The organism is Litoreibacter albidus (genome assembly GCF_900107015.1).
GTDB classification, from domain to species: Bacteria; Pseudomonadota; Alphaproteobacteria; order Rhodobacterales; family Rhodobacteraceae; genus Litoreibacter; species Litoreibacter albidus.
Window position 1 is genome coordinate 54,869 of sequence record NZ_FNOI01000002.1, and the last position, 55,864, is coordinate 110,732.

The 55,864-nt window shown below is 58.2% G+C and carries 58 protein-coding genes (1 of these 58 only partly in view); 26 read left to right on the plus strand and 32 right to left on the minus strand.

Translation table 11 applies throughout. The annotated features are described in order from the left end of the window. Nucleotides 1–117: 117 nt before the first annotated feature. A complete protein-coding gene (locus tag BLW66_RS05240) occupies nucleotides 118–1,074 on the plus strand; it encodes an L-malyl-CoA/beta-methylmalyl-CoA lyase (protein ID WP_089945821.1) in 957 nt (318 codons plus the stop codon). Between the two features lie 42 nt (nucleotides 1,075–1,116). On the opposite strand, the gene BLW66_RS05245 is transcribed toward BLW66_RS05240, so the two are convergent. Beyond that, the gene (locus BLW66_RS05245; RefSeq protein WP_089945823.1) at nucleotides 1,117–1,953 is read right to left on the minus strand and encodes an AraC family transcriptional regulator; all 837 of its coding nucleotides are present in this window, start codon (nucleotides 1,951–1,953) and stop codon (nucleotides 1,117–1,119) included. 117 nt (nucleotides 1,954–2,070) lie between these two features. Between BLW66_RS05245 and BLW66_RS05250 the strand changes: the two genes are divergently transcribed. Continuing rightward, on the plus strand, nucleotides 2,071–3,033 hold the full coding sequence (locus BLW66_RS05250; protein ID WP_089945826.1) for an acetyl-CoA carboxylase carboxyltransferase subunit alpha: 963 nt from the start codon (nucleotides 2,071–2,073) through the stop codon (nucleotides 3,031–3,033). 17 nt (nucleotides 3,034–3,050) lie between these two features. On the opposite strand, the gene BLW66_RS05255 is transcribed toward BLW66_RS05250, so the two are convergent. From BLW66_RS05255 to BLW66_RS17855, 5 genes are read right to left on the minus strand one after another with little or no spacing between them, the layout of a single operon-like run. Next, nucleotides 3,051–3,650 carry a pyridoxamine 5'-phosphate oxidase family protein gene (locus BLW66_RS05255; RefSeq protein WP_089945828.1) on the minus strand — a complete coding sequence of 200 codons (600 nt, stop codon included), beginning with the start codon at nucleotides 3,648–3,650 and terminating at the stop codon, nucleotides 3,051–3,053. Then, on the minus strand, nucleotides 3,651–4,388 hold the full coding sequence (locus BLW66_RS05260; RefSeq protein ID WP_089945830.1) for a lysophospholipid acyltransferase family protein: 738 nt from the start codon (nucleotides 4,386–4,388) through the stop codon (nucleotides 3,651–3,653). A gap of 2 nt (nucleotides 4,389–4,390) precedes the next feature. Then, entirely contained in the window at nucleotides 4,391–5,314 is a 924-nt protein-coding gene (locus BLW66_RS05265; RefSeq protein ID WP_425283323.1) for a cell division protein FtsX, read from the minus strand. After that, nucleotides 5,311–5,988 (minus strand): cell division ATP-binding protein FtsE, encoded by a 678-nt coding sequence (locus BLW66_RS05270; RefSeq protein ID WP_089945832.1) that lies wholly within the window; start codon nucleotides 5,986–5,988, stop codon nucleotides 5,311–5,313. Before BLW66_RS05270 ends, BLW66_RS05265 begins: the two co-directional genes overlap by 4 nt. After that, nucleotides 5,988–6,149, minus strand: coding sequence for a hypothetical protein (locus BLW66_RS17855; RefSeq protein ID WP_170833401.1), 162 nt, complete (start codon nucleotides 6,147–6,149; stop codon nucleotides 5,988–5,990). The genes BLW66_RS05270 and BLW66_RS17855 overlap by 1 nt, the downstream gene beginning before the upstream one ends. On the opposite strand from BLW66_RS17855, the gene BLW66_RS05275 reads away from it, so the two are divergent. Continuing rightward, a complete protein-coding gene (locus tag BLW66_RS05275) occupies nucleotides 6,148–6,999 on the plus strand; it encodes a zinc-ribbon domain-containing protein (RefSeq protein WP_170833402.1) in 852 nt (283 codons plus the stop codon). The two genes, BLW66_RS17855 and BLW66_RS05275, sit on opposite strands and share 2 nt — an antisense overlap. Nucleotides 7,000–7,001: 2 nt before the next feature. On the opposite strand, the gene BLW66_RS05280 is transcribed toward BLW66_RS05275, so the two are convergent. The 3 genes from BLW66_RS05280 to BLW66_RS05290 are packed head-to-tail and all read right to left on the minus strand — an operon-like array spanning nucleotide 7,002 to nucleotide 11,200. Beyond that, nucleotides 7,002–9,584: a TIGR02302 family protein gene (locus tag BLW66_RS05280; protein ID WP_089945835.1), complete on the minus strand. Its 2,583-nt coding sequence runs from the start codon at nucleotides 9,582–9,584 to the stop codon at nucleotides 7,002–7,004. A 33-nt stretch (nucleotides 9,585–9,617) separates the two neighbouring features. After that, nucleotides 9,618–10,883 (minus strand): diaminopimelate decarboxylase, encoded by a 1,266-nt coding sequence (gene lysA, locus BLW66_RS05285; RefSeq protein ID WP_089945837.1) that lies wholly within the window; start codon nucleotides 10,881–10,883, stop codon nucleotides 9,618–9,620. Next, on the minus strand, nucleotides 10,883–11,200 hold the full coding sequence (locus tag BLW66_RS05290; RefSeq protein WP_089945839.1) for a DUF2834 domain-containing protein: 318 nt from the start codon (nucleotides 11,198–11,200) through the stop codon (nucleotides 10,883–10,885). The genes lysA and BLW66_RS05290 overlap by 1 nt, the downstream gene beginning before the upstream one ends. Nucleotides 11,201–11,322: 122 nt before the next feature. On the opposite strand from BLW66_RS05290, the gene BLW66_RS05295 reads away from it, so the two are divergent. The 4 genes from BLW66_RS05295 (at nucleotide 11,323) to BLW66_RS05310 (ending at nucleotide 16,688) form a co-directional block, all read left to right on the plus strand. Further along, nucleotides 11,323–12,303, plus strand: coding sequence for a phosphatase PAP2 family protein (locus tag BLW66_RS05295; protein WP_089945841.1), 981 nt, complete (start codon nucleotides 11,323–11,325; stop codon nucleotides 12,301–12,303). Nucleotides 12,304–12,370: 67 nt separating this feature from the next. Continuing rightward, a complete protein-coding gene (locus BLW66_RS05300; RefSeq protein WP_089945842.1) occupies nucleotides 12,371–14,005 on the plus strand; it encodes an electron transfer flavoprotein-ubiquinone oxidoreductase in 1,635 nt (544 codons plus the stop codon). A 119-nt stretch (nucleotides 14,006–14,124) separates the two neighbouring features. Further along, complete coding sequence (locus tag BLW66_RS05305) at nucleotides 14,125–15,834, plus strand: tetratricopeptide repeat protein (protein WP_089945844.1); 1,710 nt, start codon at nucleotides 14,125–14,127, stop codon at nucleotides 15,832–15,834. Continuing rightward, nucleotides 15,831–16,688 carry a 4-(cytidine 5'-diphospho)-2-C-methyl-D-erythritol kinase gene (locus BLW66_RS05310; protein WP_089945846.1) on the plus strand — a complete coding sequence of 286 codons (858 nt, stop codon included), beginning with the start codon at nucleotides 15,831–15,833 and terminating at the stop codon, nucleotides 16,686–16,688. Before BLW66_RS05305 ends, BLW66_RS05310 begins: the two co-directional genes overlap by 4 nt. On the opposite strand, the gene BLW66_RS05315 is transcribed toward BLW66_RS05310, so the two are convergent. Then, nucleotides 16,685–17,686, minus strand: a complete 1,002-nt coding sequence (locus BLW66_RS05315; protein ID WP_089945848.1) for a polyprenyl synthetase family protein — start codon at nucleotides 17,684–17,686, stop codon at nucleotides 16,685–16,687. The two genes, BLW66_RS05310 and BLW66_RS05315, sit on opposite strands and share 4 nt — an antisense overlap. A 57-nt stretch (nucleotides 17,687–17,743) precedes the next feature. On the opposite strand from BLW66_RS05315, the gene BLW66_RS05320 reads away from it, so the two are divergent. The 3 genes from BLW66_RS05320 (at nucleotide 17,744) to BLW66_RS05330 (ending at nucleotide 18,974) form a co-directional block, all read left to right on the plus strand. Continuing rightward, nucleotides 17,744–17,959 (plus strand): putative signal transducing protein, encoded by a 216-nt coding sequence (locus BLW66_RS05320; protein ID WP_089945850.1) that lies wholly within the window; start codon nucleotides 17,744–17,746, stop codon nucleotides 17,957–17,959. A 5-nt stretch (nucleotides 17,960–17,964) separates the two neighbouring features. Then, nucleotides 17,965–18,714, plus strand: a complete 750-nt coding sequence (locus tag BLW66_RS05325; protein ID WP_089945852.1) for a tRNA1(Val) (adenine(37)-N6)-methyltransferase — start codon at nucleotides 17,965–17,967, stop codon at nucleotides 18,712–18,714. Nucleotides 18,715–18,809: 95 nt separating this feature from the next. Next, nucleotides 18,810–18,974 carry a YdcH family protein gene (locus BLW66_RS05330; RefSeq protein WP_089945854.1) on the plus strand — a complete coding sequence of 55 codons (165 nt, stop codon included), beginning with the start codon at nucleotides 18,810–18,812 and terminating at the stop codon, nucleotides 18,972–18,974. On the opposite strand, the gene yddG is transcribed toward BLW66_RS05330, so the two are convergent. From yddG to BLW66_RS05350, 4 genes are all read right to left on the minus strand, one after another. Then, complete coding sequence (gene yddG / locus BLW66_RS05335; RefSeq protein WP_089945856.1) at nucleotides 18,971–19,837, minus strand: aromatic amino acid exporter YddG; 867 nt, start codon at nucleotides 19,835–19,837, stop codon at nucleotides 18,971–18,973. The two genes, BLW66_RS05330 and yddG, sit on opposite strands and share 4 nt — an antisense overlap. A gap of 106 nt (nucleotides 19,838–19,943) precedes the next feature. Then, nucleotides 19,944–20,669, minus strand: a complete 726-nt coding sequence (phbB, locus tag BLW66_RS05340; RefSeq protein ID WP_089945858.1) for an acetoacetyl-CoA reductase — start codon at nucleotides 20,667–20,669, stop codon at nucleotides 19,944–19,946. A gap of 85 nt (nucleotides 20,670–20,754) precedes the next feature. Next, entirely contained in the window at nucleotides 20,755–21,930 is a 1,176-nt protein-coding gene (locus BLW66_RS05345) for an acetyl-CoA C-acetyltransferase (RefSeq protein WP_089945860.1), read from the minus strand. A gap of 163 nt (nucleotides 21,931–22,093) precedes the next feature. Further along, nucleotides 22,094–22,921 (minus strand): EAL domain-containing protein, encoded by an 828-nt coding sequence (locus BLW66_RS05350; protein ID WP_089945862.1) that lies wholly within the window; start codon nucleotides 22,919–22,921, stop codon nucleotides 22,094–22,096. Between the two features lie 133 nt (nucleotides 22,922–23,054). On the opposite strand from BLW66_RS05350, the gene BLW66_RS05355 reads away from it, so the two are divergent. Then, nucleotides 23,055–23,627: a DNA-3-methyladenine glycosylase I gene (locus BLW66_RS05355; protein ID WP_089945864.1), complete on the plus strand. Its 573-nt coding sequence runs from the start codon at nucleotides 23,055–23,057 to the stop codon at nucleotides 23,625–23,627. On the opposite strand, the gene gndA is transcribed toward BLW66_RS05355, so the two are convergent. Beyond that, on the minus strand, nucleotides 23,624–25,030 hold the full coding sequence (gene gndA / locus BLW66_RS05360) for an NADP-dependent phosphogluconate dehydrogenase (protein WP_089945866.1): 1,407 nt from the start codon (nucleotides 25,028–25,030) through the stop codon (nucleotides 23,624–23,626). The genes BLW66_RS05355 and gndA overlap by 4 nt on opposite strands. A gap of 98 nt (nucleotides 25,031–25,128) precedes the next feature. On the opposite strand from gndA, the gene BLW66_RS05365 reads away from it, so the two are divergent. After that, complete coding sequence (locus BLW66_RS05365) at nucleotides 25,129–26,487, plus strand: MATE family efflux transporter (protein WP_089945868.1); 1,359 nt, start codon at nucleotides 25,129–25,131, stop codon at nucleotides 26,485–26,487. On the opposite strand, the gene ccoS is transcribed toward BLW66_RS05365, so the two are convergent. The 4 genes from ccoS to ccoG are packed head-to-tail and all read right to left on the minus strand — an operon-like array spanning nucleotide 26,477 to nucleotide 30,652. Continuing rightward, a complete protein-coding gene (gene ccoS / locus BLW66_RS05370) occupies nucleotides 26,477–26,629 on the minus strand; it encodes a cbb3-type cytochrome oxidase assembly protein CcoS (protein WP_089945870.1) in 153 nt (50 codons plus the stop codon). The two genes, BLW66_RS05365 and ccoS, sit on opposite strands and share 11 nt — an antisense overlap. Then, a complete protein-coding gene (locus BLW66_RS05375; RefSeq protein ID WP_089945872.1) occupies nucleotides 26,626–28,785 on the minus strand; it encodes a heavy metal translocating P-type ATPase in 2,160 nt (719 codons plus the stop codon). Before BLW66_RS05375 ends, ccoS begins: the two co-directional genes overlap by 4 nt. Beyond that, entirely contained in the window at nucleotides 28,782–29,234 is a 453-nt protein-coding gene (locus BLW66_RS05380) for a FixH family protein (protein ID WP_089945874.1), read from the minus strand. The genes BLW66_RS05375 and BLW66_RS05380 overlap by 4 nt, the downstream gene beginning before the upstream one ends. Then, a complete protein-coding gene (gene ccoG / locus BLW66_RS05385; protein WP_089946688.1) occupies nucleotides 29,231–30,652 on the minus strand; it encodes a cytochrome c oxidase accessory protein CcoG in 1,422 nt (473 codons plus the stop codon). Before ccoG ends, BLW66_RS05380 begins: the two co-directional genes overlap by 4 nt. Nucleotides 30,653–30,977: 325 nt before the next feature. Here ccoG and rsgA point away from each other — a divergent pair, with 325 nt between their 5' ends. Continuing rightward, nucleotides 30,978–31,928, plus strand: a complete 951-nt coding sequence (gene rsgA / locus BLW66_RS05390; protein WP_342027814.1) for a ribosome small subunit-dependent GTPase A — start codon at nucleotides 30,978–30,980, stop codon at nucleotides 31,926–31,928. A gap of 174 nt (nucleotides 31,929–32,102) precedes the next feature. On the opposite strand, the gene ccoP is transcribed toward rsgA, so the two are convergent. From ccoP to fnrL, 5 genes are all read right to left on the minus strand, one after another. Further along, a complete protein-coding gene (gene ccoP, locus BLW66_RS05395; protein ID WP_089945877.1) occupies nucleotides 32,103–32,966 on the minus strand; it encodes a cytochrome-c oxidase, cbb3-type subunit III in 864 nt (287 codons plus the stop codon). Then, nucleotides 32,959–33,159, minus strand: a complete 201-nt coding sequence (locus BLW66_RS05400) for a cbb3-type cytochrome c oxidase subunit 3 (protein ID WP_089945879.1) — start codon at nucleotides 33,157–33,159, stop codon at nucleotides 32,959–32,961. Before BLW66_RS05400 ends, ccoP begins: the two co-directional genes overlap by 8 nt. A gap of 14 nt (nucleotides 33,160–33,173) precedes the next feature. Beyond that, nucleotides 33,174–33,932, minus strand: a complete 759-nt coding sequence (gene ccoO / locus BLW66_RS05405; protein WP_089945881.1) for a cytochrome-c oxidase, cbb3-type subunit II — start codon at nucleotides 33,930–33,932, stop codon at nucleotides 33,174–33,176. An 11-nt stretch (nucleotides 33,933–33,943) separates the two neighbouring features. Continuing rightward, nucleotides 33,944–35,551 carry a cytochrome-c oxidase, cbb3-type subunit I gene (gene ccoN, locus BLW66_RS05410; RefSeq protein ID WP_089945883.1) on the minus strand — a complete coding sequence of 536 codons (1,608 nt, stop codon included), beginning with the start codon at nucleotides 35,549–35,551 and terminating at the stop codon, nucleotides 33,944–33,946. 216 nt (nucleotides 35,552–35,767) lie between these two features. Next, complete coding sequence (gene fnrL, locus BLW66_RS05415) at nucleotides 35,768–36,496, minus strand: transcriptional regulator FnrL (RefSeq protein WP_089945885.1); 729 nt, start codon at nucleotides 36,494–36,496, stop codon at nucleotides 35,768–35,770. A gap of 69 nt (nucleotides 36,497–36,565) precedes the next feature. On the opposite strand from fnrL, the gene hemN reads away from it, so the two are divergent. Then, nucleotides 36,566–37,915, plus strand: coding sequence for an oxygen-independent coproporphyrinogen III oxidase (gene hemN / locus BLW66_RS05420; protein ID WP_089946689.1), 1,350 nt, complete (start codon nucleotides 36,566–36,568; stop codon nucleotides 37,913–37,915). On the opposite strand, the gene BLW66_RS05425 is transcribed toward hemN, so the two are convergent. After that, entirely contained in the window at nucleotides 37,916–38,152 is a 237-nt protein-coding gene (locus BLW66_RS05425; RefSeq protein ID WP_089945887.1) for an Lrp/AsnC ligand binding domain-containing protein, read from the minus strand. Nucleotides 38,153–38,286: 134 nt separating this feature from the next. Here BLW66_RS05425 and gmd point away from each other — a divergent pair, with 134 nt between their 5' ends. The 12 genes from gmd (at nucleotide 38,287) to BLW66_RS05485 (ending at nucleotide 49,394) form a co-directional block, all read left to right on the plus strand. Next, on the plus strand, nucleotides 38,287–39,393 hold the full coding sequence (gene gmd, locus BLW66_RS05430; protein WP_089945889.1) for a GDP-mannose 4,6-dehydratase: 1,107 nt from the start codon (nucleotides 38,287–38,289) through the stop codon (nucleotides 39,391–39,393). Continuing rightward, nucleotides 39,393–40,328, plus strand: a complete 936-nt coding sequence (locus tag BLW66_RS05435) for a GDP-L-fucose synthase family protein (protein ID WP_244508559.1) — start codon at nucleotides 39,393–39,395, stop codon at nucleotides 40,326–40,328. Before gmd ends, BLW66_RS05435 begins: the two co-directional genes overlap by 1 nt. After that, the gene (locus BLW66_RS05440) at nucleotides 40,325–41,497 is read left to right on the plus strand and encodes a DegT/DnrJ/EryC1/StrS family aminotransferase (RefSeq protein WP_089945890.1); all 1,173 of its coding nucleotides are present in this window, start codon (nucleotides 40,325–40,327) and stop codon (nucleotides 41,495–41,497) included. Before BLW66_RS05435 ends, BLW66_RS05440 begins: the two co-directional genes overlap by 4 nt. After that, nucleotides 41,497–42,945, plus strand: a complete 1,449-nt coding sequence (locus BLW66_RS05445; RefSeq protein ID WP_089945892.1) for a mannose-1-phosphate guanylyltransferase/mannose-6-phosphate isomerase — start codon at nucleotides 41,497–41,499, stop codon at nucleotides 42,943–42,945. The genes BLW66_RS05440 and BLW66_RS05445 overlap by 1 nt, the downstream gene beginning before the upstream one ends. A gap of 7 nt (nucleotides 42,946–42,952) precedes the next feature. Beyond that, a complete protein-coding gene (locus BLW66_RS05450) occupies nucleotides 42,953–43,633 on the plus strand; it encodes a Crp/Fnr family transcriptional regulator (protein WP_244508560.1) in 681 nt (226 codons plus the stop codon). A gap of 87 nt (nucleotides 43,634–43,720) precedes the next feature. Then, nucleotides 43,721–43,933 (plus strand): YgaP family membrane protein, encoded by a 213-nt coding sequence (locus BLW66_RS05455; protein ID WP_089945896.1) that lies wholly within the window; start codon nucleotides 43,721–43,723, stop codon nucleotides 43,931–43,933. A gap of 2 nt (nucleotides 43,934–43,935) precedes the next feature. After that, nucleotides 43,936–44,367, plus strand: coding sequence for a YeeE/YedE family protein (locus BLW66_RS05460; protein WP_139254525.1), 432 nt, complete (start codon nucleotides 43,936–43,938; stop codon nucleotides 44,365–44,367). Between the two features lie 3 nt (nucleotides 44,368–44,370). Then, nucleotides 44,371–44,805: a DUF6691 family protein gene (locus tag BLW66_RS05465; RefSeq protein WP_089945898.1), complete on the plus strand. Its 435-nt coding sequence runs from the start codon at nucleotides 44,371–44,373 to the stop codon at nucleotides 44,803–44,805. A gap of 16 nt (nucleotides 44,806–44,821) precedes the next feature. Then, nucleotides 44,822–45,703, plus strand: coding sequence for an MBL fold metallo-hydrolase (locus tag BLW66_RS05470; RefSeq protein WP_089945900.1), 882 nt, complete (start codon nucleotides 44,822–44,824; stop codon nucleotides 45,701–45,703). A gap of 26 nt (nucleotides 45,704–45,729) precedes the next feature. Next, complete coding sequence (locus tag BLW66_RS05475; RefSeq protein WP_089945902.1) at nucleotides 45,730–47,466, plus strand: SulP family inorganic anion transporter; 1,737 nt, start codon at nucleotides 45,730–45,732, stop codon at nucleotides 47,464–47,466. A 63-nt stretch (nucleotides 47,467–47,529) separates the two neighbouring features. Continuing rightward, nucleotides 47,530–48,450 (plus strand): MBL fold metallo-hydrolase, encoded by a 921-nt coding sequence (locus BLW66_RS05480; protein ID WP_089945903.1) that lies wholly within the window; start codon nucleotides 47,530–47,532, stop codon nucleotides 48,448–48,450. After that, nucleotides 48,447–49,394, plus strand: coding sequence for an MBL fold metallo-hydrolase (locus tag BLW66_RS05485; protein ID WP_170833403.1), 948 nt, complete (start codon nucleotides 48,447–48,449; stop codon nucleotides 49,392–49,394). Before BLW66_RS05480 ends, BLW66_RS05485 begins: the two co-directional genes overlap by 4 nt. A gap of 6 nt (nucleotides 49,395–49,400) precedes the next feature. Here the strand turns inward: BLW66_RS05485 and BLW66_RS05490 are convergent, their stop codons facing one another. From BLW66_RS05490 to soxC, 7 genes are all read right to left on the minus strand, one after another. After that, complete coding sequence (locus BLW66_RS05490; RefSeq protein ID WP_089945905.1) at nucleotides 49,401–50,468, minus strand: YeeE/YedE family protein; 1,068 nt, start codon at nucleotides 50,466–50,468, stop codon at nucleotides 49,401–49,403. Between the two features lie 54 nt (nucleotides 50,469–50,522). Next, entirely contained in the window at nucleotides 50,523–51,746 is a 1,224-nt protein-coding gene (hemA, locus tag BLW66_RS05495) for a 5-aminolevulinate synthase (protein ID WP_089945906.1), read from the minus strand. A gap of 2 nt (nucleotides 51,747–51,748) precedes the next feature. Continuing rightward, complete coding sequence (locus BLW66_RS05500; RefSeq protein WP_089945908.1) at nucleotides 51,749–52,180, minus strand: DUF302 domain-containing protein; 432 nt, start codon at nucleotides 52,178–52,180, stop codon at nucleotides 51,749–51,751. 81 nt (nucleotides 52,181–52,261) lie between these two features. Continuing rightward, a complete protein-coding gene (locus tag BLW66_RS05505) occupies nucleotides 52,262–53,530 on the minus strand; it encodes an NAD(P)/FAD-dependent oxidoreductase (RefSeq protein WP_089945910.1) in 1,269 nt (422 codons plus the stop codon). A 27-nt stretch (nucleotides 53,531–53,557) separates the two neighbouring features. Beyond that, nucleotides 53,558–54,250, minus strand: a complete 693-nt coding sequence (locus BLW66_RS05510; RefSeq protein WP_089945912.1) for a c-type cytochrome — start codon at nucleotides 54,248–54,250, stop codon at nucleotides 53,558–53,560. A 2-nt stretch (nucleotides 54,251–54,252) separates the two neighbouring features. Beyond that, nucleotides 54,253–55,263: a c-type cytochrome gene (locus tag BLW66_RS05515; protein ID WP_089945914.1), complete on the minus strand. Its 1,011-nt coding sequence runs from the start codon at nucleotides 55,261–55,263 to the stop codon at nucleotides 54,253–54,255. Beyond that, on the minus strand, nucleotides 55,247–55,864 hold the 3' portion of the coding sequence (gene soxC, locus BLW66_RS05520; RefSeq protein ID WP_089945915.1) for a sulfite dehydrogenase. It continues 645 nt past the right edge of the window; only the last 618 of its 1,263 coding nucleotides appear in the window; the start codon falls outside the window, past its right edge — the gene reads right to left on this strand; it ends in the stop codon at nucleotides 55,247–55,249. The genes BLW66_RS05515 and soxC overlap by 17 nt, the downstream gene beginning before the upstream one ends.

A 55,864-nucleotide genomic window follows, 5' to 3' on the forward strand; every position in this document is an offset into this window, starting at 1 on the left:
CAACAGCCGGGAATAAAATCACGCCTTCGCCGCAGCGCAGCGCTTGCGAAGCGTCGCGCAATATCATATCAACAGGAAGGACATATACGAAACATCCTTACTTGACGGTGATCACACATGAGCTTCCGCTTGCAACCTGCCTCCCCCGCACGCCCGAACCGCTGCCAGCTTTTCGGCCCTGGATCGCGCACCGCACTGTTCGAGAAGATGGCCGCGTCCGCTGCGGACGTCATCAATCTTGATCTTGAAGACTCCGTCGCACCGACCGACAAAGACATCGCGCGCGCGAACGTCATTCAGGCGACACATGACGTCGACTGGGGGAACAAATATCTGTCGGTGCGCATCAACGGCCTCGATACCCCCTACTGGTACCGCGATGTCGTCGACCTGCTAGAACAATCCTCTGAGCGCCTTGACCAGATCATGATCCCGAAAGTCGGCTGCGCCGCGGACATCTACGCCGTCGATGCTCTTGTCACCGCGATTGAGGCCGCGAAGGGCCGCAAGAAGAAAATCACTTTCGAAGTCATCATCGAGAGCGCCGCCGGCATTGCCCACGCAGAAGAAATTGCCGCCTCCTCACCGCGGTTGCAGGCGATGTCGCTCGGGGCGGCGGACTTCGCGGCCTCCATGGGCATGCAAACGACTGGCATCGGCGGCACGCAAGACAACTATTACATGCTCCACGGCGGCGTTCAGCATTGGTCCGATCCTTGGCACTGGGCGCAGGCCAAAATCGTGGCAGCGGCGCGCACCCACGGGGTCCTTCCCGTGGACGGGCCGTTCGGCGACTTTTCAGATGACGATGGCTTTCGCGCCCAAGCGCGCCGCTCTGCGGTGCTGGGTATGGTCGGGAAGTGGGCGATCCATCCGAAGCAAATCGCACTGTCGAACGAGGTGTTCACCCCCTCCGACGAACAAGTCGGCGAGGCCCGCGAAATCCTTGCTGCTATGGAAACGGCAAAGGCCAACGGCGAAGGTGCCACCGTCTACAAGGGCCGCCTAGTCGACATCGCGTCAATCAAACAAGCCGAGGTCATCGTATCCCAGTTCGAGATGATCAACGGCTAGCCCAAAAGGGCCGCCCTGATACCTCAGGAGCGGCCCGAACCACTACTTCAGCGGAAGGCAAACCTCGGTCAACAAATCTTCCGGGGCCGTGTCCGTCGGATCGTTGAGGTACACCTCCATCGCTGGCGCGTCGCGCGGTTCTTGCCCACTTTCGGGCAACCACACACCGTATAGGTAATCGTAGCCCGCTTTCAGACCTGAATATGGCCCTTTGAATGTCATCACGGCCACGCGGCCCGCGCTGACGGGTAGGTCTTCCATGTCGTCTGGCATGTCAAAATCTGCCCCCACCAAAATCCCCGCGTGACTGCGCAGCTCTGCCTCCGCTACGGCACTCGGGTCATCGTAATAAACCCCCGCCATACCTCGCGCCTGCGGCCAAAGCCCCCGCGACGAAAACATCGCAGCTAGCGCCTGAAACTTGCCGCCTATCTCCATATAAGGGCCGATATGCGGTAGTGCCGCCATACGGCCTTCGGGGCGGGTCTCGATCTTTACTGGATACATTGCATGTTCTCCTTGTTGGCTATGTGACCGTGGCGACATCAACGCGCCACGTCGGCGAAACGCTGCCGGAGTGAGACCAAACCCGTCCCGAAAAGCCCGCGCAAAGCTCGCGGCGTTGCTGTAGCCACAGCGTTCCGCCACCTGTGCCACTGGCCAATCCTTTTGCACCAGCCAGCACGCGGCGCGGTGCAGCCTGACGCGCCGCACCGCGTCTGCGCAAGTTTCACCGGTCATGCCGTGAAATACGCGGTGCCAATGAAAGCGGCTCATCGCTGCGATATCTGCAAGCGCATCCAACGACAGATCTCCCGCGGGGTTATCATGAATGTATTCCATCACGCGAAGCAGGCGGGCTTCGTAAGGGTTGGCCATTGTCTTCTCCGTCACCTCTCCCGTTCTGAACTACCTTAACGCTAACTCACAAATCTTGCTGAGTTGCATCTGCCGCAAACCATGGTCATATAACGCCCAAGCAATCTGGAGTCCCCTATGACCAATTACCTTGAGTTCGAAAAGCCGCTTGCCGAGATAGAAGGCAAAGCCGAAGAGCTGCGTGCGATGGCCCGCGAGAACGAGGAAATGGACATTGAGAAAGAAGCCGCCGCCCTTGATCGCAAGGCGGCGGACCTGCTTAAGGAGCTTTACAAAGACCTAACGCCATGGCGCAAATGTCTGGTCGCACGTCACCCGAACCGCCCACACTGCAAAGACTACATTGAGGCGTTATTTGACGAGTACACGCCACTGGCCGGTGATCGAAACTTCGCCGATGACCACGCGGTCATGGGCGGCTTGGCCCGCCTCGGGGACCGTTCCGTTATGGTGATCGGCCACGAGAAGGGCAATGATACCAAGTCCCGCATTGAGCGTAACTTCGGCATGGCCCGTCCGGAAGGCTACCGCAAGGCGATCCGCCTGATGGATATCGCACACCGGTTCAACCTGCCTGTCGTTACACTTGTAGACACACCCGGCGCTTACCCTGGCAAAGGCGCGGAAGAGCGCGGGCAGTCTGAAGCCATCGCCCGATCCACCCAGAAGTGCCTAGAAATCGGCGTGCCTTTGGTATCGGTTGTGATTGGTGAAGGCGGCTCCGGCGGGGCAATTGCATTTGCCACCGCCAACCGCGTGGCCATGCTGGAACACTCGATCTACTCGGTCATCAGCCCAGAGGGCTGCGCATCTATCTTGTGGAAAGATGCCGAAAAAATGCGCGAAGCCGCTGAAGCTTTGCGTCTCACCGCTCAAGATCTCAAACAATTGGGTGTGTGCGATCGTATCATCCCAGAGCCGATCGGGGGGGCGCAACGCGACGCGCAATCCGCCATCGCAGGTGTCGGCAAAGCCTTGGGTGAGATGATTGACGAGCTGTCCAAATTGGACAGCGCCGCGCTGATCAAAGACCGCCGCAGCAAATACCTACAACTGGGGTCAAAAGGCCTCGCGGCCTGACCCATGCCGCCGCGCTATCACCACATCGTGGTCTTGGCGCGGTCACCCCACTCGGCATCGTAGGACGCCCCGTCAAAGCCGTCTTTTAGCTCCGCGAGCATCTCACCTACGGACGGCACCGCCAGCCGCTCCATGCCCTGCCACAGGTTCGCGCGCATAATGGCGCGGGCACATTGGGAATAAACCTCCCCAATCCTCACGACAATAACGGCACGCGGCATCCGGCCCTTATCATCGAAGCGAGCGCGCAGGTCTTCATCCAAGGTCACCCCTGCCGTTCCGTTCACGCGCACCACATTGTCGGACCCTGGAACCATGAACATGAGTGACACTCGAGGATCGCGCACAATATTGCGCAGGCTGTCAATGCGGTTGTTCCCCCTCCAATCTGGAATCGCAAGCGTGGAAGGATTCAGTTCCATCACTACGGGACCATCGTCACCGCGCGGGGAGCCGTCCACGCCTTCCGGCCCGACGGTAGACAAAACACAAAAACGCGCAGCTTCAATCCACTTGCGGTAACTTGGGGTAAGTCTGTCGGCGACCTTGATCAACGACGCCTCTGCTGGCGTGCCATATGCGGCTTCTAATGCAGCAATATCCGTCAGATACTCCATCTACGCGTCCACACTGGAGAACCCTGCTTCCTCCAACAGTCGATCCGAGGCAGATTCGACCTCTGTCTCCAATTGGGTAAGGAAGTTTTCCTTCGACAGGCCGGGTGCAATGGGGGGCAAGAACTCGACGACAGCAGTGCCCGGTGCGCGGTACACGCCGCGACGCGGCCAAAAAACGCCTGCGTTCGTTGCCACGGGATAACAGGGTTGCCCCAACTGCTTATAAAGGACCGCTGTTCCCACCTTGTAGGGTTTCTTCACACCGGGGGCCAAGCGCGTCCCTTGGGAGTATATAACAAGCTGTCCGGGCAACTTGTCGCCCTTCTCTACGTCGGCGAGCATTTTGGATATTGCCGCGCCGCGCTTGCCACGGTTCACGGGAATGCAGCCGATACGGTAGGCGTAGGCGCCCAGTATCGGAGCATAGAGAAGAATTGCTTTCATGATGAACTTCCCGCGCGGGATGGCATCGTAAATCATGATGATATCTAAAAACGACTGGTGCTTTGCGGCCACCAGTACCTCGTCAGTTGGTGGCGTGCCGCGCACTTCGCAGCGCAGCCCGATCATCCAACCTGCCGTCCATTTTACATAGCGACAGTACCCGTGGCAGGCCGCAACCGCGCCCTGCGGGCTAATGATCGCCCACGGCAGATAGACAATCGCATACACTGGCATGGCGAGATACATCGACATGTTAAACAGCAAAGAGCGGATCCACTGCACGGCGTACTTCATAGTCATGTTACCTCATTCAACGTGCGCAGCGCCGCGCTACGTGTGGCCCAGAATGCCACCAAAGCCGCCAGCAGCGGGATCGTCAACGGCCAAAGCCAGTGCCACCCTTGGAAACCCAAGCCGGTCAGGAAGGCACCCTCGTCTGCCGCACTGGGCAGCAAGACTATGGCTAGGCATCCCGCAACAGTTCCGACAAACGCGCCGAGCAGGGCGCGGATCGTGAACCGGCGCACAAAGGCTCGCGCGATGTAAACGTCGCGTGCGCCCACCAGCCGCGTGACCCTTATCACCTGCGCGTTGGCGGCCAGCGCCGCGCGTGCCGCTAGCGTAATCATCGCGCCCGTTGACAGCGCGATCAACGCAATCGCGACCCAGCCCAAGCTGCGCAACCTGTTTGCCGCAGATACCAATGGTCGCCGCCACCGCGTGTGATCGTCCAAGAAAGCGCCTGGCGCCTCCCCCGCCAGACGCAGTCGCAGTCCGGCCGCGTCGTAGCCGTTCTCATCCTCGACCACTTCTATCAGCCTTGGGATCGGCAGGTCTTCCAGCGGCAAATCGGGCCCGAACCATGGCTCCAGCAAAAGCATCTGCTCTTCTTCTGACATGATCCGCGACCGCAAAACGCCCGGCGTCGTGCGCAACACTTCTTGCGCGGCCAACGTCTGCGCTTCAATCTCCTCAAGCGGGGCGGAAATGCGCACTGTCGACGTCTGCGCAAGTTCACTCGCCCAACGCTCCGCCAATCGACCCGTCGCCAATGACAGCGCAAGTGCGAAAACGGCAAGGAAGGCCATCGCCCCTGCCGTAAAAGTTGTTAACGTAGCGGTGAAGCCCGTCGGCGGCACAACGCGGTCCGCCGCGCGGTCACCCCCAGCGATTTCGGCAGCGGCCGTCAGCACACCTTGTATTTTGACCAGAATGCTCACAGGTCTGCCCCCGCAAGTTGCAGGCGCTTATCCTTGATCCGCAGCACCCGCGCGGAGACTTGCGCCTTGGTTGTGCGAATAAGGTTCAGATCGTGCGTTGCGACCAGAACCGATTTGCCCATTTTGTTAAGCTCGATCAGCAGCGACATAAGGCGCTGCGACATTTCCCAATCGACGTTGCCAGTGGGTTCATCCGCCAAAATGACGTCAGGCCCCATGATCACCGCGCGGGCCAAGGCCGCGCGCTGACGCTCCCCGCCTGACAGCTCGGGCGGCAACTGATTTTGTTGCTTGGTCAAGCCAACCCAGCTGATCAAATCGGAGAGGTTTTGGCTTTCCGCAGCCACATCGCGCCCCGAGACCGTCAACGGTAGTGCTATGTTTTCTGCCACCGACAGGTGGTCCAGAAACTGACACTCCTGATGCACCACGCCAATTCGGCGACGGGCGAGCGCAATCTGATCACGCCCGAGTGCCGCAACATCCTGCCCGAATACCTGCACCAAGCCTTTTGACGCCGCTAGCTCCATATAGCACAGCTTCAAGAATGTGGATTTTCCCGCACCCGACGGGCCGGTCAAAAAATGAAAAGATCCCGATTGCAGCCGCAGAGAAATGTCGGTCAGCAAGTCGCCCCCGCCATAGCTGTAGGCTACGTTTTCCAGTTCGATCACTACGGAAGCTCCAAAATTGATTGCGCAACAATTACGCCATAGGCGGCAACAGTTGCAATCAATTGGAAACAACAATGCTTGGAATACGCTTTTCCACAGGCTAAGACTTGATGAGATATGAGGCGCGCCAAGGCTTTAGCGCGCGAAAGCGGGGTTTTCATGCGGCTGGTTTGCCCAAATTGTGATGCAGAATATGAAGTCGACGACAGCCTCGTTCCGGCTGAAGGCAGGGACGTGCAATGCTCCAACTGCACGACGACTTGGTTCCAACCTGGCCCCGAGCCCCACGATGACGCCGCCAAGCCAGACGCCCCTGCGCCAGCGACAGAAGATGAAGCTGTAACGGAACCCGACGACGATGCAGACGCGGCAGCGCTTGCCGCAGCAACAGCCGCGACCGCGGGGCTGACACCGCGCAAACCATCCATAGACCCCGACGCACTGGACATCATTCACGAAGAGGTCGCCAGAGAAACCGCAGCCCGCAATGCGGAGACGGCTGGCATTGAGACGCAACCCAATCTGGGGCTGGACGACACAGACTCCGAGGTTCGGGCATCCGCCGCGCGTGACCGCATGGCACGGCGGCGTGGCTTGGACCCGCAAAGCTCGACGATTGAAGACGACGATGAGGCCTTGGCGGCCGCCCCTCGCCGCGAGGACCCGCACGCGAAGAAAGAGCTGTTCCCAGACATCGAAGAGATCAACTCCACCTTGTCACCAGAGGCCGCCGAAGCTGAAGCCGAAGCAGCCCGTATTGCAGCGGAAGGTGGCGACGCGATCGAAAGCCAGCGCAGCGGGTTCCGGCTCGGCTTTGGTTCAATGCTGCTGTTGGCGGTGTGCCTTCTGGTGCTCTATGCCTATGCGCCACAGATAGCGCAGCGTCTGCCGTTCCTCGCGGAGCCTTTGGCGAGCTATGTCGAGATGGTCGATGGCCTGCGAACATGGCTGGATGTCGCGACGCAGGAACTCGTTGAGAAAATAGGCGCCACCCTAGACGGCCAGCCCTAGCTTCAAAACTGATCGAGCAGCCGCTTCAGGTAATCACGCTCAACTTCGGGGCGGCCCTGTTCGCCGGACCTGCGGCGAATTTCGTCCAACAACTCGCGCGATCTGCGCTGCGCATCCTCCCCCTGCAACATTTGTTCATCGGACCCTATAGCGCCGTTTGATCCCTGCTCGCGTCCTAGCGGGTCGCGATTTTGACGTGACGCCTGCCCTTGTGGGCGTCCTTGCTCCTGCGCCCCATCCCGCTGTTCTTGCGCCATGGCTTCGCTCAGGCTACGCATGCCCTCGCGTAGCGCTTCCATCGCATCGGATTGCGCGCCTAAAGCTTCGGCGGTCTGATCATCGCGGAGCGCCTGCTCCGCACGGTCCATCGCTTCGCCCGCACGGTCCAGTGCCTCGCGCGCGGCATCGCCCTCTGGCGTACCCTTACCGGGCAGGCTGCGTTGCTGGCGCTCTAGCTCATCACGTAGGTCTTGCTGACGGTCCGCGAGGGAGCGGTTCTCATCACCGCCTTGGGGTTGCTGATTGCCCTGACCTTGCTGGCCATCCTGCTCGCCGCCCTGTTCTCCGCTTTCACCCTCATGGCTTTGACCGCGGCCCTGACCGCCGTTGCGCCCTTCGTTGCCCTCGCTCTCGCCAGTTTGGGCGTTCGGGTTGAACTGTTCTTGAAGGTCGCGAAACGCGTCATCGCTCAGTCCCTGCTGTTCGCGCAGTGAGTCCTGCAACCCTTCCATTGCTTGTTGGCCAGGACTTTGCTGGCCTTCGCCGCCTTCGCCCTGCGCGACATCCATGTTCTTCATCATTTCCATAAGTTGGTCGAGCAAGGCTTGCGCCTCGGCCATTTTGCCCTCTTCCATCAGGCGCTGAATTTCATCCAGCATCTGTTGAAGCTGATCTTCCGTGACCTCTTGCTGCTCACCTTGGGCCTGTTGTTGCCCTTCGTCGTTCTGCCCCTCTTGGGCCAGTTGTTCCATATACTGCTGCATCGCTTCACTAAGCTCTTGCATCAGCTCTGCGATTTCTTCGTTCGTCGCGCCGTCTTTCATCGCGTCCGACAAACGATCCTGCGCGCGCTGAAGCCGCTCCAACGCGTCGGACAATCGGCCATCTTCAAGAAGCGTGGCGGCCTGCCACAGCATGTCCGCGACCTCTGCTTGCTTTTCATCAGAGATCCCAAACCGCGTTGCCAACTCCAGACGCGTGATTGCCATGCGTACGGTCAGGTAAGCCAATTCGCTGGAGAAAAACCCCTCGGGGTCATAGGTGATCGTGCGCAGCACCTGCCCGATACGTTTCGCGTTAGCGCGCGACCACAGCAAGTCACGGCGCTGCTCCACCAAGGCTTTGGCGATAGGTTGGAAAAACCGCCGCCCCGGAAGCTCTGTCGAGACGACCGTGTTAGAGCTGGCCTGATCTGCGATATCCGTGACCGACAGCGCGATGGTGACCGGCAGTCCTGACCACGGGTGTTCGGACAAGTTCTCAATAAGGCGTTCGTCGAAACTGTCCCTGTCGCCCGCGATCGGCATCGGCAGATCAAGTACGATGTCCTCACGCGGCTCTGGTGCCACGACCAAGCCGTAGCGTCTGTCGACCGACGCCAGATCAAGCGACACGGTCGCCGTGCCCCGCTCTACGCCGTAATCGTCTGACGCGGAGAACGGCAACTCCATTTCGCCATCAAGCTTACGCGACACTTCTCCAACGGCGCTAACCGTCGGAGGTGCATCCGATTGAGCGGTGATTTGCCACTCTGCAATATCGTCGCCCTCAATTCGAATAACGCCGTCTTGCTGAATGACTTTCGTGAAGGCCGTTTTCGGCGCTTCGCCCTCGACATTTGGGACACCCGACACCGTCTCCGACAATGTCAGACTTCCAACCTGCCCGTAGAGGCGCACCGTTAGATCGCTGCCTTTCGGCACCGTCAGCTCCGATACTTTGACGTCGTTCAGGTATAGGCTGGGTTTGCCCGTGTAGCTGGGTGGCTCAATCCACACTTCCCACGCGGGTCCGGCGGCAACAGCCCGTCCTAGCCCGCGCGCCGCGAGATCATCAAGGGGGCCACTACGCCACAAACTGCCAGAGCCGAGTGTGACCACCAAAAGCAGCAGCGCCACATACCTGAGCGCATATGGATCCTGCTTTGACACCCGCAGATCGGGCGCGACCGCTTTAGCCTCGCCCAGCCGCGCTTGCATTCTTGCCTTATGCGCAAGCCATATGGCCTTGGACGCATCGTCGCCCGCCCCCAGTGCTTGGTGGTCCATCGCCGCAGTAACCGGACGCCCGGGCATAGTGCGGTCGATCCTGTCCAGCGCGTCACCCCAACGCGGCATCTGAAACTTGCGCCACGCGTAAACCAAACTGGCAAGAAGGCCCGAGGCACACGTAACAGCGATTAACCCAAGAACGGGCAGCCCAACGGACATTGCACCGACCAGAACAAACGCGACGACACTGAGGAACAAAGCGGTCCAAAAAGGCCAGAATGCGTAGGTCACCCTCTCAGCCCACAGCCCCGCCAGCGTGAGCCGTGCGGGCCACTTCAAAGCGGAGAGGTCTAGATTGGTGTCAGGTTCGCGCATCAAGTCATCCTGAGAGGGCAACGCACCATAGCGTTACAGCCACTTAGGGATAGTATCTCGATTTATCATCTCGTCAAAGGTCGGGCGCTGCCGGATGACGGCGAATTGATCGCCGTGCACCAATACCTCTGGGATAAGTGGTCGGGAATTGTACTCGGACGCCATGACCGCACCGTAAGCTCCTGCTGAGCGGAATGCCACCAACTCACCCTCTGCGACGGGGGGCATCACGCGCTGTTTCGCGAATGTGTCACCGCTTTCGCAGATCGGGCCGACAATGTCATATTTGGCTTGCTCAATTCCGGCGGAAGGCTCCACAACCGGAATAATATCATGGTGCGCGCCATACATCGCTGGGCGGATCAAGTCGTTCATCGCCGCATCAATAATCATGAAGCTGCGGTCTTCGCCCTCTTTGATGTAGATGACCTCTGACACTAGCAAACCCGCGTTACCAGCAATCAACCGGCCCGGCTCAATTTCGATTTCGCAGCCAAGATGGCCGACTTTTTCGCGGACCAATTCACCAAATTCCTGCGGCAATGGCGGCGCGTCGTTGGAGCGCTCGTAGGGAATGCCCAAGCCACCACCCAAATCAAGGCGGCGGATGTTGTGCCCCTCGGCGCGCAGCATTGCCGTCAACTCTGCAACCTTGTCGAAGGCCTGCCCGAACGGTTCCAGCTGCGTTAGCTGGCTCCCGATGTGCACGTCAATGCCGACAACGTCCAAGCCTGGCAGGGCAGCGGCCTCGGCATAGACCTCCTTGGCGCGCGAAATGGGGATGCCGAATTTGTTCTCGGATTTCCCTGTCGCGATCTTTTCGTGGGTCTTGGCGTCAACATCGGGGTTGACCCGAATGGTCACCGGCGCAACCACTCCCATAGATGAGGCAACCTCTGACAGCGCCTGCATCTCTGGTTCGCTCTCGATATTGAACTGGCGAATACCACCTTCTAGCGCAAGCCGCATTTCCGCGCGTGTTTTCCCGACGCCAGAGAAAACTATCCGCTCGCCGGGAACGCCTGCGGCCTTCGCGCGCATGTACTCGCCGCCAGAAACGACATCCATCCCTGCCCCAAGGTCACCCAATAACTTCAAAACGGCCTGATTGGAATTCGCCTTCATCGCGTAACACACAAGGTGGTCTGTCCAGTCCAGCGCATCATCGAACAAGCGAAAATGGCGTGTCAGAGTCGCAGTGGAGTACACATAAAAAGGCGCGCCCACCTGGGCGGCAATGTCAGCGATCGCAACGTCTTCGGCATGCAGCTTGCCATCGCGGTAAAGAAAATGATCCATCAGTCGAGGGGCCTTGTGCGCAGAAACAAATAGAGCGGTAACCCGCAGGACACACCGATACAGAATGTGGCCGGGATCGCAACCAGCGCCAGCCAATTTCGGCGCACTGCGACTTCAGCTACGATCCAGACTGTCAGCGTTATGGCGGCGATGGTCAAATCCCAGACCAGTCCCGACGTGGCAGCGTTCGCGTGCCATGCAGCCACCATCTGCCCGAGCGAAAAGCCGTACTCACTAAACCATTGAGCAAAATAGTACATGGGGTGGATTGCCCCCCAAAATGCCAAGGTCAGATAGATCAAGCGCAGCTTCGACATTTGGGCCTCCTGTCCTAGGCGGATGTAGCGCGGGCCTACCCCTATCGCCACAAGAATTTACCACCCCCGCCATGCGTTCGCCCAATTCATTTGGCAATTTTCACCAGGTAAGGGGCTAAACTATGCGAAATTTCTTCTACTTTTCGGTGATCTACACCGCATTTGCCATCGCGTTGGTGATGGTATTGAGGGACGATCCCGTTACCCTGCTGACGGTGGCGTTGCTGAAATCTGTGGTCCTTGCCAAATCGCTGGGCGGATATCTAAAGCTTTTCGGCATAGCTCTTTTACTGGTTCTATACCTGACGCGTCACACAGGGCTGCGAAACCGTCTCGTGCCGTCCCTGTATGCAATATGGGGATGCCTCATCTTTGCGGCAGGGTTTTCGCTCTTTAAAACCTCCATCCCTTTTGTGGTCCCATTCTGGGCTGATCCATTGATGGCAAACGTGGATGCGGCGCTACATGGCGACATTGCCCCATGGCAGCTGGCGCACGGGCTGTCGGAATTCATTAACCCGAATGTAGTGACCTTCCTTTACTTCGGCCTCTGGACCCTGCCCGCCGTGTTCTTGCCCTTGATCATCGCAATTACGGACGGGGATCATGCGCGGCATAAACGCTTTTTGATCCTTTATGCCCTGTGCTGGGTAGGCCTTGGCAATGTTCTGGCGACGGCATTCAGCTCGGTAGGCCCCGTGTATTACGACCCGCTGCTCGGGAGCACTCGGTTTGCCGACCTAACGGTCGCCCTAATATCGAGCGGCATCACAGATAGCACCCTAGGCCTAGTACAGCAAAACCTGTGGCTGGATTACTCTGAAAAATCGCAGGCAATCGGCTCCGGCATATCCGCGTTCCCATCGGTTCACGTGGGCATTTCAACGGTTGTGGCGCTGTACCTTGCGGAGCGCAGCAAGTGGCTCGCCCCCCTAGGCCTCGCCTTTCTGGCTGTGATCGGCTTCATCTCCGTCTACAACGGCTGGCACTACGCAGTGGACGGCTATGCCTCCGTAATTGTGATGGTGACTGCGTGGTGGGCACTTCACAAATACGCTCAACCTCGACGCAACGTCGCAATTGCCACTTACATTCCTGCTTGATTGAAGGTTTAAAGCTAACATTGTTGCGAACCCATCCTTCGGGATGCTGCGAGAGGGATACTGAGACATGGCTGAGATTGAACGCGAAAGCATGGAATATGATGTGGTCATCGTGGGGGCTGGTCCTGCTGGCCTGAGCGCGGCCATTCGCCTGAAACAGCTTGACGCGGACTTGAACGTCGTCGTGCTGGAAAAGGGCTCAGAGGTGGGTGCTCACATCCTATCCGGCGCGGTTCTTGATCCCTGTGGCCTTGACGCCTTGTTGCCCGATTGGCGCGACATGGGCGCGCCAATCACCGTCCCCGTCAAGGAAGACAACTTCTACATGCTGGGCGAGGCCGGTCAGATACGCCTGCCGCACCTGATGATGCCGCCGCTGCTGAGCAACCATGGCAACTATATCGTGTCCATGGGCAACGTATGCCGCTGGATGGCAGAGCAAGCCGAAGGTATGGGCGTCGAAATTTTTCCGGGCATGGCATGTTCCGACATTGTTTACGGCGATAGCGGCGAAGTGAAAGGCGTTATCGCGGGCGTCTTCGGGCTAGAGGCAGACGGCTCTTACGGCGAGAACACTGAACCGGGGATGGAGTTGCACGGCAAATACGTCTTCTTCTCGGAAGGTGTACGCGGATCGTTGTCACAGCAGATCATCAAGAAATTTGACCTTGCCAAAGACTCTGGCCCGCAGAAGTACGGCCTCGGCATGAAAGAAATCTGGGAAATCGACCCAGCCAAGCACAAGGAAGGCACAGTCACACACACGATGGGTTGGCCTTTGGGTGGTAACGCAGGCGGCGGGTCGTTCATCTACCACCTCGACAACAATCAGGTGTATGTCGGCTTCGTGGTTCACCTGAACTACGAGAACCCGCACTTGTTCCCCTACATGGAATTCCAGCGTTTCAAACACCACCCGATGGTTGCGGACCTGCTGGAAGGCGGCAAGCGCGTGGCCTACGGCGCACGCGCGATCACTGAGGGCGGCTGGCAGTCTTTGCCAAGAACTGTGTTCCCTGGTGGCGCACTGCTGGGCTGTTCCGCCGGTATGGTCAACGTGCCTCGCATCAAGGGCAACCATAACGCGATGCTATCGGGCAAAGCCGCCGCAGAGGCCGCGTTCGAGGCGATTGGTGCAGGTCGTGCTGGCGACACGCTGGACAGCTACGACACCGAAGTCCGCACCGGCGCGATTGGCAAAGACCTGAAGCGCGTGCGCAACGTAAAGCCGCTTTGGTCCAACTACGGGCTGACCGCCTCGCTCATCGTCGGTGGCGCGGACATGTGGTGCAATAACATCTTTGGGACGTCGCCGCTGAACCTGAAGCACGGCAAATCCGACGCAGAAGCCACCGGCAAGGCTGCCGACTTCACCCCAATTGATTACCCGAAACCAGACGGCAAACTGTCGTTCGACCGGTTGACCAACGTGGCCTTCGCTGCAACCAACCACGAAGAGAGCCAGCCGTCCCACCTCAAACTGAAAGACCCGAGCGTTCCAATCGACGTAAACGTGCCTTTGTACGCGGAGCCCGCGCAGCGATATTGCCCCGCAGGCGTGTACGAAGTGGTTGATAACAACTTCGTGATTAACTTTCAGAACTGCGTCCACTGCAAGACTTGCGACATTAAGGATCCGTCGCAAAACATCGTCTGGACAACGCCGCAAGGTGGTGACGGGCCGAACTACCCCAACATGTAACTGTGATTTGACGCGGCGAGGATACCCCGCCGCGTCCCTCTCACGAAACATGTCATGGACAACACCAGGGCGCGCACCTACTTTTATCCGTAACGCATGATGAATTGGGCCCAAATCTTATGATAAAAACTCGCATCCAACGTCGTTTAACTGGGCTTTTGCTGACGCTTGCAGCCAGCACCGCGCCGGCGTTGGCCGCTGAGCACGGGTTGGCGGGGCCATATCTGGCAGCGCGTCAGGCAACGATTTCATCCGATTATACCGAAGCCTCCTTTTATTACCGCCAAGCCATCGCGGCAGAGCCGGACAATCTGCTCCTCAAGGAAAGCGCGATTGTAACGCTGATCGGTCAAGGAGATATCGCTGGCGCAGCTGAAGTCGCGCAGCAGCACGAAGACGCTGGCGGCAGAAATCAGATCGTCGACCTTGTGCTTGATACCGTCGATGTCGCCGCTGGGAAATTCGACCGCGCCGCGTTGGAAAGCCCCGAAACCACTGGTCTTGCCCCGCTCTTGAACGGATTGACCCGCGCTTGGGCGTTGCTGGGCCAAGGGAAAATGTCCGATGCCAGCGCTGCATTCGACTCGGTGGCGAAAATCGAGGACTTCGCCTCTTTCGCGCATTACCACAAAGCACTGGCCTTGGCGTCAGTTGGGGACTTCGAAGGTGCGCACAATATTTTGGGTGGCGACGCGCACGGCCCACTGGTCCTCAGCGTACGCGGTATAGAAGCCCACGCTCAGGTCTTGGCCCAGCTTGACCGGCAGAACGACGCTATAGAGCTGTTGAATGCCACCACCGCCAATGGCTTCAGCGCCGAACTCGAAGACTTGAAGGCGAAATTGCAATCAGGCGAGCCCGTGGCCTATGACTTCGTTGCGAATGCCAGCGAAGGGATCGCGGAGGTTTATTTTAACCTGTCCGCCGTCCTCGACGGTCGCGCGGCACCAGAGCACGTGTTGCTCTATCTGCGGATGGCGCAACACATCCGCCCCGACCACGCGCCCGCTCTGCTGATGGCGGCTGAAATCCTAGAAGGCATGGGCCAGTTCGATTTGGCCACAGAGTCCTACGCCTCACTGGATGCTACCTCTCCAGCATATGTATTGGCCGAAATTGGTCGCGCCAACGCGCTCTACTCCGACGACCGAAAAGAAGCGTCCGTAGAAGTACTGACCGCGCTGTCGGCGTCCCATGGCGAAATTGCCATGGTGCACTCCACATTGGGCGATATGCTTAGCCGGACCGACAAGAACCAAGAGGCGATAGAAGCGTACTCTCGTGCGCTGCAGCTCAATGGTATCGGAAACCGCAACAACTGGCGGTTGTTCTATGCACGCGGGATCGTAAAGGAGCGCGAAGACGATTTCATCGGGATGGAGCTTGATTTCCGCAAGGCGCTGGAGCTCGCTCCGAACCAGCCAGATATCTTAAATTACCTCGGCTACTCTCTGGTAGAACAGCGCATCAAACTTCCCGAGGCGCTGAAAATGATCCAAACCGCCGTAAAGGAAAGCCCCGATAGCGGTTATATTACGGACAGCCTCGGCTGGATTTACTACCGCCTTGGCCGGTTCGAAGATGCCGTGGAGCCCATGGAGCGCGCCGTAGAGCTCCTGCCGGTCGACCCCATCGTCAACGATCACCTTGGTGACGTTTACTGGAAAGTGGGCCGAGAACGCGAAGCGGAATTCCAATGGAAGCGCGCGTTGTCATTCAAGCCAGATGAAGCCGAAGCCAAGCGCATTCGCGAAAAACTCGCACGCGGGTTAACAGCAGTTTTGGAAGATGAGGCCAAAGCGGAAACCACGCAAACCGCCAAGGAATGATGGTGCAAGAATTTGCGCCTGCGAAGGTCAACCTGACTTTACACATCACCGGCCAACGCGACGACGGCTATCACCTGCTCGACAGTTTGGTGATGTTCGCATCAGTCGGCGATACCTTGACGCTGAGCGCCGCGAAAAACCTTGCCCTAGAGGTCGACGGCCCAGAGGCGCCATCTGTGCCAATCGGTGGCAACTCGGTGTTGTCCGCAGCGGAGATGCTAGCCCCGTCAAAAGGCGCACTGCTGCGATTGACCAAGACACTGCCCGTCGCGGCAGGGATCGGCGGCGGAACAGCGGACGCGGCGGCCGCCTATCGCGGCCTGTCGCAACTTTGGGGTTTGCCCTCAGCAAGCCCGACCCCAAGCACCTTCAATCATGTAGCAAAACTAGGCGCGGATGTGCCAGTGTGCCTATTCTCGCGCACGGCGCGCATGTCAGGTATCGGCGACCAGGTCGAATTCCTGCCCGATCTCCCAAGGCTCAACGCTGTGTTAATCAACCCACGAACGCCGGTGTCTACGCCCGACGTATTCAATTTGATTAGTTCAAAGAACAATCCCAGCATGACCGGCGTTCCTGATGCTACCGTTGCACAGGGCGACTTCGTTGCGTGGCTGGCGACACAACGCAACGACATGCAGCAGGCAGCGGTAACCCTCGCTCCGATCATCAGTGATGTACTGTCTGCGTTGGCAGAGACTACTGGTTGCCAATTGGCGCGCATGTCCGGATCTGGCGCGACATGTTTCGGGATATATCCCGATGCACATGCCGCCTCAAAAGCCGCGAGCGCGATATCGCAAGCCCATCCCGATTGGTGGGTTCAGCCTTGCACGTTGGGTGACGGCGCCTAATTCAGGCGCGACACCACGTAATCGGCGAGGTCTCGCAGCATGTCTGTTAAATCGCCCTGTGGAACCACGTCCAACTCTCGCTTGGCCTTCTCCGCCCAAGCCAAAGCATCTTGCCGGGATTTTTCCAGCGACCCGTAGTTTTCAAGGAGCTGCAAAGCATGCTCCAGATCGCCGTCCTGTTGCTTGCCTTTTTCAATGGTCCGCACCCAGAAATCGCGATCCGCGTCGCCGCCCGTCGCAATCGCTTTGATCAACGGCAGAGTCAGTTTGCGCTCGCGGAAGTCGTCGCCCACGTTCTTGCCCGTCTTCGCCGTGTCACCCGCGAAGTCCAGGATGTCGTCGGCAATTTGGAAACTGACACCAAGGGCGTCCCCGTAGTTGTAGAATGCTTGCACGACGTCGGGCGCCGCGTCAGCGACCATTGCGCCAACCTCCGTCGCTGCAGAAAACAGCGCGGCGGTCTTGCCACGCACGACCTGTAGATAAACGTCTTCCGTCGTCGCAAGGTTTTGCGCGGCGGTAAGTTGCAACACTTCGCCCTCCGCAATGACCGCAGATGCGTTCGAAAGAACCTTCAGCACATCAAGGCGGCCAGCTTCAGTCATCAACTGGAACGAACGCGCGAAAAGGTAATCCCCGACCAACACGGAGGACTTGTTGTCCCACAACAGGTTCGCCGCTGGGCGCCCGCGTCGTTGCTCGCTGCCATCAACAACATCATCATGTAGCAAGGTCGCCGTGTGAATGAACTCTACCGTGGCGGCCAAGTGCACGTGGTACGGGCCCTCGTATCCGCAAATCCGCGCCGCGGCCAAAGTCATCATCGGACGAACACGCTTGCCGCCAGCCTCAACCAGATGCGCCGTCACTTCGGGTATGCGCGGCGCATGCTCCGACGCCATCCGCGCGCGAATGAGGGCGCCAACAGCCTCTAGATCATCTGCGAGCGCGGCTTGAAGGCGATCATGGGGTTTCACAGATGGGGTATCCAAACTCATAGTTAAGCTCCGTCTCGTGTCTCGACAAACGTGCTGGCCTGTCGTTAACTCTATCACATGAAAGAGCTTTTGCGCAGTAACGATCCGACGATCATCGCCTTCTCCCAAGCCCTGCTATCAGGGGAAGATATAAGCGTGTTCGAAATGGACGTCCACATGAGTGTGCTAGAAGGGTCGGTTGGCATATTGCCGCGCCGCCTGATGGTTCGCGAGCAAGATCTATTCATGGCCCGCGCGATTCTTCGTGACAATGACATCCCACTGGATGGCTAAAAAGCATGGGATTTCTGTCGAGCCAGTTAACACATGACGCATTTTTGGGGGGCAAGTTGCACCTGTGGCAACCCGTCAAAGGCTACAGAGCCGCGACCGATCCCGTCCTGCTGGCCGCCGCCTGCCCCGCCACAAAGGGCCAGAGCGTTCTGGAACTAGGCTGCGGCGTTGGCGCGGCCTCTTTGTGCTTACGCACGCGGGTCGATGTGGAGTTGAGCGGCGTCGAGTTGCAGTCCAGCTACGCGGTGCTGGCACGCCGTAACGCGTCGGAAGCGGGCTACGCGATGACTGTGGTTGATGCTGATCTTGCAAACCTTCCCGCCGACGTCCGCGCCCGTAGCTTCGACCACGTGATCTTGAACCCGCCCTATTACGGCCCCGGCACCTCATCCCCGGACGCTGGCCGTGACAAGGCCCTGCGAGAGCAAACCGCATTGGCGACATGGGTTGATACGGCCCTACGGCGTGCAGGACCAAAGGGCTGTGTCACCCTGATTCATCTGGCCGAACGGGTGGGTGATCTGATCGAATTGCTTAATCCGCGTGCGGGACTGATCGAAATAAAACCAATAGCAGCCAGAGCGGGGAAACCCGCCGGTCGCGTTTTGCTGCGCGCGCACAAAGGTCGCGCCTCCCGCAGCATTTTGCATAACCCCTTGGTCCTGCACGACGGGGCCCGTCATCTGCGTGATGGGGATGATTTCTCACAGGCCGCAACAGACATCTTGCGGCGCGGGAAACCCATCGAGTTTTAAGGGATTTCGCCGCAGCGCCGCGACGCATTTCCGTGACATGATTCACAAGATGTGCTGCAATGGAGATCTAGACCACACATAAAGGAGTTATGCCCATGACGATCAGTTCGCACCTTTCTGAGCTGAAACGCAAACACGATGCATTGTCTCAACGAGTGGAAGACGCACAGAAAAGCCCAGGTCTGGATGACTTGACTGTCGTTGATCTTAAGAAGCAGAAACTGCGCCTTAAGGAAGAAATTACCAAGTATTCGAACTAGTTTCTATGTGACGCAAGCGCTGCCAATCCAGCACCGACTGCGATTAGAACCGCAGCCAGTAGCAATACGGTCGTCGCTTGCGCAACCCCTGCCGCAATCAGCACGCAGGTCGACAACAAGGGGGCGGCATATGATGCCGTCCCCAGCAGCTGGATGTCGCCCCGCTTCACGCCGATATCCCACAAGAAAAACGCCAACCCCACAGGCCCTAGACCCAATCCGATAACGGACAGCCAACTTACAGTGCTGCTTGGTATCACCGTCTGCTCGAACATTACGTGTGCCAGCCCCGCGAGCCCCGCCGAGGCGAGGCAGAAGAAGGTCACAACCTCTGTGGGTACCTCCTTAAACCTGCGTGACAATACGGAGTATCCCGACCAAGTGAGGGAGCAGCACACTGCCAATAAGTATCCCGGGACATATGACCACTGAAAGCCCGCGCCGCCCCGGGCGATGATAAGCGCAGCACCGGCAAAAGATACAACCGCGCCGACAATATGCAGCGCCCTCAACCGCTCCCCCGGAAGCAGGCCAGAGAAAAGAACAATCAGAAGCGGCCAGAGATAGGCAATCAACCCCGCCTCCGCGGCAGGGGCCAGACGCAGCGCAGAGAAGTATAGCGCATGGTAGCCAAACAGCCCGCCAATACCCAACGCCCACACGATGGGCGGCGTCGCACTGAGCGTCTCCATGACACCCCCGCGCCGCAGTGTGAAGAGCAGCCCAATCCCGCCACCTATGGCGAATGCCATGGCGCTCAGCTGAAAGGGCGGAACAGGGTCAGAGCCAACCGTCATAAGAGCCAGCAACGACCACAGCAATACAGCGCCGAAGCCGATGAGCGTGGCCGCTCGTCTACTCATTGGAACCCCTTCGCGTTGCAGCCACCGTGGCCGGTTTTGCATAGCAACGAAAAAGGCCGGTGCGCAATGACACCGGCCTCTTTGCCGTAAGTGAAGCGGCGTCGGCCTAAGCCATGTACTGCCCGCCGTTGGCGGAAACGGTTGAGCCGGTGATAAAACCCGCATCGTCTGACGCCAAGAATACCACCGTCCGCGCGATCTCTTCAGGCTCACCTAGGCGGCCCACTGGAATCTGCGGCAAAATCACGTCGTTCATGACCTTTTCAGGGATAGTGCTCATCATCTCGGTGTTGATGTACCCTGGGCAAATGACGTTCACGGTGATGCCAGCCCGCGCACCCTCTTGAGCCAAGGCTTTGGTGAAGCCGATGTCCCCAGCCTTTGCTGCCGCGTAGTTGCTTTGCGCAAACTGGCCCTTCTGCCCGTTGATAGAGCTGATGGTGATGACCCGCCCGAATTTCCGCTCGCGCATGCCAGGCCAGATCGGGTGGGTCATGTTGAACACGCCCGACAGGTTGGTGTTCATCACTTCAGACCATTGCTGAGGTGTCATCTTATGGAACGGCGCATCGCGCGTGATGCCTGCGTTGTTCACCAGAACCTCCACCGGACCCAAATCGGCCTCGACTTGGGATATCCCAGCAGCGCAGGCTTCGTAGTCTGCTACGTCCCATTTGTAGGTTTTGATGCCGGTTTCAGCGGTGAACGCCGCGGCTTTTTCGTCGTTTCCGGCATAGGTGGCCGCGACGGAGTACCCAGCAGCCTTTAGGGCTTTGGAAATAGCAGCGCCGATGCCGCGCGATCCTCCGGTAACAAGTGCAACACGGGACATGTGATTCCTCCTCAATCAATTAGGTAATTTTGTATCTAAAACAGTTTAGGTTGCGCAATTTTCGTGCGCAACCTAATTTAACCTATCAATCGCGTTCTACGCAGACAGCAACGCCCATGCCGCCACCGATACACAGAGTCGCGAGGCCTTTCTTGGCATCACGGCGCTGCATTTCAAACAGCAGCGTGTTCAGCACACGACAACCGGAAGCCCCGATCGGGTGTCCAATCGCGATTGCGCCACCGTTGACGTTTACAATCTCCGGATCCCAGCCCATGTCCTTGTTCACCGCGCACGCTTGCGCTGCGAAGGCTTCATTCGCCTCGACCAAGTCCAAGTCGGACGCCTTCCATCCAGCTTTCTCAAGCGCTTTGCGGGACGCGTAAATCGGGCCAACGCCCATGATCGACGGATCCAAGCCTGCGGTGGCGTAGCTCACGATGCGCGCCAAGGGCTGCAAACCTCGCCTTTCAGCATTGTCGGCACTCATCAGCAAAGTCGCCGCCGCGCCGTCATTCAGGCCAGACGCGTTTGCCGCCGTCACGGAACCGTCCTTAGTGAACGCGGGGCGCAGTTTTGCCATAGCGTCCATTGTTGCGCCGTGCCGGATGTATTCATCCTGATCCATCGTGATGTCGCCCTTGCGGGTCTTGATCGTGAAAGCCGCGATCTCATCTGCGAATTTTCCAGCTTTCTGTGCGGCTTCGGCTTTGTTTTGCGATGCTACCGCAAACTCGTCCTGCATCTCACGGCTGATCTGCCATTGGTCCGCAACATTTTCTGCGGTCTGGCCCATGTGATAACCATTGAAGGCATCCCACAACCCGTCGCGGATCATGCTGTCGATGTACTTCATGTCGCCCATTTTCTGGCCTTGGCGCAGGTTCGCAACATGCGGACTCATCGACATGTTTTCCTGACCGCCTGCGACCACAATATCAGCGTCCCCCAGCATGATGTGCTGCGCACCGAGCGCCACGGCACGAAGCCCCGACCCGCACACTTGGTTGATGCCCCAAGCAGACGCCTCTTTCGGCAGACCTGCATTGATATGTGCTTGGCGCGCAGGGTTTTGCCCTTGGCCGCCGGTGAGCACCTGACCGAGGATTGTCTCGGAAACCTCCGCCTTATCGACGCCTGCGCGCTCGACCACTGCTTCGATGACAGCAGCTCCTAAATCATGCGCGGGGGTGTTGGCAAAAGAGCCGAGAAAACTACCGACACCTGTGCGGGCAGCTGAGGCGATTACGACATTGGTCATGAGCATTCCTTTCCTACGGTCGGTGTGTCTCTGCTTGCCAGAGCACTGGATTTGACCGACCGTGTATTGCTAAGCGTTTAGCTGGCTTACGTGGCGTATACGATTGGACAGGGTGTCTCACATTTTTGCAAGTGCCAAGATGGGCACCGGTTAGGGAGAGGAGTTAGCCGAAGTGTGATCGCTGAACGGGGCCGCGCCCCAATTCCCAAGGCTTGGCCACGGCGGGCACGCCAAAAAGGTAGCCTTGCAGGCAATCGATACCAGCCTCTGCCAGATACTCCGCTTCCTCTATGGCCTCCACGCCTTCGGCGACAGTGAACATATCAAACTGCTGCGCGATTGAGACGAGGGCCTGCATCAAAACCTGATTGTCAGAATCTACGTCAATGTGTCGCGCGAAGCTGGTGTCGATTTTGACAATATCGAAGTAGAAGTCCCTGAAATGGCGGAACGCGGTGTAGCCAGCACCGAAATCATCAAGCGCGAAGGAGATACCGCGCCGCTGCATACGCGCCATGAAATCTGCGACCAGATCAGGCATAAGCAGGGCGGAAGATTCGGTGATCTCAATAATTAACCGCTCCCCCACAGTTGGGTCGCGGAACAAGCCACGCTCTAAGGCTAGTTCCCAAAGCGGGTGACCGATGGAGCGGGGAGACATATTGATCGACAGCCGCAGCCTTGGTTCTTGGATCAAGCTCTTGATCCCCAGCTCCACAGCGAGGCAATCAATCATACGCCCTTCCTCTCGGGGCTCCACCGTCTCGATAAACTCCTTCGCTGGAATGATCCGGCCGGTGTCGTCCAAGACACGGATTAACCCCTCGTAGAACGCCACCACGCTCGCATCCGCTGATTTTACGATCGGCTGATATGCCAACAATACGTCTCGCTTACGCAACGCGCGGCGCACCATATCAAGTGTTTGGCTATCCCGTTGGGCGATGGCGGCGGACAGCGGACTGCCTGCTGAATGTTGATCGAATGACATGCGTGACTGCGCCCTTTTTGGTCACTGAGTCCTAGGGCTTAGGGACTTAAGCGTGCGTTAAAGTTCCAATTTTGTTCCAATCAAGGTAAAGAACGTCTCAACTTTGCAAGCCTTTGAAATGAGGGGAACACCTATGGAAAACCGATGCGGCTGGTGTGGCACCGAAGAAATTTACACAAATTATCACGACACAGAGTGGGGTGTGCCCGAATATGACAGCCGCGCCTTATGGGAAAAGCTGATCTTGGACGGCTTCCAAGCGGGGTTAAGCTGGATCACGATCTTGAAGAAAAGAGAGGTTTTTCGAGAGGCCTTTGAAGGGTTTGATCCAAATATTATCGCGAGCTGGGGCGAGGCTGATGTCAACCGCCTGCTACAGAACGCGGGCATCGTGCGCCATCGTGGAAAGATCGAAGCCACCATCGGCAACGCACGGGCGTGGCAAAAGATCGAGCAACGCGAAGGCTTTGACACATATCTTTGGAAATACTTTGACGGAAAACCGCTGCAAAACGAGTTCGAAACCCTAAGTGACGTGCCTGGGTTTACCCCGCTTAGCACCCAAATCTCGAAAGACTTAAAGAAAGAAGGGTTCCGCTTTTGCGGCCCGACAATCGTCTACGCCTTCGCCCAAGCCTGCGGGCTGGTCAACGATCACCTCGTGACCTGCCCGCGGCACAGAGAGGTCAAAGAGCTCGCGCGTTAGGATCCCCACGGGCCGTGGTGCGCCCCGTCTTTATCTGTCCGCTCGAAACTATGCGCGCCGAAAAAGTCGCGTTGCGCTTGGATCATGTTTGCGGTGGAACGGCCCGTTCGCATTGCGTCGTAATACGCCAACCCAGCTGACAAGGCTGGCACCTGCAAGCCGTGGGTGATTGCAGTGGCCACGACCTTACGAAGGGCTGGCGCACTGCGCTCGATCAACTCAGAGAAGAACGGCGCAAACATCAGGTTGTCTTGCGGCGCCGCAGTCAAAGCATCAGCCATGTCGTTCAGCATGGTGGAGCGGATGATACAGCCTTCGCGCCAGACCCGTGCGATTTCGGGCATGGGTAGATCCCATTCGAATTCTGCACTTGCCGCATTCAGCAAGTGAAAGCCCTGCGCATAGCACATGATTTTGCCCGCGATCAGGGCCTGCTCCAAATCGTCACGGCTTAGCGCGCCGGACGCCAGCTCTACCGGCGCGGCGCCAAACATCGCCTCGCCACGTTCGCGCTCCGACTTCATGGCGGATAGGTTACGTGCGGCAACCGCCGCCTCGATCACGGGCACGGGCGCGCCTAGGTGCTGCGCTTCAATTACGGTCCACCGGCCGGTCCCCTTCTGGCCCGCACGGTCCAGAATTATGTCGAGCACAGCATTACCGCTTTCAGCATCGGTCGCCGCCGCCACCTTGCCGGAAATTTCAATTAAGTAAGACTGTAGCGCCCCTTTGTTCCATTCTTCAAACGCCCCCGCGCAGGTTGCCGCTGATGCCCCCTGCCCGTCGCGCATGATCCCGTAAACCTCGGCGATCATTTGCATGTCGGCGTATTCAATGCCGTTATGAACGGCTTTAACGAAATGCCCTGCGCCACCTTGCCCCATCCACGTCGCACAGGCGGTGCCTTCGTAATCTGCCGCGATGGCGGTCAGGATGTGGGACACTTGCGCCCAAGCTTCCTTGCGTCCGCCGCCCATGATGGACGGGCCATGGCGCGCGCCTTCTTCACCGCCCGACACGCCAATGCCAAGAAACGGCACGCCGTCGGCCTCAGCCTGTGCCGCGCGCGCTTCGGTGTCACGGAAGTTGGCGTTGCCCGCGTCGATGATGAGATCGTCCTTGCCAAGCAAGGGGCGCAACGCCGCGATTTGCTGGTCGACCGCCGCGCCAGCCGGTACCATCAAAATAATAGCGCGCGGCTCCGCGATGGAGGCGACCAAGTCTTCCAGCGTGCTACATGGGGTGATGCGTTCCGCCAGTTCACCCGCTTCAGCATGAAACTCGTCGGTGCGGGCGGTGGTGCGGTTAAACACCGAAATAGCAAAGCCCTTTTCAGCTATGTTCAGGGAGAGCATAGCCCCCATCGTTCCAAGTCCGATTAGGCCAATTTCAGATTTCGACATTGCAATGTTCTCCCCAGTCTGGCTTCATCTGTTATCGCTAACGATCCAAGGCGTCAAATCCAACCCTAACCAGAGCCTGCCAGTTATCCGGAGCCCCCATGCGCGACATTGATCTGACAGAGGGCGCCATAGGCAGTCACTTCAAGGCGTTGGCCGTTCCCGCAGCCTTAGGCATGTTGTTCAGCACGCTCTATAATGTCGTGGATGTGTACTTCGCGGGCCAAATCTCGACGCAGGCGCAGGCGGGCCTGGCTATTGGGTTTCAAGCTTTCTTTGTCATGATGTCCGTCGGCTTTGGCCTCGGCGCTGCGATGAGTGCGTTGGTCGCGAACGCGCGTGGGCAAAAAGACGATGACGCGGCGCGACGGCTCGCCTCGCAAGGGATCAGCTTTGGCGTCGTTGCAGTCTTCCTGTTGATGCTCGGCGCTGCGTTCGCAGGTCCCTACGTGATCGCCGTGGTGTCCGAGGCTGGCGCGTACCGCGACGCCGCCACCACATACTTTTACTGGTTAATCTTAGCCCTTCCGGGCTTCTTGCTGGCCTACGGCGCGAACGGAATTCTTCAAGCACACGGCGACACCGTCTCCATGCAACGTGCGTTAATGGTGGCTTTCGTTGCAAACATTGCCCTGAACCCGCTGCTTATCTACGGCATCCCCGGCGTCACTCCACCGCTTGGCCTGAGCGGTATCGCCCTGGCGACCGTAATCAGCCAAACCGGCGTGATGATCTGGATACTCCGCCAAGTGATGGCGCGCCGCATTATGACGGGGTTCCGGCTAAGCTGGCTTAAACCAGACCTTCCGACCTACCGCGAAATTGCGGAGCAATTACTGCCGACCACCACCGCGCTGATGGTGATGTTCGTGTCCGGCTTTGTCGTGCAGTTCGCACTTAAGGGCTTCGGGGCGGAGGCCATCGCAGCCTACGGCGTCGCCCTTCGAGTCGAGCAGATACTGCTTCTGCCCGTGCTTGGCATGACAGGTGCCTTGCTTCCAATCGCGGCCCAAAATTACGGGGCAGAGCAATTCGACCGTGTGCGCGAGGCTTTGGTTATGTGCGCCAAACTTGGCTTCGTGATGACATTCGCCGCCTTTCCTATCCTGTGGTTCGCGTCGCCCTTCGTCATCGCGCTGTTCAACGACGATCCGGAAGTCGTTCGCATTGGCGTCAGCTACCTGCGCGTCGACGGTTTTCTATTTCCGATCTACATGATGCTGTTTGCGATCAACTCGTTCCTGCAGGCGCTGAAACGCCCCATCTGGACGTTGTGGATCAGCGTCTACCGTCAGGGGTTCGGCGTCGCATTCTTTATCTGGGTTTATGTCGGCGTGCTCGGAATGAGCGTTTGGGGCGTCTGGATCGGCATCGCGACTGCGGTGACAACCGGCTGGCTCATCGCGCTCTTGGTGGCGAAACGCGTCGCGGATCAGAAGATCGGCGGCCTTAGGGCTTAGGCCCTTCATCATCGAACAAGATGCGTGCGGCGTCGCCTTCGATATCCTCATATTGGTTGTGCCTTACGGTCCACAGGAAGGCGGCGACGCCCATCCCGCCGAGGATGAGCGAGACAGGGATAAGGATCACAAGAACATTCATGACCGCACCCTTAACGCGTTCAGGATCACAAGGATAGACGAGCTGGACATCGCAAGCGCCGCCATAAGCGGGCTGGCATATCCAGAAACAGCCAATGGCACCGCGACCGCGTTGTAGCAAATAGCGATCCCGAAGTTTTCACGAATACGGGCACGCGCGCTGCGCGCGACGCGCAAAGCCTCCTTAATCGGTGCAAGGGAGCGCCCGAGCAACACAATGTCAGAAGTCGCCCGCGTTGCGTCCACGCCAGACGCAGGGGAGATAGACACGAAGGCTTGCGCCATCGCGCCCATGTCGTTCAACCCGTCACCGACCATCAGCGTGTGTTTACCCTGATCTTGAAGTGCGGCGAGTTGGTCAATCTTGTCGGCGGGCAGCATGCCCCCCTTAGACGCCCCGAGGCCCAATCGCCCGCCGATGTTCGTCGCCGCAAAGTCGGTATCACCGGACAGGATCTCGACCTGCATGCCTTGCGCCACCAAACTTGAAACCAAATCGTGTGCGCCTGGCCGCAGGGTTTCGTCAATCCGCAAAACTTGCTCCGCGCCGTCCCCACGCTGGAACACTGTTCCGCCGCTCGCGCTGCGCGACTTGCCCAAACGTACGGGCACACCGGCGTCAAAGCCGCTGACGCCCTCACCCGCAACCTCAAACACGTCGTCAATTTCGGATGCTACAACCTGCATGCCGTCAAGCGCGGACGCCAAAAGGCGCGAGACAGGATGATCTGACGACCGACTTAAGGCGAACACGGCAGCGCGATCGTCAGCGGACAAGCTTTGTAAGTCCGTCAGGATCGGGGTGCCATCTGTCAGCGTGCCGGTTTTGTCAAAGACCACCGTATCGACCTCTGCCAAACGCTCCAAAGCGGTCGCGGATTTAATCAGCAGGCCCTTGCGGAAAAGGCTGCCCGACGCAGCCGTTGTGACGGCCGGAACTGCTAAACCCAATGCACAGGGGCACGTGATGATAAGGACGGCAATTGCGATGTTAAGAGAATAGCGAAGGTCGCCAGTGGCGCTAAACCAGCCCACGAAGGCCAGCGCCGCCAACCCGTGCACTAACGGCGCATAGAGTTGCGCCGCGCGGTCCGCCACGGGCGTGTAATGGGAACGGCCGCTTTCAGCAACTGCGACCATCTCCGCCATGCGACGCAGGGTCGTGTCTTGGCCCACGGCAGTGGCGCGGATGACCAGCGGGTTGGACAGGTTCACCTCACCGGAGACGACTTTGCTACCAACCTGCGCCGCCACAGGCAGGCTTTCCCCGGTCAGCAATGACCGGTCCATCTGCGACTGGCCGACATCCACAATTCCGTCGACCGGAACGCGCCCGCCGGCCGGAACCTGCACCATATCGCCCACCACAATGTCGGCAGCTTTGACCCGAACGGGGGCACCGTCGCGGATGCACGTTGCCGACGGGACTTCAAGCGCCGCCAACTCCTGCGCGGCAGAGCGCGCGGCGGCGCGGGTACGGTGGTCCAAATAACGCCCGATCAGCAGAAAGAATGTTAAGGACAGTGCAGCGTCGAAATACGCGTTTTCGCCACCCGCCATTGTCTCATAGAGCGACAAGCCGCTGGCCAGTAGGATCGCAAGGGAGATCGGAACCTCCATATTGACGCGCCAAACCCGCAGCACCGAAAGCGCGGACACAAAAAAGGGCCGCGCGGCGAAGATCACGGCGGGCAACGCAATCACAGCCGATATCCAGTGAAACAACTGGCGCGTAGCGTCCTCCGCCCCAGCCCAAATGGCCACGGACAAGATCATAACGTTCATCATGGCAAAGCCCGCGACGGCCAAGCGCAACAACAGCGAACGGCCCACAGGGTCCCCCTCCGCCGCTCGTAGCGTATCGCTGTCCAATGGCAATGCCTCAAAACCCAAGGCCAACAACGCGTTGATCAGACCGTCTTCGTCCGCGTCCCCTCGGGTGTGCACAGACACCCGCTTGAGGCTTAGGTTAACGCGTGCGTCCAGAACCTCTGGCAGCTTTTTCAAGCCGCGCTCGACGCCGGAAACGCAGGCGCCGCAGTGGATGCCGGGCAAAGACAATGACACCATATCACCCGCCGTCGTGCGCGCTGCCCCGCGCGCAGTTTCCTCTGCAAGGGGCGCACCCGCGCACCCCGGACAACTCATCACACTCATTGGGGGACCACGAACGGAATCCGCTGCTCAAACACGGTTCCGTCTTCCGCTATTGCCTTCATGCGCAGGTTCCAGTTCCCCGCAGACAGGTCTTCAGCCGCCAGATGCGCTTTTCCGTCGAAACGGAACGCTGGTGTCCGGTCGCTGCTGACAGTCGTTGCGCGCCCTAATGTTGCGTCAATCAGCTTCGGATCAACAGGCCCATCCTCATCCACTATGGAAAGACGCAATGTCCCGTCAGCGTAGCCGACCTTCACATCCCACCCCAATGCAAGCTGGGCCGCGCGACGTTCATCAAAGCTTTGGCTGGCGACGTAAGAGTTCTTGGTCTCCAGCCCTGGAAACGTACGGACGGCCTGCGTCGCAAGCGTCAGGTTCACGCCGATGACGATACTAAACCCGACCGCAAACATGGCAAACACATGGATGCCTTTAATCTCACGGCTCATTGCGCAGCCTCCTTGCCGTTAAATACCGAATTGGTGTGTGCGCGTTCACCGGATGTGACGTCTTCAACCCAGAACCGCAGGTCAGTCCGCTCCGCTGTTGCACTCGGGTCGCCACGGCGTGCGGTGACATAGACCCGCTGCAACTTGGTTTCATTTGCGGGCACGACCACACTGACGAGGTCAGTACCCTCAAGATCAATGCGAAGTAGCGCGTCTGATGTCAAAGACAGATGGAACTCCCGATCATCCCCGTGTTTGTTCAGCAACCGGATGTCGTAGGCATTCCGGATGGAGCCGTCAGACATGGTGACATACGTCGGGTTGCGAATGGGCGAGACTGTCATGTCGATCTCTGCCCGAATGAACAGCGCGAAAATCAGACCGAAGCCGATTGTGGACCAAAGGAACGTGTAGACCAGAGTACGTGGCCGCAAAATGTGCTTCCAGATAGGTTTCGCCTTGCCGCCTGCCCGCTCAATCGGCTCGTCCGATAGCGCGAGGTAATCAATCAAGCCGCGCTCTTTGCCGATGCGCTCCATGACGTCATCACACGCATCAATGCACAGCGCACAGGTGATACACTCCATCTGCTGGCCATCACGGATGTCGATGCCCATCGGGCAAACATTCACGCAAGCCATGCAATCAATACAGTCGCCGCGCGTATCTTCATGCTTCTTGCCGCGCGGCTCCCCGCGCCAATCACGGTATCCGACGGTGATCGTGTCCTCATCCATCATCGCGCCCTGAATGCGCGGCCACGGGCACATGTAGATGCACACCTGCTCACGCATGAAGCCACCGAAAATGAATGTCGTAGCGGTCAGGAAGCCAATTGTGGCGTAGGCCACGGGATGTGCAGAGAACGTTGCCAAGTCGACCGCCAACTGCGGCGCGTCAGTAAAGTAAAACACCCACGCGCCGCCCGTGGCGATCGCGATAAGCAGCCAGACGACCCATTTGGTGATCCGCAACCGCCACTTGTGGAAATCCCACTTGGCGCGCCATAGGCGCACGCGCGCGTTGCGGTCCCCTTCAATCCATCGCTCGACCAGTATGAAGAGGTCCGTCCAAACGGTTTGAGGACATGTGTAGCCACACCAGACCCGCCCCAATGCAGAGGTGAACAAAAACAGCCCCAAACCCGCCATGATCAAAAGTCCGGCGACAAAGTAGAATTCATGGGGCCAAATTTCGATCCAGAAGAAGTAAAATCGGCGCCCCGCCAGATCAATCAACACGGCCTGATCGGGAAGGTTCGGGCCACGATCCCAACGCACCCAAGGCGTGAGATAATATATCCCCAAGGTGACGGCCATGATCCACCACTTAAACGTGCGGAAAAAGCCGGACACGCGCCGTGGGAAAATCGGCTCCTGCGCAGCATACAATGAGGGCGGAGTTTCAGCTTTGCTCATGTCGTCAATCATCCGGGATTTTAGGTCTGTTCGCAGCGTCTGAATGCAATCTTATCATGAAAAGGTCTTTGACCCAGATCAATCGGCGCAGAGCGACGTTTCGACACCCCCAGCAAGCCCCCAACCCGCCGCTGGAACGCCTGCGGTACGCATGGTATGTTGGCCGCGAACAACGCGCGGGCGCACGAAAGCAAACATCATGACACGTGACTACAGTTCCTTTTTGCCGACGAGTGACGCGAAACCGCCAAAGGCGGCGGCCCTATCCCCGCTCGCAGCCCTTGGGTGGCAACCCTTTTTTGCACAGCAAATCAGTGTCGAGCAGATGGAAGAAACTCCACCACTGCGCGTGACTGAGGTACACCGGAACGGGCTTCAAGCCCGTGGTGAAAGCATCGACATGCACATCCCCCACGGGCCGGAGGCCACGGTCGGTGACTGGATACTACTCAACCGCGAACTGCCGTCCGCCAGCGAAGTCCTTGAGCGTAAAAGCCTCATCAAACGCCGCGCACCCGGCCGCACCTTGGGCATCCAGCTAATCGCGGCCAATCTGGATACGGTGTTTGTCGTGTCGTCATGCAACGACGACTTCAACGTTGCGCGTCTGGAGCGCTTTATTGCCCTTGCGTTCGAGGCCGACCTCTCGCCGGTTATCGTGCTCACAAAGACCGACCAATGCGACGCTCCCGACGACTACATCGCCCGTGCCAAAGCGATCTCCGATCAAGTGCCCGTCGTCGCGCTCAACGCGAAAAGTGATGCGCCGCAAACGGAATTGGCGCAGTGGTGCAAACCGGGTCAGACGGTCGCGTTTCTAGGGTCGTCCGGGGTCGGCAAATCCACGCTGACCAACGCACTGGCCGGCGATACAGCGATCACAACGCAAGCCGTGCGCGAGGACGATTCACACGGGCGGCACACAACGACCAGACGCAACCTTTACTTCCTGTCATCAGGCTGCGCCGTTCTCGACACCCCCGGCATGCGGGAGCTGCAACTTACAGACAATGCTTCGGGCGTGGCCGAAGTGTTCGCGGATCTGGACGAATTGAGAACCCAATGCAAATTCAACGACTGCAAGCACACCGTAGAACCGGGGTGCGCCGTCTTGGCCGCGGTCGCGCGCAATGAATTAGACCCTGTTCGGCTGGCAAGATGGCAAAAGCTGGTAGCAGAAGATTTGCACAACTCCGCCACCCTCGCGGAGCGGCGCACAAAGGATAAAGCCTTCGGAAAAATGGTGCGCAACGCCCAGACCAAGAAAAAGAAGTAACCGGCCGTTAAGTCCGACAATCAAAAAGCCCGCCAAGCGTAAGCTGGCGGGCTTTCCTTGCGGTACGAACCCGCGCGCCCCAGACCGATTGCGCGAACAGGAGGCTGGGGGCGCGGGTATCGCACGCTAGGCTCGAAGTCCTCCCGAAGTAGCGTGCGAATTCCTATGGGGGGCTTACTCGCCGCCGCCTTTCTGGTGAACATAGGCAGTCACCGCATTGATCTGCGCGTCCGTCAAACGTGGCGACCACGGCGGCATAACACCAAAGCGCGCGTTGGTGATCGTCTCCGTCAACGCCACATCGGACCCGCCGTAGAGCCATACGGAATCCGTGAGGTTCGGCGCACCTTGTTCACGGTCCCCCATACCGGTCTCGCCATGACACGCAGTACAGTTGTCCACGAACAGCTCGGTCCCCTGCTCCGCCAAAGCGGCATCGTGGTCCAAGCCCGACAGAGATTGCACGTAAGCGACCAGCGCCTCGATCTCTTCCTTCTCCAATAGCTCGCCGAATGCTGGCATCTCGGAATACCGCGCGTCTTCGTCCTGCTCGTTACGAATGCCGTGGCGCACGGTCGTGGCGATAGCCTCCATGCTGCCGCCCCATAGCCAGTCATCGTCCAGCAAGTTGGGGTAGCCCGCAGACCCCGCAGCGCCCGAACCGTGACACTGCGAACAGTTGTTCGCGAAGACCGACGCACCAGCGGACACTGCGTATTGCTGCAACGGCCCGTTGTCTTTCAACGTGTCCAAGTCAATCGCCGCGAGCTGGGTGTTCAGATCAGAATTTGCCTCTTCCACACGAGCGATCTCTGCGGCGACTTCACCGCGCGTTGAATATCCTAGAAAACCCGCCGTCGCGGAGGACACCAACGGCCACGCCGGATAGGCAATAGAATAGATCACCGCCCACACGATGGTCGCATAGAGCGACCAAAGCCACCAGCGCGGCAAGGGTGTGTTCAGCTCCTCAATGCCGTCGTAGGAATGGCCTGTGGTGTAGGTCTTTGTGGCCTCATCATATCTTGGCTCATCCATTGTCTTGGCCTTTCAGTTGCTCAGCGTCGTTTGCCGGACGATCCTCGTTACGGAATGGCGCTTGGCTAATATCATCATGCATGGAACGTGACCCCGGGCGAAACGCCCAGAGCACCACACCAAAGAAGAAGGCGAACATGGCAAGCAGCACCCAGCTGTCCGCCAACTGCCGTAAGAACGAATAAGTATCCATTGTGTCCCCTCCTCTTACCGTGACGCGTCTGGTGTGAAGGTAGAGAAGTCTACCAACGTACCCAGCATTTGGAGGTAAGCGACCAGCGCATCCATCTCGGACACACCGGGTGCGTTATCGAAGTTGCGGGTCTGCGCCCCCGGATAACGTTCCAGAAGGCCGTCCCAGTCACCTTCGGGGTCTGCTTGCACCATGAAGTCGGCACGCGCGGTTTCGATCATCTCGTCCGTATAGGGCACGCCCACAAAGCGGTGCGTCTTCAAGGTCGCCTCAATGTGTTCCCCGTCCAATTGCACGTCCTTGAGGAAGGAATACTTGGGCATCACGGATTCAGGCACAACGGATTGTGGATCACTCAGGTGGTTGACGTGCCACTCGTCAGAGTATCGACCGCCAACACGCGCCACATCAGGCCCCGTGCGCTTGGAGCCCCATTGGAACGGGTGATCGTACTGCGATTCTGCCGCCAAGGAGTAGTGACCATACCGCTCCACCTCGTCGCGCATCGGGCGGATCATCTGCGAGTGGCACAGGTAGCACCCCTCGCGCACATAGATGTCACGGCCTGCAAGCTCCAGCGGAGAGTAAGGGCGCATGCCCTCCACGTCCTCGATGGTGTTCTCAAGGTAGAATAGCGGCGCGATCTCTACGATACCGCCAATGCTGACCACCACCAGAGACGCGACCATAAGCATGGTGCCGTTACGTTCCAATGCCGCGTGGCGTTCCAGAAAGGTGCGGCGTTTTTTCGGGTTTGTGTTTTCAGATGTCATTCATCCGCTCCTTATTCCGCAGCCACGCCGACGGGGGCCGTCACTTTGACGCCTCCGCGGATGGTCATCCACATATTCCAAACCATGATCAAACCGCCTGCGAGGTACAAAACACCACCCAGCCCGCGCACCACGTTCATCGGGAACTTAGCGGACACAGTGTCTGCGAAGCTGTTCACCAAGAAGCCTTGGGCGTCGACTTCACGCCACATCAAGCCTTCCATGATGCCGCTCACCCACATCGACGACGCGTAGAGCACGATGCCAATCGTCGCCAACCAGAAGTGTGTGTTGATAGCAGATACCGAATACATCTTCTCACGCCCCCAAAGCTTAGGTGTCAGGAAGTAAAGCGCCGCGAACGTAATCATGCCGTTCCATCCAAGCGCACCGGAGTGCACGTGACCAATGGTCCAATCCGTGTAGTGCGACAGCGAGTTCACAGCACGGATCGACATCATCGGGCCCTCGAAAGTGGACATGCCGTAGAAGGCAAGCGAGGCCACCATCAAACGGATGATCGGGTCGGTGCGCAACTTGTCCCACGCGCCTTGCAGCGTCATCAGGCCGTTGATCATACCACCCCACGACGGCATCCACAGCACGATGGAGAACACCATACCCAGCGTCGATGCCCAGTCAGGCAGCGCGGTGTAGTGCAAGTGGTGTGGTCCCGCCCAAATGTACAAGAAGATCAGCGCCCAGAAGTGGATGATCGACAGCTTGTAGGAATACACCGGACGACCCGCCTGCTTCGGCACGAAGTAGTACATCATGCCAAGGAAGCCCGCCGTCAGGAAGAAGCCCACCGCGTTGTGGCCGTACCACCATTGCGTCATGGCGTCTTGCACACCAGAGAACACCTGTACCGATTTGGACCCCCAGATAGAGACCGGAATAGACAGGTTGTTGACCAAGTGCAGCATCGCGATGGTCACAATGAAAGACAGGAAGAACCAGTTGGCCACATAAATGTGGCGCTCCTTACGGGTCAGGATCGTACCGAGGAACACGGCGAGATAGGCAACCCATACAATGGTAAGCCAGATATCGACGTACCACTCAGGCTCTGCGTATTCTTTCGACTGCGTGGCGCCCAACAGGTACCCCGTAGCAGCAAGCACGATAAACAGGTTGTAGCCCCAGAAAACGAACCACGCGAGGTTGCCGCCCCACAGGCGCTGCGCGGATGTGCGCTGAACGATGTAGAACGACGTCGCGATCAGGCCGTTACCGCCGAACGCAAAAATCACGGCGGAGGTATGGAGTGGGCGAAGCCGGCCGAAGTTGCCGAATGGCTGGGCCCAATCAAAGTTCAGAACGGGAAATGCGAGTTGGAATGCAATGAACGTGCCAACCAGAAAGCCAACAACACCCCAAAGCGCCGTCGCGATCACGCCGTAGCGCACTGGCCCGTCCATGTAGTCAGCCGCCGCGTCAGCTGAGACTGCCACGACTGGCTCATCCGTTTGCCGAAGCACGCGGATAAACATGAAGATGCCCACCGCGAGAATCAAAAGCGCATGAACTTGGTAAGCCAAGTCGTGCGCCCAATTGGCTGCAAGGGCAGCAAACAAAATGACGCCCCCCAGCAGTATCAGCTTTATATAGTTAAGCATTTTTCACCCGTTCCGTTCGTTCCTGACCGTCTGCAAAGAGAGTTCTCCCTGCCTCGGCATGGCAGGGAGTGCCGAATTCCGCGAGGCAGAACCTTGATATATGTCAAAAGCCCCCCAACGGCGGCCACCTTTGAGGGTTTTATTATAGCTTAGAGGGTTTTGAATTGCGCCACGCAGCACGTGCGAAAACGAAAATGTCGCAGGTCGCTGGGCTGATCAGGGCAGCGTTGCCCCGTCGCTGTCGTCGCCCGCCTCATCCAGCAAACGGTTCAAGTCGGGAATCGTCACTTTGCGTGTGCCTTCCAGCACCAAGACGCCATCCCGCTTCAGCGCGGCCATCTGACGGCTAACCGTCTCAATCGTCAGGCCCAGATAGTCCGACATAGCATCGCGGGTCAGCGGCAGGCTCATCTGAAGGCTCTCACCCTCCTGCGTGCCCAAACGCCGCGCACAAATAAGCAGGAAGCTCGCGATTTTTTCGCGCGCGGTTTTCCGGCCAAGCAGCAACATCCACTCACGGGTGGCGTCCAACTCGTCAAGAACGATCTCCACCAAGCGTTCCTGAACGTGCGGCGTGGAGCTCGTGACTTTTTCAAACGCCCGCTTGTGAAAGTGACACAACGTCAACTCCGAGACAGCCGTGACGTCAAACGACGCGATATCACGTCCCGGCCGTCCGATAAAATCTGACGGCAACAACATGCCTACCATTTGCATGCGTCCGTCAGCCATTGACCGCGACAGAGTTGCAACTCCACTCACCACAGACGCGACAAACGTCATCGGATCGCCCATCAAAACAACAGACGCACCCGGAGAATAAGTCTTGTAATACTTGATCTTACCTAGCTCATCCAATTCCTCACCCGTGCACCGAGAGCAGATAGCTCTGGGGCGGATCGGGCAGTTGGAACAAGTCTGGGTGGTGCTGTCGATCTTTATCATACCCCTGTGTGATGGAGAAATTGATTAGGATCAAGGTTTGCCGTGCGTCATTGGATCAATAAAGCCAGCATGACACAGCATGAAACCCTTCGCCGCTACGGCCTTTTCACCTCCCGCGCGCCACGGTACACAAGCTACCCGACTGCGCCCCATTTCAACAATGAGACTGGGCCGGAAACGATGGCCGGCTGGCTGGAGCAGGTGCCCGAGCAGTCCAAGGTATCGTTGTATATCCACATCCCGTTTTGTCGCAGGTTGTGCTGGTTTTGCGCTTGCCGCACCCAAGGGACGCAGACCGACGCGCCACTGCGCGGCTATCTCGACATGCTCAAGGCAGAACTGGCGATGGTGGCGAACAGCCTGCCCGCAGGCGTACAACTAAGCCGTCTGCACTGGGGCGGCGGCACACCAACGATTTTGCCACCCGCCATGATCACAGAGTTGGCCGAGGCGATTGATCGGCACTTCCCCCTGTCCAGTGGCTCCGAATTTTCCGTGGAGGTCGACCCGACCATGGTCGACGCCGAGAAAGTCGCCGCCTTGGGTGCTGCTGGCCTGACCCGCGTTAGCCTTGGCATTCAGGACTTCGACCCGCAGGTGCAATCCGCCATTGGCCGCATCCAAAGCTTCGAGGACACCAAGTGGGCCGCCGAAGCCTTGCGCGACGCAGGCGCGAAGAACCTGAACCTAGACATCCTGTATGGTCTCCCATTCCAGACTGCCGACAGCCTTACGGATACCGTTAACAAAACGCTGGAGCTGTCACCTGACAGGTTGGCTTTGTACGGCTACGCGCATGTCCCATGGGCCGCAAAACGACAAGTTCTCATCCCGGAGGACCATTTACCTGACGGCCCAACGCGCTACGCGTTGTTCCATATGGCGTCGCAGTTGTTCGGCGCAGCTGGCTACGATGCAGTCGGCATCGACCATTTCGCACGGGCGGGCGATGGCCTGCTGAATGCTTCGCTGAACGGGACTTTGCGGCGCAACTTCCAAGGCTATACCGACGATCAGGCGGACGTGCTCATCGGCATTGGCGCATCGTCCATCTCGCGCTTCCCAGCCGGATACGCACAAAACGCCCCCGGCACTGGCGAATATGCGACGGCCATCGCGTCAGGTAAGCTCGCCACCAAACGCGGTCACACCATGACACAGGACGACGTATTGCGTGCGCAGATCATCGAAGACCTGATGTGCCGCTTCGCGATTGATTTCGGGAATGTCGCCAAGCGCACGGGTGCCGCACAAGCTGACGTCAAAGCGATTGCCACGGACCTTCAGCGAAAATACGCAGATGTCTGCTCCATCAGTGCGGACGGGCTGACCCTGAGCGAGCCAGCGCTATCGCGCCTGATGGCCATGGACGTCGACGGCTACATGACCAATTCCAACAGGCATTCGCTGGCCATTTAATCAGAAGGCTTTGAACGTTAAGGTCGTCAGAGTGCGTTCGATGCCGGAAATGCTCAACAGGTTGTCATTGATGAATTTTCCGACGTCGTCGCCCTCTGGCACGTAGATTTTCAACAGCAAATCAAAAGCCCCCGAGGTTGAATAAAGCTCGGAGTGGAATTCGCGCATGACGATTTCCTCTGCGACTTTGTACCCGTGCCCCGGCTTGCATCTGATTTGGACAAACACACAATTCATCTTCTTCTCCCTGACTGCATTTGGCGGCACCCTGCCATGCCGCCGCACCCGTGGAAAGTCCCGTGCGACGTCGCTGGATTTCACCCCACCTCTATGGCAATAATGACGTCAGAACAGGCAACGGGAAGTATACAATGAAAAAGGCGCTTATTACTGGCGTAACCGGTCAAGACGGCTCCTATCTCGCAGAGCTGCTGCTTGAGAAGGGTTACGAAGTTCATGGCATTAAGCGCAGGGCCTCGTCGTTCAACACCCAGCGTATCGATCATATCTACGAAGACCCCCACATGGATAATACGCGCTTCATGCTTCATTACGGGGATCTGACGGACAGCTCCAACCTGACGCGGATCATCGCTGAGGTGAAGCCGGATGAGGTCTACAACCTTGGGGCCCAGTCACATGTGGCTGTCAGCTTTGAGTCCCCCGAGTACACAGCCGACGTTGACGCCATGGGCACGCTGCGGTTGCTGGAAGCCATTCGCTTCCTTGGCCTAGAGAAGAAAACTCGCTTCTATCAAGCCTCTACCTCGGAGTTATACGGGCTGGTGCAAGAAACCCCGCAGACGGAAACAACCCCTTTCCACCCGCGCAGCCCATATGCGGTGGCGAAAATGTATGCCTATTGGATCGCAGTAAACTACCGCGAGGCCTATGGCATGTACGCCTGTAACGGCATCCTCTTTAACCACGAAAGCCCGCGGCGCGGGGAAACATTCGTGACCCGAAAAATCACCCGTGGGCTTGCGAACATCGCCCAAGGTCTTGAGGCATGCCTCTACATGGGCAACATCGACGCCCTGCGGGACTGGGGCCACGCCAAAGACTACGTGCGCATGCAGTGGATGATGCTGCAGCAAGACACGCCCGACGATTTCGTAATCGCGACTGGCAAACAGTATTCGGTGCGCCAGTTCATCATTTGGTCCGCCGAACAACTGGGAGTGACGCTGCGCTTTGAAGGCGAGGGCGTGGACGAGATTGCCATCGTCGACAGTGTCGCGGGCGACAAAGCCCCTAGCATGAAAGTTGGCGATGTCATCCTGCGGATCGACCCGCGCTACTTCCGGCCTGCCGAAGTGGAAACGCTTCTGGGTGATCCCGCCAAAGCCAAGCGTGAACTGGGCTGGACCCCTGAGATTACAACGCAGGAGATGTGCGCAGAAATGGTGGAAGAGGACTTGAAGGCCGCACGAAAGATGGTTGCCATTCAGGCTCATGAAAACGGGCAGAAAGCCTAGTGAAACCGTTATCAGAGAAGCGCATATTGCTGACGGGCGGCGGCGGCATGGTGGGCCGAAACCTGTTGAACGCAGCCACAGGTCTGAACATCGACCATCCCAGCAGCAAGGAATTGGACCTTACGGAGGCCGCCACCGTGGCCGACTACATCCGAGATACCAAGCCGGATCTGGTAATCCATGCTGCGGGTAAAGTCGGCGGCATTCAGGCCAATATGGCCGATCCAGTGGCGTTTCTTGATCAGAATTTGGCGATCGGCCGCAATCTGATCATGGGCGCCTTCAACGCAGGAGTCCCCGAATTCCTCAACCTAGGCTCGACCTGCATCTATCCGCGTGCGGCTGAAAACCCGCTGCGGGAAGAAATGGTGCTCACGGGGGAGTTGGAGCCTACCAACGAAGGCTACGCCATTGCCAAAATTGCGGCGCTCCGTCTGTGCCAGTACATCCGTCGACAGCGCGCGGACCTGCAGTACAAGACATTGATCCCGTGCAACCTATACGGTCCGCATGACAACTTTCACCCGCAAAAATCCCATCTACTTCCCGCGATCATCCGCAAGGTTCACGACGCCAAGCTAAGCGGAGAGACAAAGGTAGAAATTTGGGGGGACGGTACAGCGCGGCGCGAGTTTATGTACGCGGGCGATCTGGCAGACGCGATTTTACGCGCGGCTCACGACATGGAACCGCTGCCTGATCTGATGAACACTGGCATCGGGCATGACCATTCGATCAATGACTACTACCAAACCGTCGCTGACGTCCTTGGATGGGAGGGCGAGTTCACTCACGACTTGTCCAAGCCCGTTGGCATGAAGCAAAAGCTCTGTGCGACGGACAAAGCGGACGCGTGGGGGTGGCAGGCTAGTACATCGCTGGCCGACGGCATTGGCAAAACATACAACTTCTTTCTGGAGAACCACGTCTCATGACTTTCACCTACCCACTGGCGACGTCCTCTTGGGATCAAGACGAACAAGATGCCTTGCAACGGGTCATCACGTCCGACCGGTTCTCGATGGGCGCTGAGGTCGCGACTTTCGAGACGCAGTTCGCGGCGCACTTCGGCGCCAGCTACGCGGTAATGGTCAACTCCGGATCATCCGCAAATCTGTTGATGGTCGCCGCGCTTTGCTTTTCCGAAAACCCTGATCTGAAGCTTAATGCGGGCGACGAGATCATCGTTCCAGCCGTATCATGGAGCACGACGTACTTCCCGTTGCAGCAATATGGTCTAAAGCTGAAATTCGTCGACATAGACGCCGACACGTTGAACTATGACCTCGACGCACTTGCCGAGGCGGTGACGGATAAAACCCGCGCATTGATGGTGGTTAACCTGCTCGGCAATCCCAACGACTTCGACCGGATCAACCAGATCATCGCCGGTCGTGGCATCGTGATGATCGAGGACAACTGCGAGTCTATGGGTGCCACGTTGAACGGCAAACAGGCTGGCACGTTCGGGGTAATGGGCACCTATTCGTCGTTCTTCTCGCACCACATCTCCACGATGGAGGGTGGCTTGGTCGTGACAGACGACGAGGCGCTTTACCACATTATGCTGTCGCTGCGCGCGCATGGATGGACACGGAACCTGCCGAAGGAAAACACCCTCACCGGCATCAAAAGCGATGACCCGTTTGAAGAGTCGTTTAAGTTCGTACTGCCCGGCTATAATTTACGCCCGTTGGAAATGTCCGGCGCATTGGGCCAAGCCCAATTGCTGAAGCTTCCCGCATTGATCGCCGGACGCCGCGACAACGCGGCCCTGTTTCTAAGCAAGATGTCGGATCATCCCGTCTTTTCGATCCAGAAGGAAACCGGTAAAAGCAGCTGGTTCGGCTTTAGTCTTGTTGTTCGGGAAACCGCTGGCATCTCCCGCAAGCAAGCCATCGCAGCGTTGACCCACGCGGGCTTTGAATGCCGCCCCATCGTGACAGGAAACTTCGCCAAGAACGAGGTCTTGAAGTACTTCAACTACGAGGTTCATGGCGAACTGCGCAACGCGAACCACATTGACCAGTTCGGGCTTTTCATCGGCAACCATCACTACCCGATGCCTGATGCATTTGAGGCCCTCGCAGAGGTCAAATTCTGATGCCAACTGAAGTGCACCCCCTATTGCTGTGCGGCGGCTCTGGCACACGGCTTTGGCCTTTGTCGCGCAAAAGCTATCCCAAACAGTTTGCGCAGCTTACAGGTGACAGAAGCCTGTTCCAGGCCTCGGCGCAGCGCTTGACTGGCGAGGGGTTCGCCGCCCCGATGATTGTCACGGGATCGGACTTTCGCTTTGTCGTGAAAGAACAATTAGCCGATGTGGGGCTTGCCCCCGCATCCATCCTGATCGAACCGTTCGGGCGAAACACCGCCCCCGCAATTCTTGCGGGCGCATTGGCGTTGGAGGCCCAGTCATCTGGCGCGTTGATGCTGGTCGCACCATCTGATCACGTCGTCCCCGATGCGGCAGGGTTTCGCAAGGTTGTAGAAGCCGCTGTTCCCGCCGCGAATTCAGGGCAGTTAGTGACATTCGGCATCCGCCCGGACCGCGCGGAAACCGGCTATGGCTGGCTGGAGCTCACATCCGCACCGTCAGACGATTTCGCGCCCGTGGCACAACCGCTCAAAGCTTTCGTCGAGAAACCAGATGCCGCGACAGCGCAGACCATGCTCGATGATGGCAACTACCTCTGGAACGCAGGCATATTCCTGTTTTCCACCACAACGCTCATCGATGCTTTTGCGAAACACGCCCCCGACATGTTGGCTGGCGTGCGCGCCGCTGTAGCAGAGGCCCAAGACGATATTGGCTTCACGCGATTGGACGAAGTCGCGTGGGACGGCTTGGAGGGCGAGTCCATCGACTATGCCGTCATGGAGAAAGCCGACAACCTGAGCGTCATTCCGTATCGTGGTGCTTGGTCGGATTTGGGTGGCTGGGACGCCGTGTGGCGCGACTCCAACCCAGACGGTGACGGCGTTGTGACCAACGGCCCCGCCACCGCCATAGATTGCCGCAACACCTTGCTGCGTGCCGAAGACGGCGGGCAAGCGTTGATCGGCATCGGGTTGGACGATCTGATCGCCGTCGCAATGCCTGACGCGGTGCTCGTCGCGCACAAAGACCGCGCGCAAGACGTCAAGCTGGCGGTGGCGACCCTGAAGCAGCAGGAAGCCCCACAAGCTGAAACCCTGCCACGCGACTACCGCCCATGGGGTTGGTTCGAGAGCCTTGGGACAGGAACGCGGTTTCAGGTCAAACGTATCGTGGTGAACCCAGGTGCCGCACTATCGTTGCAGAGCCATATGCACCGTGCGGAGCACTGGATCGTGGTTGAAGGCACTGCAAAAGTGACAATCAACGACGATGTGAAGCTGATTGAGGAGAACCAATCCGTCTACATCCCGCTTGGTGCTATCCACCGGATGGAGAACCCCGGTGATGTGCCGATGGTGTTGATCGAGGTGCAGACAGGCAGCTATCTGGGCGAGGATGATATCACGCGGTACGAGGACATCTATGCGCGCGGTCAAGGCGCCAAGGGTTGACTGCCCCGTGACCGCCAAGGCCTTAGACAGTGAGTGGGTGGAACGGTTTCCGGGATTGTCGCGGCTAGAGCCCGAAACCAAAGAACTCCTGCTGACCCGCGGCAAAATCGTGACCATGCCGCAAAAGGCCGTTATCTTCGGCCCCGGGAACTCTCCCGAGAACATGCTGTTTTTGCTGGACGGAACCGTGCGGGTACAGCAGGTGTCCGAGACGGGCCACGAAATTGTCCTTTACCGCATCAACGCTGGCGAAAGCTGCGTTTTGACCACCGCCTGCCTGTTGGCCTACGACGACTATTCCGCCGAGGGCATCGCGGAGACGGATGTTCAGGCCGCAGCCGTGCCCCGTCAGATGTTCGACGATTTGGTTGCCCGATCTTCGTCCTTTCGCAATTTCGTCTTCGCTGCCTTCTCCAAACGGATCACCGATCTATTTTTGATCATCGACGAGGTCGCGTTCCAACGCATCGACGTGCGCCTCGCCCATAAATTAGTGGAGCTCGCAAAGGGCCGCGACACAATTTCGGCAACGCACCAAATGCTATCGGTAGAGCTCGGCACCGCACGGGAGGTCATCTCCCGCCAGCTTCAAGAATTCCAGCGACGCAAATGGGTAGAGCTGTCGCGCGGGACCATCAAAATTCTGGAGCGCAACAAGCTAGAAGGATTGGCCAAGCGCAGCGACTAGGCGACATTCCTTGCGCTATGTGACTTTGTCACTGAGAGACCTGACGGGGCACTCTATGATCGCGGTAGTTTTTACAGGAGCCCGACCATGAAACAAAACGTTGGAAAATTCGACCGCGTCTTTCGCCTTGTGCTAGGTGTAATCCTTATTGCGGCCCCGTTGCTGAGTGGGTTCGCCTTGTTCAACTCCGCTACCGCAACGGTCATTTCTCTGGCCGCGGGGGCCATCATGCTGGTCACGGCGATGATGAGTAGCTGCCCGATTTATTCGATCTTCGGCATCAAAACGTGTAAGGTATAAGCTTGGAAACGGTATTCACACCTTGGCAATCTTTGGGCGGCGGCATGCTAATTGGCGCCGCCTCTATTCTACTGATGGCCACGCTGGGCCGTATCATGGGGGCGACTGGCGTTCTCGCGGGTCTGTTCTCTCCCGCAAACGCATCGGACTTTGGTTGGCGCGCGCTCGTTCTGCTCGGCATGGTAAGCGGACCCGTCGTGGTCTGGACGGTCACAGGGCAAATGCCCCAAGTGCAAGTACCAGTGTCCAGCACAATGCTGGTGATTGGCGGCTTCATCGTGGGGATCGGCGTCACCTTCGGCTCCGGCTGTACGTCTGGCCATGGCGTCTGCGGCATGGCACGGCTATCGCCACGCTCTATCGCTGCAACACTTACATTTATGCTGACGACTGGCCTTACGGTCTATGTCATCCGGCATGTCTTGGGGGGCTAGAATATGCGTCACATCGCAGCCTACATCAGCGGCCTGATCTTTGGGGTCGGCATTTCCATTTCCGGCATGGCGAACCCAGCCAAAGTGCTCAACTTCTTTGACGTTTTTGGCACGTGGGACCCGAGCCTAATATTCGTTATGGGTGGGGCATTAGTCACCACCTTCATCGGCTACCGCGTGGTATTAAGACGCCCCGCCCCTGCATTGTCTGACACGTTTAAACTACCGACACGGCGGGAGCTTGATCTGCCACTGCTCGGCGGCGCTGCTACCTTTGGCGTCGGCTGGGGGATCGCAGGGTTTTGCCCTGGCGGCGCGCTTCCAGCCCTTGGCACTGGTCGTCCCGAAGTCATCACCTTTGCTGCGGCGCTCATCGCTGGCATACTCGTGGCGAAAGTGCTCCAGCGTTACGTCATTCCAAAGGCAGCACAAGCATAACAGTAGGAGGCATCTCATGACCTATCCAGTCGACATGAGCATCAAGCCCGCCGTGTCCGCTCACTTCGATGACGCGACCAACACGATCAGCTATGTTGTGCGCGATCCCTCCAGCACACATTGCGCGATTATCGACAGCGTGATGGACATCGATTACGCCGCTGGGCGGATCACCTATGACCACGCGGACAAGCTTATAGAAGAGATCGAAAGCCAGGGCCTGACGCTGGACTGGATTATCGAGACCCACGTCCATGCGGACCACCTGAGCGCGGCCCCCTATATTCAAAGCAAGCTTGGCGGCAAAATCGGCGTCGGTGAGAAGATCATGGTGGTACAGGAAACCTTCGGTAAGGTTTTCAACGAGGGCACTGATTTCCAACGTGATGGATCGCAATTCGACGCGCTGTTCAAGGATGGAGACACCTACATGGTCGGCAACATGCAGGGCTTTGCCATGTTCACCCCCGGTCACACGCCGGCCTGCATGGTGCATGTCATGGGCAATGCCGCCTTCGCGGGCGACACTTTGTTCATGCCTGACGGCGGCTCGGCGCGAGCTGATTTCCCCGGTGGCGATGCAGGCGAGCTGTATGACAGCATCCAAAAAGTGCTGTCGCTCCCCGATGATATGCGTTTGTTCATGTGCCACGACTACGGCCCCAACGGGCGCGCAATCGAGTGGGAAACCACCGTGGCAGAGCAAAAATCCGACAATATCCACGTCGGTGGCGGCAAGACGCGTGAGGACTTCATCAAGTTTCGCACAGAACGCGACGCGCAACTGGCAATGCCGCGGCTGATCATTCCGTCTTTGCAAGTGAACATGCGGGCGGGCGAATTGCCAACTGATCAAGACGGAAATCCGGTTCTGAAAATTCCGGTGAATACCCTGTAAATATCCCAATAACCGACATTCCATAAATGACCGACACCCTTCTCAGGTATGTTCCGATCGCCACGTGGGGGCGCAACTACACGCGTGCGACCTTCGCGAGCGACATGATGGCAGCCGTCATTGTAACGATCATGCTGATCCCGCAATCATTGGCCTACGCGCTGTTGGCTGGATTGCCGCCCGAGGCAGGGTTATACGCATCCATCGCGCCCATCATCTTATACGCGATATTCGGAACCAGTCGCGCCTTAGCCGTGGGGCCTGTTGCAGTGGTATCGTTGATGACGGCTGCAGCACTTGGCGACATCACCCAGCAGGCAGGCGTTGGCTATGCCGCGGCCGCGCTTATGCTCGCCGGATTGTCGGGGGTGATCTTGCTTGCGATGGGCCTGTTCCGGCTAGGCTTTATTGCAAATTTCCTGTCCCATCCCGTGATCGCAGGCTTCATCACAGCCTCTGGGCTAATTATCGCCACCAGCCAGCTAAAGCACATTCTGGGGATCGAGGCGCAGGGTCACAATATGCTGGACCTTCTGACCTCTCTGACCAGCAACCTGCACCAGATCAACTGGATCACCGCCACAATCGGCGTCGCCGCCACGGCCTGCCTGTTTTGGGTCCGCAAGGGCCTAAAGCCAACGTTACGGCGCGTTGGCGTCGGGCCGACAGCCGCTGATATTGCGGCCAAGGCTGGCCCAGTCTTTGTCGTTGTTTTGACGACGCTTTTGGTCTGGCGGTTTGACCTCAGCACTCACGGCGTAAAGATTGTAGGGAGTGTGCCGCAAAGCCTGCCCCCGCTGACCCTGCCGCCGGTGTCTTCCGAACTTGTTGCCCAGCTACTTCTGCCGGCATTCCTGATCTCGATTATCGGGTTCGTAGAGTCGATTTCGGTGGCTCAAACACTTGCTGCCAAGAAGCGCCAGCGTATCGACCCCGACCAAGAGTTGATCGGCCTTGGGGCAGCCAATGTCGCGGCATCCTTAACAGGTGGCTTTCCCGTGACCGGCGGGTTTTCACGGTCTGTCGTGAACTTCGACGCAGGCGCACAGACACCCGCCGCTGGCGCCTACACCGCCGTTGGGCTGGCTATTGCAGCGGTTGGCCTGACGCCACTTGTCTTCTTCCTGCCGAAAGCTACGTTGGCGGCGACCATTATCGTCGCCGTTCTAAGCCTCGTTGACTTTGGGATATTGAAACGCAGCTGGCAATATTCCAAGTCCGACTTCGCCGCCGTGCTCGCTACCATTTTTCTGACGTTAACACTGGGCGTGGAGGCAGGCGTCTCTGCTGGCGTCGGTTTGTCCATATTGCTGCATCTTTACAAATCATCGCGGCCACACATCGCAGAGGTTGGCCTGATCAAAGGCACCGAACACTTTCGCAACATCTTACGCCATTCGGTCACGACCGACCCACGTGTCGTATCATTGCGTGTTGATGAAAGCCTCTATTTCGCCAACGCACGTTTCCTAGAGGACTGCATCCAGAATCGCGTTGCGGGGGATCCGCACGTTCGCCATGTCATCCTACAATGTACCGCGATAAACGAGATCGACCTGAGTGCACTGGAATCTCTTGAGGCCATAAATGAGCGTTTGCACGAAATGAACGTGAAGCTTCATTTGTCAGAGGTGAAAGGCCCCGTGATGGACAAGCTGGAGAAGTCCCACTTTCTTGCAGAACTGACCGGCCAAGTCTTCTTGACCCAGTACGAGGCTGCACAAGCGACCGCCGCAAACTACTCAGAGCCGCCCAAGCAATAACTCTTGCAATATCGCCCGCGGGCGCATCATATTCAAAAAACAGAATAGATGTGAGGGGACGCTATGAATATTGATCGCAGACGCCTGCTGACTGGCATGGCGGGCACCGCCTTGTTGGGGCTACCTAAGCCGACACTGGCCGCGACAACGGCATCCATCGGGGATTTTCAGGTCGACAGCGTCAGCGATGGCAATTTGGTGTTACCCGGAGCCATGTTCTTTGAGGGCCGCCCCGTCGCAGAGGTCGATAAAATCCTAGCGCCGCTGAACATGTCGAAAACTCAAGTAGAGCCACCTTGTAACGTCACACTGGTGCGACACGAAGGCCGCGTCATCCTGTTCGATGCGGGGTCTGGCGACGGCTTCATGCCGACTGCGGGTACATTAGTCGACAGCTTGGACGCAATTGGTATAGCGCCCGATGATGTGACTCACGTGGTCTTCACACATGGCCACCCTGATCACCTGTGGGGCGTCCTCGACGATTTCGATGATCCCGTTTTCACCGAAGCAGAGCATATGATCGGCCAAGTTGAATGGGATTACTGGACGGACCCAAACACCGTGAACACCATTGGTGACACCCGCGCGTCGTTCGCCGTGGGTGCCGCGCGCAGACTGGACGCTGTGGCAGACCGCATGACGTTCTTTAAGGATGGTGCAGAGGTGCTTCCAGGCATCATGGCCCACGCAACCTTCGGCCACACCCCCGGCCATATGTCGTTCGAGGTCAGATCCGGCAGCGACGCGCTGCTGATCGGCGGTGATGCGATTGGCAACCACCACATCGCCTTCGCGCGGCCCAAATGGGCGAGCGGCTCCGACCAAGATCCGGACCTCGCGGCAATTACGCGGGCACGTCTGCTCGATATGTTGTCGCACGACAAGACGCCGTTGCTTGGTTTCCATTTACCCGACGGCGGCATCGGTCGGGTCGAGAAGAGGGGCGATGAGTACCAATTCGTATCGGAGGAAATACAGTGAACAGGACGTCTCTATGTGCCGCACTTATCTTTGCTGGCGCAGCACACGGCAGCGAGGACATCGCGGACAAGTACCCGAACTCCCTGCTCTACGACAAACCTGTGGAAGTCATCCCGGGTGTGTTTTCCGCCATCGGGGCTACGGCGCCGCCGACCTATGAGAACTCCGGCCACAACAATAACCTCAGCTTTATTGTCACCGGCGACGGCGTCATTGTAGTGAACGGTGGCGCAGCGTACGGCCTCGCCAAAGCCCTGCACGACGAAATTCGTGCCATCACCGATCAACCGGTAAAGTTAGTCTTCAACGAGAACGGCCAAGGCCACGCCGTCTTGGGCAATAACTACTGGGCAGAACAGGGCATCCCAGTTGTCGCGCATCAAGATGCGGCGCATGAGGTTGAGGAGCGCGGGACATCACTCCTAGAAGGCATGAAAAAGTACAACCGCGACAAGGCCGAGGGCACGAAGGTGCAAGGCCCTACCGTGACATTCGAGGACGAATACATCGTCGACATGGGCGATTTCCACATCGAAGCCCGCTACCTTGGTCCAGCACATAGCCCCGGCGACATCGTCGTTTGGCTACCAGAGCAGAGCTTGGTCATCGCGGGCGACATGGCGTTTCATGAACGGATGCTGCCGATTTTTGAGCACACCTACACCGCCGACTGGCTGGAGACTTGGGACACCGAGTTCGAGACACTAGAGGCGACCTACGTGATCCCTGGGCATGGGCACCCCACCAACATGGATCAGGTGCGCCGCTACACAAAAGGCTATCTGGAGTACCTTCGCGGCAAAATCGGTGAGTTGCTAGAGGAAGGCGGCGGCCTCGCCGAAGCTTACTACGTCGATCAGTCCCCCTACACCAATCTGGATACGTTTGAAGAACTGGCGACGAAGAACGCTGGTCGTGTGTTCGAGCAAATGGAGTTTGAATAACAGGTCTTAGACCACCGAGGCTGTTTGCACAGATAGGCGCCCCATTAATAGGTGGGTCGCCATCGCCCCGATCCACATGCAGAACACTGCGACCCACGCAGTGGTGGCGAAAATGGCCCCGCCAGACATGCCTGCGCCCACCGCGCAGCCACCTGCCAACATGCTACCGAACCCCATGAACGCCGCTCCTAAAAGGTAACGCTCCATTGGAGTGTCTGGTCCAAACCGTTCGATGCGGGCCTCTCGGGTCAGCAGCGCCATCGCCATCGCGCCTAAAAACACCCCCGGAACCAATCCCACGCCAAACCCAAGCGGCAGATTGGGGCTATTGACCAATCCCATCAATGTGTCGGTCGAAGGTCCGGTGAACGTCACTGACGAGATCGGGACGACGTCAAACGATGTCTGCGCGATGTTGTAAGTCAACAACCAGCCAAGCCCGACAGCGCCCCCCACCAAGCCTGCGGCTAAGGCATGGCTCAACCGAACGCGGGAGCGGAAGGCCAATAGGAATGCCAAGCCTAACGCCACGGCCGCCATCACGGACGCTGTCACCGAGGACACGCCAAGCTGGTTAAGAAGGCTCCGCCCATCCCCCCCAGAGACCAGCCAAAGCGACGCCACCCCTTCCCTGAGAGGCGACAGCACGCCGCGTAACGACGCTTGGGCGACGAGCGTCAGGACAAGCCCCGTCACGATCGCACGCAGGTTTCCAGTGGCCGAAAGGACCAGCAACCTACTTGCGCAGCCGCGCGCAAGGATCATGCCGCAGCCAAACATTAGCCCGCCGATAACAGCGCCAGACATGCTACCGGTCGCGGCCAAGGGTCGGGCCTGCGATACGTCGAGAAAACCCGCAATGATGCTGACTTGCACCAGCAGAACACCCGCACTGAAAGCGATAAACCAAATCGCGATGCGCGGCCCGAAGCCGCCCTCCGACAGCTCTATGCTGGCAGCCCTGAGACAGAAGCGGGAATGCTGCGCCGATGCCCCGAAAATCAAACCGACCAACGCCCCCGCCATCATGAGGACGCCACCATCACCGTAGCTGTCGATCAAACTCTCTAGCATTGGGGCCACCCTTACTTTGATCGCGCACAGCGGAGCTTACGTCTTCGCTTACCTCTACTGTGCCGCCATTGGCATACGGGCCAGTTCACATTGGGCCCATAGGGCCTCTAACGCACCAACCAAGCAATCGACGTCGGCTTCGCTGTGCGCAGGCGACGGCGTGATCCGCAACCGTTCCGTACCCTTGGGGACAGTTGGATAGTTGATTGGCTGAATGTAAATTCCGTAGTCACACAACAGCAGATCCGAGATGTATTTGCACTTCACCGGATCGCCGACCATGACGGGTATGATGTGGCTCGGGTTCTCGACATGCGGGATGCCCACGGCATCCAGACGTGCGCGTACGTCAGCGACACGCGCTTGGTGTTCGCCGCGTTCAGTGGTGGACGCCTTGAGGTGCCGGACGGAAGCTGCGGCCCCCGCGGCAACAGCTGGCGGTAGCGCTGTGGTGAATATGAAACCGCTCGCAAAGCTGCGCACAAAATCGCACAAGTCCGTCGACGCGGCGATATAGCCTCCAACGACGCCAAATGCTTTGCCCAGCGTCCCTTCGATCACGGTGATCCGGTCCATTAGTCCTTCGCGTTCCGCAATGCCGCCCCCGCGCGGCCCATAAAGGCCAACGGCGTGAACCTCATCAAGGTAGGTCATCGCGTTGTACTTATCCGCGAGGTCACAGATTTCCTTGATAGGGGCGATATCACCGTCCATTGAATAGACACTCTCGAACGCGATCAATTTCGGCTGGTTCAACGGGAGGGATGCCAGCTTGGCTTCCAAGTCAACAAGATCATTGTGCTTCCAGATCATACGCGCGGCTTTGGAGTGACGAATGCCCTCAATCATCGACGCGTGATTAAGCGCGTCCGACAACACAACACAGCCCGGAATTTTGCCCGCCAATGTCCCTAGCGCAGCCCAGTTGGAGACATAGCCAGACGTGAACAACAACGCATCTTCTTTGCCGTGTAGATCCGCCAGCTCTGCTTCCAGTTGCACGTGGTCGTGGGTGGTGCCCGAAATATTGCGCGTGCCTCCGGCGCCCGCACCGCAGCGGTCCAGCGCGTTATGCATCGCCGAGAGGACCGACGGGTGCTGCCCCATGCCAAGATAGTCATTGGAGCACCAAATGGTCACAGGCGCGGTATCGCCATTGCCATGCGCTCGTGCGTGGGGGAAGTCACCGCATTGACGCTCCAGCTCTGCAAAAACACGGTAGTTCCCGTCATCGCGCAACTGGTCCAAGCTGGCGGAGAAGAAGTCTTCGTAGTTCATTGTTACTGCAACGCCTCTTGTACGATATCGTCCAGCAAAGCCTGAACTTCCTGCATCGGTCCCTCGGGGAAGGTTTTGTAGCCAATTGTGACTTCGCCCGCGCGGTCCGTAACAAAGATGCCATATGGGCAAAATGCGATGTTCATCGGGTCCGCTTCCATGACCTTCCGCGACAGCTGTGCGGAGCAAAACTGGAAGATGTCCGCGCCGTCAAAAAGTGTCACATCACTGCCGACGTCTTTTGCTGTGCGCGCCAGCATGTCGCCCGTATGGCTAACCCAGTCGATGACCAACCCACGCCCAACGATAGCGCTTTCCACTGCAAAAGTTGCGTCTCCGAAATCCCCCTCGAATGGGTAGGTGACCGCATGATCGTCGGCAATCGCCGGCGCGGTGCATAGGGCCAGTGCCCCCGCAAATGCTATGTTCTTCACTTGAAGTCCTCCTGTCGCTGGTCCCATCGAACCACAATCAATTGGTCGGGACATTGATATAGATCATGCCCCGACCACTCTCTATCCGAACATGTCCGTGGTCATACCCGCGTACCAACCTTCGGACTCCTCATACGTTGTTTTACGAAGAGCGCGATCCTCACCGGTTGCGGAGATGAACCCGTCTACCTTCGCAATTTTCTCCTCGGTGGCCTCATAGGTAGCACCCACCTTCACGCCGTCGTCCTTGGCGATAAGAGACCAACAGGTGTTACTAAATTTCGCGGGAAACACCTTGGACCCCGTCAATGCGCCGCGTACCGCATTCGCACATACCTTGGCTTGGGCGTTAGCGGAAAACCCTGATTTCGGCATATCACCCTGTCGGCTTGCATCCCCCAAAACGTAAACGTCATCGTCTGCTTTGGTGCTCATGTCGGCGGCGTTTACTGGTGCCCAATTTCCGTCGGTCACCCCTGCGAGTTCCGCGATGCGCCCTGCTTTCATTGCGGGGATTACGTTGCACACGTCGACCTTGGTTTCTTCCCCATCAATGGTCAGCGTCATCGCGGAGGGGTCGACCGATACGACACCGCCGCCAAAGTCGGCACCGATCCAGTCGATCATGCCACTGTAATGCTTGCCCCAGCCTTCCTCGAACAAGGCCTGTTTGGAAAACTTTTCTTTCGGGTCGGCCACGATGATCTTGGCAGTCGGGTTGGTTGTTTTCAGAACATGCGCCACCATCGAGACCCGCTCGTATGGCCCGGGCGGACAGCGATAGGGATTAGGCGGCGCGACCATTGCAAATGTCCCGCCTTCTGGCATCGCCATAACCTGTGCCTTCAAAAGCTCGGTCTGTGATCCGCCCTTATACGCATGTGGCATGGCATTCTGAGAAGCAATGCTCCAGCCGTCCACAGCGTCCTCCACAAAATCAATTCCTGGGCTAAGGATCAGTTTATCATAAGGCAGCCGCGCCCCTCCGGCGAGCGTCACGACCTTGCTCTCACGATCCACATCAACCGCCCAATCATGCACAACATTGATGCCATACTTCGCGGCCAGAGTGCCGTAAGTGTGGCTAATGTCCTCGATGTCTTTGAAGCCCCCCAAATAGAGGTTGGAGAAGAAACAACTGACGTAGGTCCGCGAAGGCTCCACCAATGTGACATCCAACTGGCCCTGACTGTCTTTCGCAAGATACCGTGCTGCAGTCGCACCGCCCGCGCCGCCGCCGATTACCACAACGCGCGGCTTGCCGTGCCCCTCCGCCAAGACCGTCGGTGCGTGTAGGGACGCCGCGGCCGCGGCACTCGCCCCGATGAATGTTCGTCTGTTCAGTTTCATCTTAAATCCTCCCAGATATTAGCGCGATTACTTAATCTCGTGGAAATACGCGGCTAGCGCCGCGATTTCTTCGTCTGACAGCCGCCCTGCCAACATCTGCATCACCGGATGGGGGCGCAGTGCACGTTTATACGCCTGCATAGCGACGACGAAATCCTCAGTCGGCCACCTTGTGATCGACGGGATCCCAGTGTCGCCACCGTCGACACGGTGGCAGGTCACGCATTCAGCCGATAGGTATTCACCGTACTCCGGATCGCCTCTCAGCGCCAGAATTGACGGGTCTATGTCATGATCCACCCCCCGCGCCGTGGGCTCCGCCTCTGGCAAATCGGACGGATCATCCGAAAATCTACGCAGATAAGCGAGCAAGTCGGCACGGTCTTGCGCCGACGCCAATCCGCGAAAACTCATCCGCGTTTTGGAGACAAGCGCACGGGGATTTTCTATGTAAGCGTCGAGCGTTGCTGCCGTCCATATCAAGCCGTCATTGCCAGCACGTTGCATCGACTCAGAGTATGCGAAACCTGCGTGCGCACCTGCGCGGCGTCCGAATAGGCCATTCAGATGTGGGCCGATACGATCCTTCGCCGCTGGACCCACCTCGTGGCATCCAGCACATCGCGCAAAGACCGATGCATCACCACCTTCGGCCGCACCAACCGCCCCTGCCGCAAGCCATGCGGCTGCAACGAGAGATGCAGTTGACGCGGCCCGCATACCTAGTCGTCCACGCTGGCCAGATAGGCCGTGATCGCGGCAAGGTCTTTCTCTTTCCTCAAGCCTGAAAAGCTCATCTTCGTGCCTTTCATGAAGGCCTTCGGTTTCGCCAAAAACGCGGCCAACGTATCTTCGGTCCAGACCAGCCCTTCATCGGCTTTCGCTTGAAGAGCCTTTGAATATTTGAAGCCCTCGACGCCCCCTGCCGCCTGACCGACAATACCGTTCAAAATCGGCCCCGTCTTGTTCTTTGCGCCCTCGCCAACCTGATGGCATGCTTTGCATTTCTTGAAGACCTTCTCGCCAGCGGCCACCAATTCGGGGTCGAGCGTTGCAACCTCAGCAATCGGGGCCTCAACCTCCTCAAGCGCGTCTTCTGGCTCTGGCTCATCCTCCTCTGGTGTCACGTCGAGGACCATCGCACGCATGGTCACCTCCACCTCGTCCTTGCAGTTTTCCATGCAAGGCTCGCCCACCCATTTGGAGTGTTCAGTCTCCAGTCGGTCATCAAGGATGAAGCCGTCGTGATTGGGGAGAGTAACCTCGGAGAATGTCTCGTTCGACAAGACGAATTCGTCGTCCACCAAGTCGTTCGAATACAATATGTAGGCCACAATCGCGTAGACCTCATCCGGCGACAAAGATTGCGCGTTGCCGAAGGGCATGGAGCGGTTCACATAATCCCACGTTGTGGACAGATAGGGCCAGTAGCTGCCGACCGTTTTCAACGGATCATCGTCGGCCAAGGTGTCCGCGCCGCCCGCCAGTTTTGGCCAGTTACCCACGCCTTCCGCGAAGTCGCCGTGACACACGGCACATTGATCCGCGAACACTTCCTCGCCTGTTAGCACATCGCCAGAACCCACTGGCAACCCAGTGCCGTCAGGCCGCACATCCTTGTCCCATGCGGCGATTTCTTCTGGGAGTGCTGCGCGGCCAATGCCGAATGTGTCAGCCATTACAGGCGTTGAGACAACGGCAAGCGCCGCCGCAGCCTTAAGAAACTTCGACATTTTCAGCCTCCCCATTCGCGCGGACCAGCCACGTCTGGATGCAGTTGTTGTGATAGATCGAGTTCAACCCGCGCACTTCTCTAAGTTGCGCCTTAGTAGGTTGGACGTAACCGGTTTCATCCATAGCCCGAGACTGAAGAAGCATCTCCTCGCCGTTCCACTCTGTGTCGAGGTAGAACCGCGTCAGCGCCATCTTCTCGCCCGGCTTGGCGAGGCGGGCTGTTTGCCACGTCTTGCCCCCGTCAACTGATACATCCACGCGCTTGATCGCACCGCGCCCCGACCACGCAAGCCCCGAGATAACAAGCGGTCCTTTGCCATGGCTAATCGGCGCTTGCGGACTGGGCGAGGTCACGACAGACTTCGCATCCATTTCCCACGTCCATTTCCGCGCAACGCCGTTCGCCAGAACGTCTGTATATTTCGATGTCTCTTCGCGGCTTTCCACTGGCGCGTTTGCAACTTCAATCCGGCGGATCCATTTGACCCACATGTTGCCTTCCCAACCGGGCACGACAAGCCGCACGGGGTAGCCGTGTTCCTTGCGCAATGCCTCACCGTTGGCTTTGAAGGCGACCAGCACATCGTCCAGCGCCTTCTC

Excerpts from the sequence above, each read along its gene's own strand:
- BLW66_RS05455 (WP_089945896.1), top strand. The coding sequence starts at position 43,721 with ATGAAACAAAACGTTGGAAAATTCGACCGCGTCTTTCGCCTTGTGCTA.
- ccoO (WP_089945881.1), bottom strand. The coding sequence starts at position 33,932 with ATGACATCTGAAAACACAAACCCGAAAAAACGCCGCACCTTTCTGGAA.
- gndA (WP_089945866.1), bottom strand. The coding sequence starts at position 25,030 with ATGTCGAAATCTGAAATTGGCCTAATCGGACTTGGAACGATGGGGGCT.
- fnrL (WP_089945885.1), bottom strand. The coding sequence starts at position 36,496 with ATGATAAAGATCGACAGCACCACCCAGACTTGTTCCAACTGCCCGATC.
- BLW66_RS05310 (WP_089945846.1), top strand. The coding sequence starts at position 15,831 with ATGATGGTGCAAGAATTTGCGCCTGCGAAGGTCAACCTGACTTTACAC.
- BLW66_RS05330 (WP_089945854.1), top strand. The coding sequence starts at position 18,810 with ATGACGATCAGTTCGCACCTTTCTGAGCTGAAACGCAAACACGATGCA.
- BLW66_RS05365 (WP_089945868.1), top strand. The coding sequence starts at position 25,129 with ATGCGCGACATTGATCTGACAGAGGGCGCCATAGGCAGTCACTTCAAG.
- phbB (WP_089945858.1), bottom strand. The coding sequence starts at position 20,669 with ATGTCCCGTGTTGCACTTGTTACCGGAGGATCGCGCGGCATCGGCGCT.
- BLW66_RS05260 (WP_089945830.1), bottom strand. The coding sequence starts at position 4,388 with ATGAAGTACGCCGTGCAGTGGATCCGCTCTTTGCTGTTTAACATGTCG.
- BLW66_RS05350 (WP_089945862.1), bottom strand. The coding sequence starts at position 22,921 with ATGTCATTCGATCAACATTCAGCAGGCAGTCCGCTGTCCGCCGCCATC.
- BLW66_RS05505 (WP_089945910.1), bottom strand. The coding sequence starts at position 53,530 with ATGAAACTGAACAGACGAACATTCATCGGGGCGAGTGCCGCGGCCGCG.
- lysA (WP_089945837.1), bottom strand. The coding sequence starts at position 10,883 with ATGGATCATTTTCTTTACCGCGATGGCAAGCTGCATGCCGAAGACGTT.
- BLW66_RS05275 (WP_170833402.1), top strand. The coding sequence starts at position 6,148 with ATGCGGCTGGTTTGCCCAAATTGTGATGCAGAATATGAAGTCGACGAC.
- BLW66_RS05480 (WP_089945903.1), top strand. The coding sequence starts at position 47,530 with ATGAATATTGATCGCAGACGCCTGCTGACTGGCATGGCGGGCACCGCC.
- ccoP (WP_089945877.1), bottom strand. The coding sequence starts at position 32,966 with ATGGATGAGCCAAGATATGATGAGGCCACAAAGACCTACACCACAGGC.
- BLW66_RS05280 (WP_089945835.1), bottom strand. The coding sequence starts at position 9,584 with ATGCGCGAACCTGACACCAATCTAGACCTCTCCGCTTTGAAGTGGCCC.
- BLW66_RS05470 (WP_089945900.1), top strand. The coding sequence starts at position 44,822 with ATGACCTATCCAGTCGACATGAGCATCAAGCCCGCCGTGTCCGCTCAC.
- yddG (WP_089945856.1), bottom strand. The coding sequence starts at position 19,837 with ATGAGTAGACGAGCGGCCACGCTCATCGGCTTCGGCGCTGTATTGCTG.
- BLW66_RS05325 (WP_089945852.1), top strand. The coding sequence starts at position 17,965 with ATGGGATTTCTGTCGAGCCAGTTAACACATGACGCATTTTTGGGGGGC.
- BLW66_RS05490 (WP_089945905.1), bottom strand. The coding sequence starts at position 50,468 with ATGCTAGAGAGTTTGATCGACAGCTACGGTGATGGTGGCGTCCTCATG.
- hemN (WP_089946689.1), top strand. The coding sequence starts at position 36,566 with ATGACACAGCATGAAACCCTTCGCCGCTACGGCCTTTTCACCTCCCGC.
- BLW66_RS05315 (WP_089945848.1), bottom strand. The coding sequence starts at position 17,686 with ATGAGTTTGGATACCCCATCTGTGAAACCCCATGATCGCCTTCAAGCC.
- BLW66_RS05300 (WP_089945842.1), top strand. The coding sequence starts at position 12,371 with ATGGCTGAGATTGAACGCGAAAGCATGGAATATGATGTGGTCATCGTG.
- BLW66_RS05440 (WP_089945890.1), top strand. The coding sequence starts at position 40,325 with ATGACTTTCACCTACCCACTGGCGACGTCCTCTTGGGATCAAGACGAA.
- BLW66_RS05255 (WP_089945828.1), bottom strand. The coding sequence starts at position 3,650 with ATGGAGTATCTGACGGATATTGCTGCATTAGAAGCCGCATATGGCACG.
- BLW66_RS05305 (WP_089945844.1), top strand. The coding sequence starts at position 14,125 with ATGATAAAAACTCGCATCCAACGTCGTTTAACTGGGCTTTTGCTGACG.
- ccoG (WP_089946688.1), bottom strand. The coding sequence starts at position 30,652 with ATGAGCAAAGCTGAAACTCCGCCCTCATTGTATGCTGCGCAGGAGCCG.
- ccoS (WP_089945870.1), bottom strand. The coding sequence starts at position 26,629 with ATGAATGTTCTTGTGATCCTTATCCCTGTCTCGCTCATCCTCGGCGGG.
- BLW66_RS05465 (WP_089945898.1), top strand. The coding sequence starts at position 44,371 with ATGCGTCACATCGCAGCCTACATCAGCGGCCTGATCTTTGGGGTCGGC.
- BLW66_RS05240 (WP_089945821.1), top strand. The coding sequence starts at position 118 with ATGAGCTTCCGCTTGCAACCTGCCTCCCCCGCACGCCCGAACCGCTGC.
- BLW66_RS05445 (WP_089945892.1), top strand. The coding sequence starts at position 41,497 with ATGCCAACTGAAGTGCACCCCCTATTGCTGTGCGGCGGCTCTGGCACA.
- BLW66_RS05355 (WP_089945864.1), top strand. The coding sequence starts at position 23,055 with ATGGAAAACCGATGCGGCTGGTGTGGCACCGAAGAAATTTACACAAAT.
- BLW66_RS05380 (WP_089945874.1), bottom strand. The coding sequence starts at position 29,234 with ATGAGCCGTGAGATTAAAGGCATCCATGTGTTTGCCATGTTTGCGGTC.
- BLW66_RS05320 (WP_089945850.1), top strand. The coding sequence starts at position 17,744 with ATGAAAGAGCTTTTGCGCAGTAACGATCCGACGATCATCGCCTTCTCC.
- BLW66_RS05375 (WP_089945872.1), bottom strand. The coding sequence starts at position 28,785 with ATGAGTGTGATGAGTTGTCCGGGGTGCGCGGGTGCGCCCCTTGCAGAG.
- BLW66_RS05345 (WP_089945860.1), bottom strand. The coding sequence starts at position 21,930 with ATGACCAATGTCGTAATCGCCTCAGCTGCCCGCACAGGTGTCGGTAGT.
- BLW66_RS05425 (WP_089945887.1), bottom strand. The coding sequence starts at position 38,152 with ATGAATTGTGTGTTTGTCCAAATCAGATGCAAGCCGGGGCACGGGTAC.
- BLW66_RS05250 (WP_089945826.1), top strand. The coding sequence starts at position 2,071 with ATGACCAATTACCTTGAGTTCGAAAAGCCGCTTGCCGAGATAGAAGGC.
- ccoN (WP_089945883.1), bottom strand. The coding sequence starts at position 35,551 with ATGCTTAACTATATAAAGCTGATACTGCTGGGGGGCGTCATTTTGTTT.
- rsgA (WP_342027814.1), top strand. The coding sequence starts at position 30,978 with ATGGAAGAAACTCCACCACTGCGCGTGACTGAGGTACACCGGAACGGG.
- BLW66_RS05515 (WP_089945914.1), bottom strand. The coding sequence starts at position 55,263 with ATGTCGAAGTTTCTTAAGGCTGCGGCGGCGCTTGCCGTTGTCTCAACG.
- BLW66_RS05290 (WP_089945839.1), bottom strand. The coding sequence starts at position 11,200 with ATGTCGAAGCTGCGCTTGATCTATCTGACCTTGGCATTTTGGGGGGCA.
- BLW66_RS05295 (WP_089945841.1), top strand. The coding sequence starts at position 11,323 with ATGCGAAATTTCTTCTACTTTTCGGTGATCTACACCGCATTTGCCATC.
- BLW66_RS17855 (WP_170833401.1), bottom strand. The coding sequence starts at position 6,149 with ATGAAAACCCCGCTTTCGCGCGCTAAAGCCTTGGCGCGCCTCATATCT.
- hemA (WP_089945906.1), bottom strand. The coding sequence starts at position 51,746 with ATGAACTACGAAGACTTCTTCTCCGCCAGCTTGGACCAGTTGCGCGAT.
- BLW66_RS05510 (WP_089945912.1), bottom strand. The coding sequence starts at position 54,250 with ATGCGGGCCGCGTCAACTGCATCTCTCGTTGCAGCCGCATGGCTTGCG.
- gmd (WP_089945889.1), top strand. The coding sequence starts at position 38,287 with ATGAAAAAGGCGCTTATTACTGGCGTAACCGGTCAAGACGGCTCCTAT.
- BLW66_RS05245 (WP_089945823.1), bottom strand. The coding sequence starts at position 1,953 with ATGGCCAACCCTTACGAAGCCCGCCTGCTTCGCGTGATGGAATACATT.
- BLW66_RS05475 (WP_089945902.1), top strand. The coding sequence starts at position 45,730 with ATGACCGACACCCTTCTCAGGTATGTTCCGATCGCCACGTGGGGGCGC.
- BLW66_RS05400 (WP_089945879.1), bottom strand. The coding sequence starts at position 33,159 with ATGGATACTTATTCGTTCTTACGGCAGTTGGCGGACAGCTGGGTGCTG.